Source organism: Salinivirga sp. (assembly GCF_055145285.1).
Window position 1 is genome coordinate 1 of the sequence record NZ_JBSRDC010000080.1, and the last position, 56439, is coordinate 56439.

The 56439-nt window shown below is 39.9% G+C and carries 48 protein-coding genes and 1 tRNA gene; 24 read left to right on the top strand and 25 right to left on the bottom strand.

Going from position 1 to position 56439, the window contains the following annotated elements; all coding sequences use genetic code 11:
- Positions 1-325: 325 nt before the first annotated feature.
- The 4 genes from ACTB0Y_RS16395 to ACTB0Y_RS16410 all read right to left on the bottom strand — a co-directional run bounded on the left by ACTB0Y_RS16395 (position 326) and on the right by ACTB0Y_RS16410 (position 5443).
- Positions 326-934 carry an FISUMP domain-containing protein gene (locus ACTB0Y_RS16395; protein ID WP_463207919.1) on the bottom strand — a complete coding sequence of 203 codons (609 nt, stop codon included), beginning with the start codon at positions 932-934 and terminating at the stop codon, positions 326-328.
- 151 nt (positions 935-1085) lie between these two features.
- Positions 1086-3473: a TonB-dependent receptor gene (locus ACTB0Y_RS16400; RefSeq protein WP_463207920.1), complete on the bottom strand. Its 2388-nt coding sequence runs from the start codon at positions 3471-3473 to the stop codon at positions 1086-1088.
- 654 nt (positions 3474-4127) lie between these two features.
- Positions 4128-4742, bottom strand: a complete 615-nt coding sequence (locus ACTB0Y_RS16405) for a response regulator transcription factor (protein ID WP_463207921.1) — start codon at positions 4740-4742, stop codon at positions 4128-4130.
- Complete coding sequence (locus tag ACTB0Y_RS16410) at positions 4739-5443, bottom strand: hemerythrin domain-containing protein (RefSeq protein WP_463207922.1); 705 nt, start codon at positions 5441-5443, stop codon at positions 4739-4741. Before ACTB0Y_RS16410 ends, ACTB0Y_RS16405 begins: the two co-directional genes overlap by 4 nt.
- 326 nt (positions 5444-5769) lie before the next feature.
- Between ACTB0Y_RS16410 and ACTB0Y_RS16415 the strand changes: the two genes are divergently transcribed.
- Together ACTB0Y_RS16415 and ACTB0Y_RS16420 are read left to right on the top strand one after the other, a co-directional pair.
- Positions 5770-7131 carry a hypothetical protein gene (locus ACTB0Y_RS16415; RefSeq protein ID WP_463207923.1) on the top strand — a complete coding sequence of 454 codons (1362 nt, stop codon included), beginning with the start codon at positions 5770-5772 and terminating at the stop codon, positions 7129-7131.
- Positions 7132-7141: 10 nt separating this feature from the next.
- Positions 7142-8494, top strand: a complete 1353-nt coding sequence (locus tag ACTB0Y_RS16420; protein WP_463207924.1) for an LPP20 family lipoprotein — start codon at positions 7142-7144, stop codon at positions 8492-8494.
- 10 nt (positions 8495-8504) lie between these two features.
- Here ACTB0Y_RS16420 and ACTB0Y_RS16425 read toward each other — a convergent pair whose 3' ends face one another.
- Together ACTB0Y_RS16425 and ACTB0Y_RS16430 are read right to left on the bottom strand one after the other, a co-directional pair.
- Positions 8505-9056, bottom strand: coding sequence for a DUF3267 domain-containing protein (locus tag ACTB0Y_RS16425; protein WP_463207925.1), 552 nt, complete (start codon positions 9054-9056; stop codon positions 8505-8507).
- 65 nt (positions 9057-9121) lie between these two features.
- Positions 9122-9634, bottom strand: a complete 513-nt coding sequence (locus tag ACTB0Y_RS16430) for a ferritin-like domain-containing protein (protein ID WP_463207926.1) — start codon at positions 9632-9634, stop codon at positions 9122-9124.
- A 211-nt stretch (positions 9635-9845) separates the two neighbouring features.
- Here ACTB0Y_RS16430 and ACTB0Y_RS16435 point away from each other — a divergent pair, with 211 nt between their 5' ends.
- The 4 genes from ACTB0Y_RS16435 to epsC all read left to right on the top strand — a co-directional run bounded on the left by ACTB0Y_RS16435 (position 9846) and on the right by epsC (position 14518).
- The gene (locus ACTB0Y_RS16435) at positions 9846-12140 is read left to right on the top strand and encodes a S41 family peptidase (protein WP_463207927.1); all 2295 of its coding nucleotides are present in this window, start codon (positions 9846-9848) and stop codon (positions 12138-12140) included.
- 66 nt (positions 12141-12206) lie between these two features.
- On the top strand, positions 12207-13130 hold the full coding sequence (cysK, locus tag ACTB0Y_RS16440) for a cysteine synthase A (protein ID WP_463207928.1): 924 nt from the start codon (positions 12207-12209) through the stop codon (positions 13128-13130).
- A 40-nt stretch (positions 13131-13170) separates the two neighbouring features.
- A complete protein-coding gene (locus tag ACTB0Y_RS16445) occupies positions 13171-13593 on the top strand; it encodes a hypothetical protein (protein WP_463207929.1) in 423 nt (140 codons plus the stop codon).
- On the top strand, positions 13586-14518 hold the full coding sequence (gene epsC, locus ACTB0Y_RS16450; protein ID WP_463207930.1) for a serine O-acetyltransferase EpsC: 933 nt from the start codon (positions 13586-13588) through the stop codon (positions 14516-14518). The genes ACTB0Y_RS16445 and epsC overlap by 8 nt, the downstream gene beginning before the upstream one ends.
- A 1-nt stretch (position 14519) precedes the next feature.
- Here epsC and ACTB0Y_RS16455 read toward each other — a convergent pair whose 3' ends face one another.
- The 5 genes from ACTB0Y_RS16455 to ACTB0Y_RS16475 all read right to left on the bottom strand — a co-directional run bounded on the left by ACTB0Y_RS16455 (position 14520) and on the right by ACTB0Y_RS16475 (position 19937).
- Positions 14520-14846 carry a nucleotidyltransferase domain-containing protein gene (locus ACTB0Y_RS16455; RefSeq protein ID WP_463207931.1) on the bottom strand — a complete coding sequence of 109 codons (327 nt, stop codon included), beginning with the start codon at positions 14844-14846 and terminating at the stop codon, positions 14520-14522.
- Positions 14847-14870: 24 nt separating this feature from the next.
- The gene (locus ACTB0Y_RS16460) at positions 14871-15281 is read right to left on the bottom strand and encodes a nucleotidyltransferase substrate binding protein (protein ID WP_463207932.1); all 411 of its coding nucleotides are present in this window, start codon (positions 15279-15281) and stop codon (positions 14871-14873) included.
- Positions 15282-15624: 343 nt separating this feature from the next.
- The gene (gatD, locus tag ACTB0Y_RS16465; protein WP_463207933.1) at positions 15625-17010 is read right to left on the bottom strand and encodes a Glu-tRNA(Gln) amidotransferase subunit GatD; all 1386 of its coding nucleotides are present in this window, start codon (positions 17008-17010) and stop codon (positions 15625-15627) included.
- A 5-nt stretch (positions 17011-17015) separates the two neighbouring features.
- On the bottom strand, positions 17016-18989 hold the full coding sequence (gatE, locus tag ACTB0Y_RS16470; RefSeq protein ID WP_463207934.1) for a Glu-tRNA(Gln) amidotransferase subunit GatE: 1974 nt from the start codon (positions 18987-18989) through the stop codon (positions 17016-17018).
- A gap of 327 nt (positions 18990-19316) precedes the next feature.
- A complete protein-coding gene (locus ACTB0Y_RS16475; RefSeq protein WP_463207935.1) occupies positions 19317-19937 on the bottom strand; it encodes a peroxiredoxin-like family protein in 621 nt (206 codons plus the stop codon).
- Between the two features lie 193 nt (positions 19938-20130).
- On the opposite strand from ACTB0Y_RS16475, the gene ACTB0Y_RS16480 reads away from it, so the two are divergent.
- The 7 genes from ACTB0Y_RS16480 (at position 20131) to ACTB0Y_RS16510 (ending at position 28749) form a co-directional block, all read left to right on the top strand.
- Entirely contained in the window at positions 20131-21792 is a 1662-nt protein-coding gene (locus tag ACTB0Y_RS16480; protein ID WP_463207936.1) for a BCCT family transporter, read from the top strand.
- 18 nt (positions 21793-21810) lie between these two features.
- On the top strand, positions 21811-22731 hold the full coding sequence (locus tag ACTB0Y_RS16485) for a universal stress protein (RefSeq protein ID WP_463207937.1): 921 nt from the start codon (positions 21811-21813) through the stop codon (positions 22729-22731).
- An 11-nt stretch (positions 22732-22742) separates the two neighbouring features.
- Complete coding sequence (locus tag ACTB0Y_RS16490; protein WP_463207938.1) at positions 22743-23624, top strand: glycine betaine ABC transporter substrate-binding protein; 882 nt, start codon at positions 22743-22745, stop codon at positions 23622-23624.
- A gap of 191 nt (positions 23625-23815) precedes the next feature.
- Complete coding sequence (locus tag ACTB0Y_RS16495; RefSeq protein ID WP_463207939.1) at positions 23816-24751, top strand: hypothetical protein; 936 nt, start codon at positions 23816-23818, stop codon at positions 24749-24751.
- A gap of 164 nt (positions 24752-24915) precedes the next feature.
- Positions 24916-25404, top strand: a complete 489-nt coding sequence (locus ACTB0Y_RS16500; protein ID WP_463207940.1) for an RNA polymerase sigma factor — start codon at positions 24916-24918, stop codon at positions 25402-25404.
- Positions 25397-26248 (top strand): FecR family protein, encoded by an 852-nt coding sequence (locus tag ACTB0Y_RS16505; RefSeq protein WP_463207941.1) that lies wholly within the window; start codon positions 25397-25399, stop codon positions 26246-26248. Before ACTB0Y_RS16500 ends, ACTB0Y_RS16505 begins: the two co-directional genes overlap by 8 nt.
- A complete protein-coding gene (locus ACTB0Y_RS16510; protein ID WP_463207942.1) occupies positions 26245-28749 on the top strand; it encodes a carboxypeptidase-like regulatory domain-containing protein in 2505 nt (834 codons plus the stop codon). Before ACTB0Y_RS16505 ends, ACTB0Y_RS16510 begins: the two co-directional genes overlap by 4 nt.
- A 211-nt stretch (positions 28750-28960) precedes the next feature.
- Here the strand turns inward: ACTB0Y_RS16510 and ACTB0Y_RS16515 are convergent, their stop codons facing one another.
- Positions 28961-30172 (bottom strand): MFS transporter, encoded by a 1212-nt coding sequence (locus ACTB0Y_RS16515; RefSeq protein ID WP_463207943.1) that lies wholly within the window; start codon positions 30170-30172, stop codon positions 28961-28963.
- Between the two features lie 192 nt (positions 30173-30364).
- Between ACTB0Y_RS16515 and ACTB0Y_RS16520 the strand changes: the two genes are divergently transcribed.
- A complete protein-coding gene (locus ACTB0Y_RS16520; RefSeq protein ID WP_463207944.1) occupies positions 30365-30688 on the top strand; it encodes a TraR/DksA family transcriptional regulator in 324 nt (107 codons plus the stop codon).
- Positions 30689-30759: 71 nt separating this feature from the next.
- Here the strand turns inward: ACTB0Y_RS16520 and ACTB0Y_RS16525 are convergent, their stop codons facing one another.
- Both ACTB0Y_RS16525 and ACTB0Y_RS16530 read right to left on the bottom strand, forming a co-directional pair.
- Positions 30760-31821 (bottom strand): hypothetical protein, encoded by a 1062-nt coding sequence (locus ACTB0Y_RS16525; protein WP_463207945.1) that lies wholly within the window; start codon positions 31819-31821, stop codon positions 30760-30762.
- Positions 31814-32401: an RNA polymerase sigma factor gene (locus ACTB0Y_RS16530; RefSeq protein ID WP_463207946.1), complete on the bottom strand. Its 588-nt coding sequence runs from the start codon at positions 32399-32401 to the stop codon at positions 31814-31816. The genes ACTB0Y_RS16525 and ACTB0Y_RS16530 overlap by 8 nt, the downstream gene beginning before the upstream one ends.
- A 126-nt stretch (positions 32402-32527) precedes the next feature.
- On the opposite strand from ACTB0Y_RS16530, the gene ACTB0Y_RS16535 reads away from it, so the two are divergent.
- Positions 32528-34369: a YfbK domain-containing protein gene (locus tag ACTB0Y_RS16535; protein WP_463207947.1), complete on the top strand. Its 1842-nt coding sequence runs from the start codon at positions 32528-32530 to the stop codon at positions 34367-34369.
- 80 nt (positions 34370-34449) lie between these two features.
- Here ACTB0Y_RS16535 and ACTB0Y_RS16540 read toward each other — a convergent pair whose 3' ends face one another.
- The 5 genes from ACTB0Y_RS16540 to ACTB0Y_RS16560 all read right to left on the bottom strand — a co-directional run bounded on the left by ACTB0Y_RS16540 (position 34450) and on the right by ACTB0Y_RS16560 (position 38096).
- Entirely contained in the window at positions 34450-34824 is a 375-nt protein-coding gene (locus tag ACTB0Y_RS16540) for a DUF1987 domain-containing protein (protein ID WP_463207948.1), read from the bottom strand.
- A 274-nt stretch (positions 34825-35098) separates the two neighbouring features.
- Positions 35099-35173 (bottom strand) — tRNA-His (locus tag ACTB0Y_RS16545).
- An 84-nt stretch (positions 35174-35257) separates the two neighbouring features.
- Positions 35258-35896, bottom strand: a complete 639-nt coding sequence (locus ACTB0Y_RS16550) for an NUDIX hydrolase (protein WP_463207949.1) — start codon at positions 35894-35896, stop codon at positions 35258-35260.
- Positions 35887-37182 carry a tyrosine--tRNA ligase gene (tyrS, locus tag ACTB0Y_RS16555; protein ID WP_463207950.1) on the bottom strand — a complete coding sequence of 432 codons (1296 nt, stop codon included), beginning with the start codon at positions 37180-37182 and terminating at the stop codon, positions 35887-35889. The genes ACTB0Y_RS16550 and tyrS overlap by 10 nt, the downstream gene beginning before the upstream one ends.
- A 359-nt stretch (positions 37183-37541) precedes the next feature.
- Positions 37542-38096 carry a CvpA family protein gene (locus ACTB0Y_RS16560; RefSeq protein WP_463207951.1) on the bottom strand — a complete coding sequence of 185 codons (555 nt, stop codon included), beginning with the start codon at positions 38094-38096 and terminating at the stop codon, positions 37542-37544.
- Between the two features lie 216 nt (positions 38097-38312).
- Between ACTB0Y_RS16560 and ACTB0Y_RS16565 the strand changes: the two genes are divergently transcribed.
- Genes ACTB0Y_RS16565 through ACTB0Y_RS16575 form a run of 3 tightly spaced genes read left to right on the top strand, consistent with a single transcriptional unit; the run spans position 38313 to position 41223 of the window.
- Positions 38313-39821 (top strand): GH3 auxin-responsive promoter family protein, encoded by a 1509-nt coding sequence (locus ACTB0Y_RS16565; RefSeq protein ID WP_463207952.1) that lies wholly within the window; start codon positions 38313-38315, stop codon positions 39819-39821.
- A 10-nt stretch (positions 39822-39831) separates the two neighbouring features.
- Complete coding sequence (locus ACTB0Y_RS16570) at positions 39832-40605, top strand: hypothetical protein (RefSeq protein WP_463207953.1); 774 nt, start codon at positions 39832-39834, stop codon at positions 40603-40605.
- Between the two features lie 3 nt (positions 40606-40608).
- The gene (locus ACTB0Y_RS16575; RefSeq protein WP_463207954.1) at positions 40609-41223 is read left to right on the top strand and encodes a deoxynucleoside kinase; all 615 of its coding nucleotides are present in this window, start codon (positions 40609-40611) and stop codon (positions 41221-41223) included.
- Positions 41224-41236: 13 nt separating this feature from the next.
- Here ACTB0Y_RS16575 and ACTB0Y_RS16580 read toward each other — a convergent pair whose 3' ends face one another.
- On the bottom strand, positions 41237-42334 hold the full coding sequence (locus tag ACTB0Y_RS16580) for a CofH family radical SAM protein (protein WP_463207955.1): 1098 nt from the start codon (positions 42332-42334) through the stop codon (positions 41237-41239).
- Between the two features lie 110 nt (positions 42335-42444).
- Between ACTB0Y_RS16580 and ACTB0Y_RS16585 the strand changes: the two genes are divergently transcribed.
- The 4 genes from ACTB0Y_RS16585 (at position 42445) to ACTB0Y_RS16600 (ending at position 46852) form a co-directional block, all read left to right on the top strand.
- Complete coding sequence (locus ACTB0Y_RS16585; RefSeq protein ID WP_463207956.1) at positions 42445-43884, top strand: leucyl aminopeptidase family protein; 1440 nt, start codon at positions 42445-42447, stop codon at positions 43882-43884.
- Positions 43885-43933: 49 nt separating this feature from the next.
- Positions 43934-45037, top strand: coding sequence for a 4-hydroxythreonine-4-phosphate dehydrogenase PdxA (gene pdxA / locus ACTB0Y_RS16590; protein ID WP_463207957.1), 1104 nt, complete (start codon positions 43934-43936; stop codon positions 45035-45037).
- 113 nt (positions 45038-45150) lie between these two features.
- The gene (locus ACTB0Y_RS16595) at positions 45151-45537 is read left to right on the top strand and encodes a response regulator (protein ID WP_463207958.1); all 387 of its coding nucleotides are present in this window, start codon (positions 45151-45153) and stop codon (positions 45535-45537) included.
- A gap of 175 nt (positions 45538-45712) precedes the next feature.
- A complete protein-coding gene (locus ACTB0Y_RS16600; RefSeq protein ID WP_463207959.1) occupies positions 45713-46852 on the top strand; it encodes a C1 family peptidase in 1140 nt (379 codons plus the stop codon).
- On the opposite strand, the gene ACTB0Y_RS16605 is transcribed toward ACTB0Y_RS16600, so the two are convergent.
- The 5 genes from ACTB0Y_RS16605 to ACTB0Y_RS16625 all read right to left on the bottom strand — a co-directional run bounded on the left by ACTB0Y_RS16605 (position 46849) and on the right by ACTB0Y_RS16625 (position 54457).
- A complete protein-coding gene (locus tag ACTB0Y_RS16605; RefSeq protein ID WP_463207960.1) occupies positions 46849-48960 on the bottom strand; it encodes a hypothetical protein in 2112 nt (703 codons plus the stop codon). The two genes, ACTB0Y_RS16600 and ACTB0Y_RS16605, sit on opposite strands and share 4 nt — an antisense overlap.
- Positions 48961-50187 carry an AmmeMemoRadiSam system radical SAM enzyme gene (gene amrS, locus ACTB0Y_RS16610; protein WP_463207961.1) on the bottom strand — a complete coding sequence of 409 codons (1227 nt, stop codon included), beginning with the start codon at positions 50185-50187 and terminating at the stop codon, positions 48961-48963.
- On the bottom strand, positions 50180-51700 hold the full coding sequence (gene amrB, locus ACTB0Y_RS16615; protein ID WP_463207962.1) for an AmmeMemoRadiSam system protein B: 1521 nt from the start codon (positions 51698-51700) through the stop codon (positions 50180-50182). The genes amrS and amrB overlap by 8 nt, the downstream gene beginning before the upstream one ends.
- 93 nt (positions 51701-51793) lie before the next feature.
- Positions 51794-53053, bottom strand: coding sequence for an aminopeptidase P N-terminal domain-containing protein (locus tag ACTB0Y_RS16620; protein ID WP_463207963.1), 1260 nt, complete (start codon positions 53051-53053; stop codon positions 51794-51796).
- A 33-nt stretch (positions 53054-53086) separates the two neighbouring features.
- Complete coding sequence (locus ACTB0Y_RS16625; protein ID WP_463207964.1) at positions 53087-54457, bottom strand: hypothetical protein; 1371 nt, start codon at positions 54455-54457, stop codon at positions 53087-53089.
- A gap of 576 nt (positions 54458-55033) precedes the next feature.
- On the opposite strand from ACTB0Y_RS16625, the gene ACTB0Y_RS16630 reads away from it, so the two are divergent.
- Entirely contained in the window at positions 55034-56011 is a 978-nt protein-coding gene (locus ACTB0Y_RS16630) for a hypothetical protein (protein WP_463207965.1), read from the top strand.
- 55 nt (positions 56012-56066) lie between these two features.
- Positions 56067-56439: hypothetical protein (locus tag ACTB0Y_RS16635; RefSeq protein WP_463207966.1), on the top strand; the 373-nt coding region annotated here is incomplete at its 3' end.

Consider the following 56439-nt stretch of genomic DNA (forward strand, 5'->3'; position numbering starts at 1 on the left):
CCACGACTAAAACTTAGTTTCGAACGTATTTTATTATTAAACAACTATAAAATAGCATGTTACTTATTGTATTTTTTGTGGCGAGCTCTATATGACCATTGAAATCAAAATTATAAACATATAAATCTAGCACTCGAAAAAATGGGTGGTTTTCTTGCAGACAAATAAAGAAACACTGATAAACCGCTTTAAGTGACGCATCTATTCTTTAAACCATTATCTGTTTTGTACAAATTATCACAAAATCTTTTTGTGTGTTGCAACGCTAAAAACAGGACACGAGAACTAAAAACAAAAGAATAGGGGTGGTCATTTTATATCACCTCTATTTTTTTATGCACCTTACCGACATGCCAAAGCGTTGGTCGGCAAAGTCAACATAGCTTTTCCGGCCATTTTTACCAACGAACAACAACCACGCCCGTCCACGAAAACTTTTACTGCGCGTCCAGTAATTTCCATTTTGGTTCAGGTCAAGAAACTCACCGGTTTCTGTTCTCCAGCCACTCTGAGTTGCTTCAAATCCGCTGCAACCTCCTTGTATAATCTCTTTTGAGGGGTCCTTGTTGTCGCGGGCTATTAGAAACAAAAGCTGCATGAAATCTGCTTTTGTAGGAAGCGCCCACCCTTCGGGGCAAACTTCTTTGGCTGTTTCCCAGTTGTAAAGGTATCCATGTTTAGTAATATTTTGATTATTGTTAAGGTACGGCCAACAGCCTTTTGGGGTTTTGTAGGCCAGGTTTTCTGCCATCCACACCTGATTGCCAATGCGCATGGTTTTATATTGTTTTCCATCACGATGATCAATAAGTTTAATACCTTGAATGTTTTTTTCGTTTTCAGCAGATTGGGTGAAGATTGGGGTTACTTTGCCAATAAGTATCAGCGTAGCAAAGATTGTTATTAGTTTAATTGCTTCAGTAGTTAAACGCATGAATTTGCCTGTGGCTTAGAATTGGCTTGTTCAGTTTTCAATTTACTAAACTTTTCATAATAAATAAAAAAAAGGATCAGTTTTCCCTGATCCCCTTTTTGTTAATTAACAGCTTGCTTCTTTTTCGTTTTGTTTTTATGAAAAGCTTTTTTTAATGAATAAGGTTGCTGATTTTTATTCCGGCATAGATCATACGTGGTAGTCCCGGTCCGTATATATATCCCGGATCGCGGTCATCTCCGTAATCAAAGTCGTCCTGATAAGAATTGAATAAGTTTTTTACTCCGGCATAAAATTGCATCGTGGCACCATTCAACTTCCAGTTAAACCGGGCTTTTATACCGATGTCATAAAAAGGATTGCTCTCCCGCAATTCTCCTTCTGAATTTGTTGGAAGTGTATTGCCAAAGTATGGAACCAACATTGAGCCTGTATAGTTTCCGGTTAAAGAAATCCCAGTTTTTTTTATGGGTTGGTAATCTACAGTAACATATCCATAATCATTGGGCGTGCGAAAAAAGGTTTTTTCTCCAAATTCCTGTGCATTTTCGTATTTGCTGCTTTGGTATGTGAAACTGCCTTTGAGCGTCAGTTTTTCTGTTGGAACAACGTTGACTTCTATATTTACACCTGCTACTGTGGCCCCACCTTCAGCATTGATGCGTGTATAAATTACTGTTCCCGTTGAATCCGGATCTGAAAAATCATTGGCAAATGCATCTACAAGGTGGGTATAAAATCCTTCTGCAAGTATTCCCACATAAGCATTTCCTATTTTTTTATTAAAGTCAATAGATGCCATTATGCTGTGGCTGGTTTCTTGTTTCAAATCGGGATCATTTTCATGAAGCACTTTGCGCGCAGTAGAGGTTTCTAAGTGAAGGTCTTCATCGTAAATTTGAGGTGCACGGTACCCCTGGCTGTAGCTTATACGGGATTGTAAATAGTTGAAAAGGTCATATTTTACAGTAAGTCGGGGACTTATTACATTACCGGATTTGTCAGCTTCAGAAATAAAATCTTTAACCATGTAATGATCAAAACGCACACCAGCTGTTACTTTTAGTTTTTCATAAGTAATGTTGTACTGGCCAAAAGCACTAAATGTGTTGGTTTTTTGATCGGTAATTGTAACATTCTCTGTATGCGGAATATAGAAAGATGTGTCATTATTTTCTCCCACAATTATTTCAATACTGTCCAGTTCAGGGTATCCTAATTTGCTGTCTTTAAGCCAGGCTCCCTGATTTTCTATACCCAGCGTAATCTGGGCCAGATTAAGATGCATGTGATATTGTGCCCCGGTAGTATAGGAGAAATCCTGGGTATATCCGTAATCGGATAGTGATTGCCCGGCACCATAATAAGAATCACGTTCGACCTTTTGGCCTGATGCAAATAGTGATAGCTTGTCGTGTTCCCTGAAAAACTGGTCATAAGTTAGGGCTCCTGTTGTGATTTTGTGTTCAAGGGCTTCAGCAATGGTTGATTCATGAAGCGGATAGTTAAATTTGTTGCCACCGCGCCGTTTTTCCTGAATATGAAAGATATCAAAAGATACGCGGCTACGGTTTGTAAACCGGTGAAACATACGGCTTCCTATTGTTGTGTTTTTTATGTCTGATAATTCTGAAAAGTCATCGCCATTGGCATCAAAGGGTGCTCTTTTTCTATAAAATCCATATAAAGCCATGCCGGTTTTACTGTCGGAAGAGATGAGTGATGTGTTGAGCTTTGCTGTAAAATCGGATGCTGGGTTGGCCTCTTTGAGTCCCACACCAATACTGCCGCGGCTTATATCCATTTCATATGAGTTGGTAATCGGGTCTTTAAGTATCAGGTTAATGGTTCCTGCTATGGCATTGCTGCCATAAAGAGCTGAGCCTCCACCACGAACAACCTCAATTCGTTCTATCATATTTTCGGGAATGAGTTCAAGCCCGTAAACTCCGGCCAGGCCACTAAAAATGGGTCGGCTGTTAATTAAAATTTGAGAGTAGGGGCCCTCCATTCCATTCATTCTAACTTGTGTAAATCCGCAGTTCTGGCAGTTATTTTCCAGTCGTAATCCCGGCGAAAAGTCAAGCCCTTCGCTTAAGGTAGCAGCCTGAGCAAAGTCAAATACTTTGGGGGATATGGTAGAAACTATAACGGAGGCATCTCGCCTGTTGGTTTTGTTTCGGTCCCCGGTTACAACAACCTCCTCGAGGTTGAGTACGTCCTTTTTCAAATCGAATTTAATTTCTTTTGTTTGGCCTGCCTCCATTTTTATCTGTAAAGATTTAGGGGCATAGCCCAATGCCTGAGCGGTAACTGTAAATTCCCCTACAGGCATATTCATTATTCGGTAATGGCCGGTTTCATCTGTGGTGGTTCCTATGGTAGTGCCTTCAATTAGTATGGTGGCAAAGGGAATGTGTTCGCCACAGCAAGTTACGTGACCTACAAGATTGGCATCGGTGCGGGATTCTTTTTGAGCCAATGCCGATATCGAAATACTAAAAAGAAGGATATATATTATTGCTAATTTGAAATTCATTGTTGTGAGTTTTTATTTGTCTGATGTATCGCCCACATTAAATTAATGGGGTAATTAAAACGGGAATAATTGGGAAAAGAGCCGATGGACTGGTGTTGCCAGGTTCTTATTTTAAAGGAGGTGCCCGAAGCGGCTTAAAAGTGAGGAAAATTTGACCAGGACATTTTTTTCTTTTAATGCTCAAAATTATTCCGGGAGCAAATTTTAAAGCCACAGTAAATAATAAAGATGCTATGAATATCAGGTCGAAATGACTCAATAATACATATTCCAATAAATTATGATGGTGCTTTTTTATTGGGGCAGTATCTGAAGTTTTATTGAAGGGATGTGCATGCACGATTAAAGTACCATCGTTTGCCTTATGTACATGCAAATAAATTGCTTTATTGGCAATCATAAAGATTGCTGTGAGAACTAATATTATGGATAAAAACCTCTTAAACACTGCATTTTATATTACCGGGGACAAACTTAAAGAATATTAACATGTGTGTTTTTGTTTCGTATAAAAATGTACGATTACGAACAAATTACTTTTATACACTACATTTTTTTCAATTGTCGATTCCCTAATGTTTATAATCTTCGAAAGCAAAGATGTAGGTTTTGTCCGAGACCTGCAATCACTAAAAGTAAGGATAATCTACGGGGTCAATCCCTATTTTTAGGGATGTCGTTTAAAATGTCAGATGCATCAATGAGTTTAGCCGTTACAGCATAGATGGCCATGCCCGAGGTTGTTCTGATTCCCAGCTTATTGCTGATGTTTTTCCGATGCGATATTACTGTATGCGTACTGATGTGAAGTGTTTCTGCTATTTCTTTGTTGGAGAGTCCAAGGGCCATTTGCTTCAGTACTTCGATTTCTCGTTCCGAGAGCAGTTGGTAAACAGGTGGCTTTTCTGTTTTTTGAGTAAGGTAACGTACTACAATACTTCTTATTTCCTCTTCTGTATCGCTCAAATAAATAACATCCTGATAATCCTGGTGCAAATTTCGATGGTATATTGTAGTTATGATACCAATAAGTATGGTGGATTCGAATTTTTCCAATACTTGCGGACGTAAACGAGGTCCACGGCAGCAACCCAGGGGATTAAGCAACACCAGGTCGTGGTTTTTTTCATTTTTTTGAGCTAAAAATGCTTCCCAGCTTTCGATTTGGTCAATTTTTTCAATGCATGATATTGAGCGCAATATCTCTGCTAATCCCTGCCTGATAATGTCTGATGGCTCAATTATGAGTATTTTGCAGTTTTGAGTCATTTGGTTGATTTTTCTTCAAGTTGGCGCACTAAGGGAATTAAAATCTCATCTTCAATTTTTGCATGCGCTTTTAAATCAGCATCGAGTCGGTCGAGTGTTAGAATAATGTTGCGGCGAATACGATAATCTTCATCAAAAGGGAGGTATTTGATAAGTAGTTGCTTCAAATCATCGAGTTTTTCTTCAATATTGTCGTGGTTTTCGCGATAGGTGTCCACAGAATATTCAGCAGAAATTTCATCAGGGAGTTTCTGATTCTCCGTATAAAGGCTAAGAATATAAGGAAAAGCTATGTCGTTTTCATACTCAAAATGCCGGTCCGCCTCATTTCTGTATTCCGCGAAAAATTGCTTGACCATTTGTATGGAAGTGTGATCGTTTTTTTCGGCAAGCAATGCTATGTTTTCAGCAATTACCGGATAGAGCTCCTGAGTATAGTATTCGTGAGATACTGATAAATATTCTACAATAGATTTTATTGTGTCAACAGGTAATTCAACATTGGGTGTGTGTTCCGGGTCAAGTTGCATTTTAAGCAAAACCATTAATAGATCAGGATTGATCGCTTTTTCTTTGGCTATTTGCTCAATTGTTTTTTCTCCTAAGCCGGGAAAAATGCTTAAACGTTCCAATACCAGAATTAACTGCGGGTATTTATATAGAATATTTGCCAGCTTGTGCTGCTTTGTCATGGTTTCCATACTGAAATATTTTATGCAAAGTTAATGAAAACCAATTTTATTATCGGATTTATAGGCATTGTTTAAGTGAACTGTGATTTGTGACAGTTTCAATTTGGAGTTTGTAGCTCATCATTAGTCACGGCGTGCGATTATTAATAATCAACAAGAAAGCAAAAGCTTCTGTGCATTTCATTAACTAACACACAGCGACTGCCCTAAAAATGACATGACCGAATACAAAATATAAATCAGCAGTTACTGTGTCAGCCCAAAATGGATAGCTATCTGTCCTGTCAAGTTTATGAATTTGTTATCTTTAAACCCTAATAAAAAATGAAAGTGATATGAGATTACTTCTACTCCTGCTTACAGCATTAATGCTTTCTGGTTGTGCAGCACACCGATATGCTAAAAAAGCTGAAAAGTTCGATGAAGCTGGGTTATATAAAGATGCTGCAGAGTTTTATTATGAGTCGGTAAAACGAAAACGTACCAAAGTAGAAACCAAGCTTGGGTTGCAAAAAAATGGACAATTGGTGTTAAACGATTTGTTGACTGAGTTTGAAAAAGATTATCAGCAAAATGAAACGCAGGAAGCCGTTTATAGCTACGAAGCAGCCAAAAATTATCATGATAAGGTAGCCGGGGTAGGTGTTGACCTCACTTTTCCTGACCGCTACTATGCATATTACGATGAAGTAAAAAACACCTTTATTGCCGATAAATATATCGAGGCTTCGGAACACCTCGACCGGGAGGAGTTCAATAAGGCTGCAACAATTTTTAAAGAAATTGTACGGATTTCGCCAAACTACAAAGATGCGCGCAGTAAGCAGGAAACGGCACTTTATGAACCGCACTATCGCAAAGCCAACAATTACCTTGATGAGGGTAAATTTCGTTCTGCCTATTATTTATTCGATCAAATCGCACGAGAAACCGGTGGATATAAAGATGCTTCAGGATTGAAGCAGGAAGCAAGGGAGAAGGGAACCATTGATGTTTTAATCCCCAGGCTAAAAGTTTCAGGTAAAGCTGCCAGAAAAAATAATCCAATTTCGATTTCGGAAATCACCAATGCCATTTCCAAACATGATAATCCATTCATCAATATCGTGGACAGATCGGCTTTTAATATTAATAAAATGAAGTACCGGGATGGTTCTTATGATTTAAAGGCGCTTAATTTGGCAGGCATTGAGGCTCTTTTGTTTGCCGAGGTGGGTGATGTGCAAAAAATAGAGGGTAAAACACACGTGGAGACCAAGCGCGGGTATATAAAAGAAGTGCATACCTACAAAGACAAAGAGGGAGTAGAACGAAAGAAAGAAACGTTTACTAAAACAACTTATAAAGTTTACAGCAAAACCAACAGTGCTTCTGTAGAGTTATCTTATAAAATGCTTGCCACGGCTACCGGAAGCCTAATGATTTCCGATGATCTTAAAGATACCCGTACCGATGCGGTTGAATTTGGGCGCTTTAATGGCAATGTAAATAAACTTGTGCCTGGTTATTGGAAATCTTTGAAATATGACAGCGACGAAGATGTTATTCACGACAATATATACCGCGTAAGGCAGTTAAGAAGATTAATGGGTGCTTCCGATAAAATTACAACAGTGAATTATTTGCTCGAAGCGGCTGCCGGAAATGTAGTATCAGGATTGGCATCGGCTGTTAATAATTATAATCCGGAACAATAAAATGACACTTATGCGAAAATTAGGCTTAATATTCAGTCTACCCCTGTTGGCAGTTTTGCTTTTTTTATCATCCTGCAGTACAACAAAAAATACAGCAGAAGAGAATCCGGCACCTCACTGGGTGAAACAAAAACCCATTGTCCCAGGACATTATGTGGGCGTAGGCACGGTAATGAAAGTTGGTATTGCCCCGGAATATACGGCCAGGGCACGTAACCGTGCATTAAACGATATGGCGTCGAGCATATCTTCTACAGTAAGTTCTACTTCGGTATTGTACAAGATCGAAAATGCCTATGGCAGTACAGAAGCTTTTAACCAGCAAATAAAGATTGAAACAGATGAGTACCTCGAAGGTTTCGAGCCTGCCGACATATACGAAACGGAAGACCGATATTGGGTTTTTTACAAAGTTGATAAAGAAACCTACCGCAAGCGCAAAGCAGAAAGGAAGCGAAAAGCCATACAAACAGCCCTTGATAAACAAAAAGAAGCTGCTAAGTACGAAAAAGAAGGAAATGTGTTAGGTGCCCTCAAAGGTTATATTCAGGCCCTTGCCATTTTGAAGCAATATCTTGGCGAGTCATGCATGGCAGAGGTTAATGGAGAACAAGCCGAATTGGGAAGTTATTTGCTCAGTAAAATCGAAAAAATACGCAATGATATTCAAATAAAAGCCGAGCAGGAAACCTTGGTGGTAAAAAGGCATAAAATTGATGAACAACCTGTTAATTTCAAAGTAACCTATCAGGGCAATATGTTTGGCGGTGTACCGGTAAAAATGCATTATACCGGCGGATATTTAAAACGTGATGTGGTTTATGCATCGAAAAGTGCACGGGTAGCATGCATTATTTCTTCTACTTCGCCCAATACTCAGAATAATGTACTTACGGCCCAACTACATTGGCCGCAAATGGTGCAGAATGCCACAACAGATATGAGCATTCGACGATTACTCGATCCTATATCAATGCCCAAAACCAAGGTGAAAGTTAAAACGCTTCCGCCCGTGGTGGCACTTAAAATGAAATCTGCGGATGCTGGTGTTCAAAATCGTTTCAGGCAACTGCTGCACGAAAAAAATTTCGATTTTACCGAGAATCCAAATGCAGCTGACTTTTTAATTGAAGTTGATTATGATATTACAAAAGGCGAACAGGCCGGCGGACTTACTTCAGTATATTGTGGTGGAAATGTTCGCTTAATCAGCACGTCCGGTGAATTGTTGGAGCAAAAGTCTTCATCTGCTCAAAGAGGTGTGGGCAGGAATGAGCAAATTGCAACTAAAAATGCCCGGGAAGCTTTTTTTGATAATGCATTCAGACGTTATATGCCCGATTTGCTTGATAAAGTAGAGTAGTTGGAAAAATTTATTGCTGATGTTTCTGCAGAATAACAAATCCCAGTTTGTCCGGATGGTCGGCCACCCATTCGGTCTGTTCAACCTTGCGTAGCATCCAGACGCCCAACATATCGCCGGCAGCTGCCCAGGTGAAAAAAATTCCGAAAAGAAGCCAATAGGGGTTGCCGGTTGCTATTCCTGTTAAACCGGGAATGATGCCCATTAAAATTAATGGCATAATTGCACCCAGCAGGTAGTGTGATTTTTTGAGGGGTTCCTTACAATGACAATAAGGGGTGAGCAGTGTCCATTTCATACCGAATTTAATTGAACGCCAACCTTTAGAAGCATATATAGCCCATGTAATACCATGTATCAATTCATGTATTATGGTGCCCAGAATGAGGGCGGGGATAAATTTTATCAGAATATTCTCCAGACTATCGGCTAATGTGGCAAGGGGCCATAACATGAGGTAAGGAGTCACAAATGTTGCCGCTACAGGAATTGTAATGATAAGCGCAAATAAGTTTGCCCTGGCAATGGTAGTTGTGTGAACTTTGGGGCTTTTATTGGTCATTGGGTCAAAAACAAACAAAAGGTACTGCCCTGCAGAATTTACAAGGCAGTACCACTTTTGTTTTATTACATTCTCATTTTTTTCCAGTTCTCTTTCATAATGTCAATGTCACCCATCCAGTCCTCGATTTCCTGCTCGTGTTCTACCTCTTCGTCAAGAATTTGGGTAACGATGTTATAAGTTGTGTGGTCCTTGCCATAAGTCATGTTGGCCAGCTCCTGGTAGCGCTTAATGGCACAGCGTTCTGCATCCAAATTTTGTTCGAGTATTTTCTCCACGTATGGATCTTCAGGTGGCATATATTCACACTTACTCAGTTTCATCCACTCAGCGGGGCTTAAAACCGGAGTTCCGCCCAGTTGGTCAATACGGTTGGCCAGCATATCGGCGTGATTCAGTTCCTGGTCTGCGTGCACCTGCAATTCAGGTTCAATATCTGTACGCATTGGCCCCTCAATTACGCGGCTGCCAATCCAGTACTGGTAATAAGCCAGCCACTCTTCGGCCAGGGCTTCATTGAGTTTGTTAATCAGGTCATCTACATCAAGATTCAGTATTTCTTTACCATGCTTTCCCATTTCTGTTCAATTTTTAAGGTTAACAATATATGTAAAATTTAAAATTATAGATTTTACATAAGATGTGACAGGCTATTGAGCTTTATGTTCGCGATAGCGGCTAATTTGAAGTTAGTCCAAATAAAATCTTTGTTTTGTTGCTGGTTTTATTGTTGTTATGCAGGTGGAATTTGTTATATTTGGTTTCAAAGTACTCCAAAACAAAACAATTATGTTCAAAACAAGGCTTATTATCCCCATTCGAAGGAATTCCAAAGAATCTATGCTACTCGTATTTTTATTGTTGCTTTTATTGTTTTTCCAGACTTGCACGAATGATATTCCTGAAAACAAAAAAATTGAGAATATTCATGCATTCACCAAACTATACGGTTATGTGCGATGGTTCCACCCCAGTGATGAAGCACAGGAAATTGACTGGAAAAAATTTGCCGTTTACGGTGTACAACAAGTTGAAAAAGCGCCGGATGATGAGGCTTTAAGGGATTCGCTTCTCAAATTATTTCGACCCATTGCGCCTACGTTAATAATTTCACTTGAAGGAGAACGCACCGTTAAATTTCCAAATTATAAACCTGATAATCCCGAAAAGTTCAAAAAGACTTATTGGCAACACTTAGGAGTAGATTTGGGAGGAAAATCAGACTTTTTTAAAAGTCGAAGGATAAATCGACCCAACCACAATGAAAACCAACAGGTTGAATTAAGTTATATGGGAGAAGTAAAAGAAGGTTGGGCCGGCAAAAAAATTCGTTTATCATTTGAGGCCAAGTCTGCAGGAAAAATCAAGGTTTTCTTTGGACCCACGTCAAACTACATATTCAAGAAAATTGCAGCAAATCCTACTGGTATTCAAGGCGAGATATTTGAATGTAACAAATGGGGCCAATGCCAAATGGACTGGGTTCCCAGTAAATCTGATAACGGGTTTATATTCGGAATTATAAGAATGGATTCTAAGACGCTGTATATTGATAACATCAAATTAGATTACCTCGTAAACGATCAATGGAAAACATATGCGATTGAAAACGGTACTTTTAAATTCAAACCTGAATTAAACCGAGAGTGGCCAATAGGAGTACCAAAAAAACTTCATTATAAAAAAAATGCTGAATGGGTAAAAAAGTATTCCGATAACAATCACGATTATTGTCTTAAACTTCCATATAGCGAAAAGCTATTCCAGGAAATTCCTCATGATAAGCCCTCTTTACTAAAATCAATAGGTTCCAACTTAAATATTCGTCTGCCGATTATGCTTTATGCTACTGAGGATTACACTTATCCCATTGGAGATACTTCAGAGTTAATAAAACTAAAAGAAACTATTGAAAAGGTAGAATATGCACATCCTTACAATTGGTTAGGGGCATATGTCAATGCCTGGAATGTCATTGAGCATTTTTTTCCATACCATGATGAAGGCAAATTGCAGTGGAAAAAAGAATTAGAACCCGGGATAACAGCATTGTACAATACTAAATCGAACCAATTGGCATTGAAAGTATTTAGGAAACTGATGAGTAAAACGAAAGATGGTCATCTAACGATTCAAAGCCTTTATGAGGACAAAACCTGTTATTTACCTCTTCGCTGGCAGTGGATTAATGAACAACTATTAATAATTGGTTCCAGGGATAATGAAATTCCTCGAGGAAGTATTGTAAAAAAAATAGAGGATCAGCAGGCAAAAGCCTATTTCAATAAAGTCAGCCCTTTGGTGCCAGCTCCCACCAAAGGGTATCACTTTTACAGAATGGAAAAATATGCACTTAAAGGAGCTTGTCATGACAGCATTAAATTATCAATTAATGTGCATAAGGGAAAGACGAGGAAATTATACCTGCATTTTAACCACAGTACTCCTCTTTTTCGTAATCCAAATGATACACTACGCAGGTTTCGCTTATTTGAAAATGGGATTGTCTATTGCAACTTAGAAAGGCTTGGGCATGATTCATATATAAATCATTTAGATCAAATAAAAAACAGCAAAGCAGTCATTTTCGATCTACGGAACTACCCATCTAAAGCTGCATTAACAATTATAACACAATTACTCAAACACAAAGACACAATTAAGCCGTATCAACTGCCAAAAGTGATATTACCTGATAGAGAAAATATGGATTACAAAAATGCTGGCTGGAATCTTGAACCAGCAAAAAAACGTATAACCCAACCCGTAGTATTTTTAACAAATTCAATGGCCATCAGCTATGCGGTATCAATATTGCTCTGGGTCAAACATTATGGATTGGGAACCATTATTGGCCAGCCTACGGCAGGTACCAATGGAAATGTAAATTCCATTTGGCTTCCAATCGGAAAACTCAGGTTTACCGGTTTAAAGGTAGAATTCCCCGATGGCACTCAACATTTTGCCCGTGGTGTTTTACCCGATATTGAGGTCAAACAAACGGTTGAAGCTTTTCGCGAAGGTCGTGACTTGCAGTTGGAGAAAGCGGTGGAATACCTCAATGAACAGATAAATACAAATTAACTTTTTTAGACGGCGATTGACCTAACAATTATTTCTTTTGGCTGTTTCCTTTATAAAGTAAAGACTATGAAAATTTCAAAAGATATTACCGGATTAATTGGTAAAACACCGCTTTTGCAGGTTAAATCACCAGAGAGCCATGAAGGTTTGATGTTGGCCAAAATGGAATCGATGAATCCCGGTGGCTCGGTCAAAGATCGGTTGGCCTGGGCCATGATCAGGCACGGTGAGGAAAACGGGTTGATTGAGCCGGGTACCGTAATCATAGAGCCTACCAGTGGTAATACTGGTATTGGCCTGGCCATGGTGTGTGCGGCACGCAACTACAGGCTCATTGTAACCATGCCCGAAAGCGTAACCATTGAGCGCCGCAACCTGATCAAAGCCTATGGAGCTGAGGTGGTGCTAACTTCGCCGGATGAGGGTATGCGTGGCTCCATCGACAAAGCTTTAGAATTACAGAAACAGCACGAAAAAAGCTATATTCCTTATCAATTTAAAAATGAAGCGAATGCCCAAATGCACCGCGAAACCACTGGTCCGGAAATCTGGGAGGATACAGACCAAAAGGTTGATGTATTTGTGGCCGGAGTAGGTACCGGCGGCACTGTGAGTGGTGTGGGAGAGTTCCTCAAGAAGCAAAATCCCGATGTGCAAATTATCGCAGTAGAACCCGAAGGATCACCTGTTCTGTCGGGCGGGGAGCCCGGGAAACACGGAATTCAGGGTATCGGGGCCGGTTTTGTGCCCGAGGTTTTGAACCGTGAAGTGATTGATGAGGTTTTTAAAGTTACAGACGATGCGGCTTTTGAGGGAGCCACAAAATTGGTAAGGGATTACGGAATTTTTGCCGGAATATCTTCGGGAGCTATTTACCATGCTGCTGTTGAAATAGCACGTAGGCCTGAAAACCAGGCTAAAAATATTGTTTTTATCGTATGTGATACCGGGGAGCGATATTTGAGTTCACCTTTGTATGCTGCTGATTAATTGTTTTATTCGCTTGTGGTTATAATTAAAAGCTTATAAAATGGAACAAAGAGATTATTTGAAAGATCAAATTGATCAGATGGGTAAAGCATTGGCCAAAATTTTGAGCGATTTGATGGGCCTGAAAACTAAAAATGAACCACAAAGCGTTTTTAGCCAGGTAAATCAACAGCTAAAAACCCAGGTTGACCTTGATTTAGATAAACTTTTGAAATTTTCTACTGATGAACGGCAAGTATTTCTGGAAAATGACACTTTTAATGCCGCTAATCTGGAAAAACTCGCCAAAATATTAAAAGAAATGGGTAACCTGGCAGCAGAAAATCGTGCTGATTATGTATCAGCATATTTTAAGTTGGCTCTTGAACTATTGAATTCGGCTGATGAGAAGTCTAAGGCCATATCACTGGAGCGAATACAGGAAAAACAGAACCTTGAAAAATTAATTGAGCAATATGCCTGAATTTTATAGAAATCAAAATAGAAAATTGGTGCAGGAAACCATAGAAGCACTATCATCTGAATCATCTTATGAGTTGGTTTATATGCCAAAGCACGGGCGTACCATGCCATCGGTTAAAGTTTTGGGCGATTTGGTTGACAAACTCCGCGAGGTGATTTTTCCGGGTTACTTCGGCAATGCTTCCTTAAGACCAGAAACTTATGAGTATCACATAGGCGTAAATACAGATGCTGCTTATCGTTTGCTCGCTGATCAAATCCGTAAAGGAATGTGCTTTAGTTGTACACAGGGTAAAACTCAGAGTTGCGAAGAGTGCGAAAATAGGGCACCTCAAATGGCCGCGGAGTTTATTTCGCGGTTGCCCGAAATAAGGCGATTACTTGCTACAGATGTTCAGGCACTTTACAAAGGCGATCCGGCTGCCAAAAACGCCGGTGAAATTATTTTTAGTTATCCTGCCATACGCGCCATGACCAATCATCGTATTGCACATGAACTCCGTTTATTGGAGGTTCCGGTAATTCCCCGTATCATCGCTGAAATGGCACATTCTGAGACGGGTATCGACATTCATCCCGGCGCGCAAATCGATGAAGGTTTTGCCATTGACCATGGTACCGGTGTGGTGATTGGAGAAACAAGCATTATTGGTAAAAATGTAAAGTTATACCAGGGTGTAACGTTGGGAGCAAAAAGCTTCCCCCAGGAAGAAGACGGTACACTTGTTAAGGGTATACCCCGGCATCCCATTGTGGAAGATGATGTGGTGATATATTCCAATGCATCGGTGCTCGGCCGCATTACCATCGGAAAAGGTTCTGTAATTGGAGGCAATGTATGGGTAACCCGCGATTTGGCCCCAAACTCACGGGTACTTCAACGTAAAGCCACCGCTACCATGTTTGAAAATGGGGCGGGGATATAATTCAAGTTGAGTTAACATGCTTTGTATAAAACTTCTTCCCGAATTTCATGATATGTGTTTTTAAAGCCTCATTTTGTGTGTTTTCAATATGAACTACATCTACAAAATACGGTATAGGTAATTCTTCATTCAGCTTGCTTTTTAAGTTCATCAATACCTTTGGATTTATTTTACTGCCTGATACGGCAATATCCACGTCGGAACCCTTTTTATGGTTACCCATGGCACGTGATCCAAAAATAAAAGCCGCTTCAACTTCACTTGTAGCTTCAAGAACTTCCATAATTAGATTGTATGTTTTATCATAAATGCCAAAAGGGTTTTCCATAAAAATACTTTTTAAATCGTTTCGCTAATCTTCTAAATTATTGCTAAGATATACCTTAAATTTTTCAATTTCAGGAAAGAAGAGATTTACAATGCTGTTTAATACCTCGTTGAAAATTTTTTCGTTGTAAGTATGCGCCATAAGGTTTCTTTGATTTAGCATCTCAAGCCAAGCTTCTCCATTGTTAATTATCCCTGCTTTGAATGCGAGTTTGATGGCATCTCTTGGGAACTTGACAGATTCACCCTTACTTTCGAGAAAATCTTTCATTGTTTTCCATGCCAATTCAAAAGTATATTCAAATCTTTGAACTAATCCTTCTTTCTCAAGTTCACTTAGTTTATCAAATGAGCAAACCGCTTCATTCAATTGTATAAATGCACCATGGAAGTTTTCATAGCGCTGCTTCCATCTTATTGACTTAGAATTTTCCATTGGGTAAACAGGTTTTATGCAAAGTTATTAAAAAACAAGGATATGATTCAGGCTGGTTGGTCTTATCTTTTTTTTGACGACCAATCGGGATAGCCTGCCCTGCTGCAAGCGGTTTTTTTTCCCGGTAACAAGCTGTTTATATTTATTTTTCACAATAATCATATGCGTGCCTTGGTCCGCCGAAGCTACGCGAAGTCGTAGTGTGTTTCCGCCAGCCAGCATATGTCATGGGGGTTTCATAACTTAATGAGGGAACATCATCGTAAAGCCACCGCTACCATGTTTGAAAATGGGGCGGGGATATAAATTATCCGATCTTGGTTTCAGGTTTGTTAAGTCACGTTTATTTTCTCACCTTCTGTACAAATTCTTCCACTTCGGGCACGCCACCCTGATACACCAAATATCCGTTGTAAGGCTCGCGCTCGGTAATTTCATCGTTGATTGGTGTAAGCATCATTTCTTTGACTTTTTCAGGATCATCGGTTTGTCCAAGGGCCCAACCCAGCTTGATGAACGCCACCTCCGGAAGCATATTGCCGGCGGGAACAATGCCCCGCGCCATCATGTCGCGGCCGGTATCGTAAACAAACATGTGTACGTAGCCCCAAATGGTCTGTAATGTCATGTACATGTGCACCCCTTTTTCGTGGGCACGCTCTATGGCCGGATACAATTCTTTGTTCACGTGACCAAGTCCAGTGCCCACAATTATTATCCCTTTGTAGCCGGCATCAACCAGTGCGTCAATTGTATCGGGTTTCATGCCGGGGTAATAGTAGAGCATGGTAACCTTATCGCTGAAATAAGGTAAAATTTTCACGTTACGGTCCTTACGGCGGGGTTTGTAATCTTTGTGGATATGTTCTATTCCGGTTCGTCTGACCATGGCCAGGGGTGTGTGTCCAATTGTTCGGAATGTGGAGCGGTATGAAGAGTGCATTTTTCGCACACGGGTGCCCTTATGCAACAATCCGTAATCGTCTGAAGTTGGCCCAAACATAGAAACCATCACCTCGGCAATGTCGCCGTGCCCGGCTGCGTACATGGCGTGCATGAGGTTCAGTGCGGCATCGGAGCTTGGGCGATCCGAAGAACGCTGCGAACCTACCAGCACGATAGGTACGGGTGCATTTTGTACCATAAAAGTCAAGGCTGCCGCAGTGTGATGAAGTGTGTCGGTTCCATGACCTATCACAATGCCATCAATACCCTTTTCTATTTCTTTGCCTATGGCTTTGGCCAGGGCAATGTATTGGGCAGGCCCCATATTTTCGCTGAATACCGCAAACACCTTTTCGGTTTCAAGGTTGCAAATATCGGCCAGCTCCGGCACAGCACCATAAAGCTCACCGGGCGAAAATGCCGGTATTACAGCGCCTGTTCGGTAATCGAGCCGAGAGGCAATTGTGCCACCTGTTCCAAACAATTTTACACCAGGCAGCCCTTTTGAATAAGGAAACTCTTGCTCAGGAATGGCATAGTTGGCCTTACTGTAGCCAACCTCTTTCATGGTGTTGATGGTTTTGATGTCGATACCGATGTTGTATCCGGTGGCAATTTTCATTACAATGTGTTCATCGTCCTGGTGTTCGGCGCGTGGAAGCACGGTTCCTTCAAAGTTCCCACGCGTTGTTTCCATTTTGGCTTTTCCCCAAACGCGTACGTTATATTTTTGTAATATGGCTAATGCTTTTCCTGTATAGCCCTGAAATATATCATTATCCATGTCAATTATTTTTTACTGTTGAGTTCTTTTTTTAGGGTGGCATAATCAAGATTTCCCATTGCACGGTGGCGTAGCTCGCCCATGATCCAGTTGTTTTCAGCATCATGATTAGTTTTTCGACCGATTTCGCGGAATTTTTCACGCAAAAAGTCCACCGGTGCAATAATTTCTTCTTTGCCATGTGGTTTATAGCGAATATCTGTTAGCACGGATTCAAATTCCATTTGCGGCTGTTCATAAATCATTGGCAGCATGGGATACAATATGTTTTTCTCCAGTTTGCGTTCGCGTGTAAATTTGAACATTCCGTAAACTATGTGGTAATCGAAGTTTCGCCCCTGTTTGTAGTGACCCTCTACATATTTTAAGTACTGACCAAAGAAAGTCCCTGTAAATTTGGGATCGAAATCAAGTTCTTTTATAACCCTTTCTATGTGTGGAAAGAGGTTTTTACTTAGAATAAAAGTAAATGTGTCTTCTGGAATATCCCATTTTTTAAGTTGCTTGTAACGGTCAATAATATCCTTTGGCAAGTTTTCCCGTAGTTTTTCAATATAGTCATCGGGCAATGGAATGGGCGCCGAATCAGTATCGGGATACATGCGGTCGGCACCGGGGAGCACCCGTTCAAAAATGGTTGTGCCATCTTCAAAAGACTTGCGTGTTTCTTTGGGAACTCCTTCAAAAGCCATTTGGCAACGTTCCTGTATGGTTTCCAGGGCGGTTTTAATATCATCTTCGGGTCCACGGAAAATTAGCATGGCATCTTTTTCACCTGCTTTGAGCGTTTTTTTCATCTCATCCCAGAATTTTTCATCGAATGTAGGTTGCAATTCCTCTGTATGAAACATGTTCGGATGCTCAAGACATGCCACAACCTTAAGTCTGCCTGAAAGTTCATCGGCAAACATTTTTCCTGGCTGCGTGAAGTGGGAGAGTATGCTCTGAAAATCAGGCAATTTTACCAGTACCAGTTTTTCATTTTGCTGGAGGTGATCTTTTTTAAATTTTTCTGAGATACTGAGTTTGTCAATATTCAGCATTTTATGACTTATTGCCCACTTCTCCGGATCAATCTTACGGGATTTAAGTTCCTCGCGAATGGCCAAAAGAGCCCATTGGCGGAAAGCTTCGTTGTGGGTAAGCTCGGGAATCCATTTGGTGTGCGATACTCCTTTAATCTCTACCCGCGTTCCTCCTTCACAGCTTACGTTCACGTCTTGTCGACCCGCGCCCGGGCCAGTAAGCACTTTTCCGGTGCTGCGGTTTAAAAATCGAATATAGTCACATGCTTCTTTTACCTCGTCGGGGTTTACCATGTCGGGGTAAGTTACCGTTTCGATCAATGGCATTCCAAGACGGTCTGTTTTGTATATCCGGTTGTGACCAACATCTGATATTTCGCGGCACGAATCCTCTTCAATACTTAGTTGAATGAGCCTTACGGTTTTGTTTTTTAATTCAATGGCACCTTCCACACCTAAAATAGCTGTGCGTTGGAAGCCAGTTGGGATGCTGCCGTCGAGGTATTGTTTACGGGTAATGTGCACTTCACCAACTACGTTGAGTTTCGAAAGTAGTGATATTTCCAGGGCAATGCCTAATGCCTCCCGGTCCATTAAAAATGGCGGTGTGTCATCAACCTCATAGGTACAGGCATTTTCGTTGTTGATGCGGTAAAAAATATTTTTCCGTGTTTTGAATTCCATCAGTGCCGTGCCGTCATATTCCCCCAATTCGCTTAAAGTTGGACGCATGTGTCGAATTAATTCGGCATCGTAATTATCGTCATCGTGATAAATGCCGGCCGGGCAACGGCAAAAAAGTTTGTATTTGGTTTTCAGTTGCTGGTGCACTTCCAAACCCGACATGAAACCAATGCGGTCGTAAGTTTTTTGGTCGGATTTTTTACGGGGTTGATAGCCAATTTCCTCCCGGGTAGCTTTATAATTGGCTTTGGGGTCGAAAGTATCTTTCATTGTTAAGAGGTTTAATCAAAAGGTAGCATTTTATAGTTTTTGATTGCAGTAACAGCGCTACCTTCATTCAAAATGCCCCTAAATGTAATGAACAGTTTTACAATTGCCAAATGTAGAGATGGTTTTTAGTAGTCAGTATATTTGAAAATATTTCAGGGTTCACTCGGTCACCGCCAAACCCTGAATGAGACACGGCGTGTGTATTTCGATTACCTGTACGAAAACAAAAATGGCCGGACAGTTCATCTACAAACACACACCGTGTCTGCGCTGTAAGCTATACCGGAGAGGTACCGCGCAGAACCGCTTCACGCGGATGGTAAACCATTAAAGCGCATCTAAAATAGATTTAATGCTTGCCCGGTTTTTATAATTCGGATCAAATTGCACGAAATCAATGATCCCGTCTTTCCCTATCACATAAGTTGCCGGAACGGGAAGTTTTGCATCTTTTTGATTGTTGTTTTCAGCAATATCTGCCCGAAGGAACGTTTTTATTTTTTTCTCGTATTTGTCCGTTACTTTAAATTCCACTCCATATTTGTTCATGATTTCACCGTCGGTGTCTGATAAAATTTCAAATTTGGCATCGGTTTTCTTAATTGTTTTTTGTACACCTTCCTGTTTCTCTGGTGTGACGGCAATTACTCTTGCACCTTTTTGGGTAATGAGCTTTAAGGAATCTTTATAGTTTTTTAAATATTTACTGCATACCGGGCACCAATAGCCCCTGTAGAAAATTAAAACAACTTTTTCATCTTTCAATACTTCATTGAGGTCAATGCTTTCTCCGGTTTGATTTTTTGCCCTGAAATTTGGAGCCTTGTCCCCGATTTTCAGGCCTTCAGGTGTGTTGGTGTCTGTATTTATCCCATACTGTTCGTAATTTTGAGCTTTAGCTGTTAGAGCAGCTATTAATAAGGTTAAAGTAATGGCAAAGTTTTTCATTTGTTTAGGTTTAATTATTACATATTACGTTAGTCGTATTGTTTTGTTTATCCTTACAACATTTTTCATAATGCTGACTATTAATAAAGTTATGCCGGCCAAACACATCTTGTTTTTGTTTTTATTTAGAAAAGGCATATTTTAGTCTTAAAAAGTAAAATTTAGAAAAATGTTGATCATTTAAATATCATATATGGGGAAATCTAAGCAGAAACCACACGACAGTGAGGCCCATTTGAGGAGTAACAAACGTTATTTTGATGTTGATGGGCCAGTTTTTTGGCCGGCGGCCGTGTTGATTGTTTTATTTATTGCCATTACGCTTATTGTTGGACAACCGATGGATAAAGTTTTTTCATCTATTCAGGATAATATTTCTGATTATGGTGGATGGTTTTTTGTACTATCGGTTAATTTTTTCCTCTTTTTTGTGTTTTTCATTGCCTTTAGCAAGTATGGTAGAATCAGGCTTGGAGGCGATCGTGCTAGACCTGAATTTTCGCTTGGGGCTTGGTTTTCCATGTTGTTCAGTGCGGGTATGGGTATTGGTATACTTTTTTGGAGTGTTGGAGAACCCATGAACCACTTCATGAGCCCTCCGCAAGGTGAAGGTGGAACTGTAGAAGCAGCCAGCTTATCAATGAAAACCACATTTCTTCATTGGGGAATGCATGCATGGGGGATTTATGCACTCGTAGGTATGGCGCTGGCATTTTTTACCTTTAATAAAAAGTTGCCCTTGACAATTAGCTCTGTTTTTTATCCTCTGCTGGGAGAAAAAGTTCATGGCCCATGGGGTAAAGCAATTAATGTCCTCGCTGTTGTGGCTACCTTGTTTGGTCTGGCTACCTCGCTTGGAATGGGTGTACAGCAGGTTAGCGCCGGGTTGGCCCACTTGTTTGATTTACCCGATACTGTAACATCTCAGGTGATACTGATTACACTGATTACATTTGCCGCAACAGGTTCTGTAATTGCCGGTTTGAGTGGGGGTGTAAAAAGGCTCAGTCAGCTTAATATGTACCTGGGAGCATTGTTTTTGTTATTCATGGTACTGGTGGGCCCTTCGTTATTTATTTTTGATTCTTTTATACAAAACGTGGGTGCTTATGTTCAAAATTTCTTTGAACTATCAACATGGACTGAAACATACCAGCAATCTGACTGGCAAAATGGGTGGACTGTATTTTACTGGGCCTGGTGGATCAGCTGGTCACCTTTCGTAGGAATGTTTATTGCCCGTATTTCGAGGGGGCGCACCATAAAAGAATTTGTACTGGGTGTACTAATTGTTCCTTCGCTGCTTACTTTTTTCTGGCTGTCAACTTTTGGCGGAAGTGCCATGTATCTGGAAATTAACGCTATGGCCGACATTGCGGGGGCAGTATCTGAAAATGTAGCCACATCGTTATATGTACTGTTGGAAGAGTTTCCACTATCTATGATAACTTCCATTGTGGGTGTTGTGCTGGTGACAAGTTTTTTCATAACATCATCTGACTCCGGATCTTTGGTTGTGGACAGTCTTACTTCAGGCGGAAAACTCGATGCTCCGGTACCGCAGCGTATTTTTTGGGCATTAACCGAGGGTGCTGTGGCTGCTGTTTTACTGTTAGGCGGAGGTCTTGGAGCCCTGCAAACGGCAGCAATCTCCACAGGCTTGCCTTTTGCCATCCTTCTGATTGTTTTGGCATTCAGTCTGCTGAAAGGTCTCAAGGCAGAATATGCCAATATGATGGAGACAAAAAGAGCTGATGAAAGAAAAAATTATCAGGATACCATTGCTAATCTTATTCGCAAACGCGATAAGTCAAAAGCTACTGGGAAAAGTAATGAGCAGAATGATAAATTATAAACTTAATAAATAAAAGCTATGTATCAATTCGATCATATATTAGTCCCACTCGACCTTACGGAGATGGATCATTTCCTGATTCGTTACAGCAACTTCATGGCTGAAAAGTTCAATCCCAAAAGCATTACCTTCATGCACGTGGTGCGCTCTTACGACATTCCGAAAGATATACTTTCTTCTTTCCCTGATATGGATGCTCCCCTTGTGGATATTGTGAAGGAAGAATTACAGGAAAAGGTAGATGAGCGATTCAAACATCAGCAAGATGTTAAAACCATTGTTACAGTCGAGGAAGGCTATACCACAGAAACTATTGTGCATTACACCCAAAAGCATAATATTACGCTTACTTTGATGGGCAAAAAAATTGGCTATCAGGGTCGGGGTGGTGTAGTTCGCAAAATATTAACTATTACTCCTTCTTCTGTGCTACTTATTAGTGAAACTACTCAGCCAAAAATTGAGCACATCATGGTTCGGATGGATTTTAGCAAAATAGCTGCCATCAGTATGAAAATGGCGCTAAGGTTAAATGAGCTTACCGGAGCAGAAATTTCATGCCATCATGTGCATAAACTGCCGCTGAAATATTTTCCGCAAAGCAGACCTGAAGATGATGAGCGTTTGCAAAAACATGTGGAAAAATTCAATAATAAAGAGTATCAAAAATTTGCCAAAAAACTTAAAATTGATGAAAAATCTATACCCTGCACCTGGTCGCTTGATCTTGAAAACGAGGAAGCCCATATTTTGTACAATCAAGCGCTAAACATACAGGCTGATATGATTCTGATAGGGTCAAAAATAAAGTCAGAGCTGGCCGATGTAATTCTCGATACAACCTCGGAAAAGCTTGCCGGACCTGAGAAAAATATACCGGTTTTTTTGGTTAAAGACCGGAAACAAACACTTGGATTTTTAGAAACATTGTTCGACTAAACTCACAACTTATGATACGTAATTCGTTAGTAATAGTATTGTTGGTATCCATGAGCCTGCTTCTGGCGGGTTCCTGCGATTTTGAAACTGTTAATGAAGAACAGGAGCGCGTCATAAAACTGGTTTATACCGATTGGTCAGAAAGTGTTGCGCTCAATCATCTTTCGGCGTATCTGCTGGAACAAAAACTGGGTTACAAGGTAATAACCAAGCTTACAGATGTAGAAACGGCCTATGCGGAGCTTGCCAATGGTCAGTTCGATGTATTTACAGATGCCTGGTTGCCCCAAACACATCAAAAGTATTATAACCGCTACGCCGACAGTTTGGATATGATTAGCATATTATATCCTGAAGCCCGTACCGGCTTTGTTGTCCCTGATTATAGTCCGCTCAAAAGTATTGATGATTTAAAGAACTACAAACAACCCATCGTAGGTATAGACTCCGGTGCCGGTGTAATGCTTAAGGCTCGTAATGCTATAAAAGTTAATGGGCTGGAAATGCCTTTGCAGAGCTTATCCGAGAAGGTTATGGTATCGCAGCTCGAGGATGCCATAAAGCGTCGTGAAGAGATTGTAGTTACAGGCTGGGAGCCACATTGGGTTTTTGCGCGTTTTGAGGTGCGCTTTTTGGAAGATCCCGAAGGATTGTTTGGTGAAAAGGAGAAGATTTATGCTATAAGCCGTAAAAATCTTGAACAAAACCATCCACATGCCGTGCGTTTTTTCGAGCGTATGCAACTCTCTGAAAAACAGCTCAATTCTTTGGTGTACGAAATACGGGTGGCAGAAGATCCTGTGCAGGGTGTAAAGAAGTGGATTAAGCAAAATGAATATGTAGTGAATCAGTGGGTGAAAGATCTGAAGCCGGTACGGAAGAAGATAATGTGAAAAGAGTACAGATTAATAACTTAAAATGAAATTATATTTAAACCCGGTAACGCATGCTGTTAGCCGGGTTTTTTAAGTTTTGAACTTTTTAATTAGGTTGGATTCTTAAAAAAAAAGACAATTTGAGGTAGGGTTAAATTGCTCCGAAGCGGTATAGCTATGAAAGATTTTTTAACTTAAAACCTAAGATTATGAAACGAATTGTTTTTTTTATTTTTAGCCTTTCTGTTATAGTATTTTTTAGCTGCGAAAACCCGGATGATGAAGTTACCAACGAAACACTATTATCTGATGAGGAAAAGGCTATGGTTACTGATGATGCCGCTGCCGACGATGCGACAGAGGCACTCGCGTATGAAGTAGATTTTTTCAGCGGAACAGAACAGTCCATTGCTGGTCTGGAAGGAGGCAATCTGAAAAGCACCAATAATTGGGGAATGCGTTACTTAGATGGAGAAGGCCCAACTGTTACGGTAGATCCACTTGGCGATGTTTATCCCAAAACCATAACCATAGATTATGGCGATGGTATAGAACTAATGAATGGTCGCATAATAAGTGGAATTATTACCATTGAAGTATCTGCGCCACCATTGACCAACGGCGCTACACGTACAGTTACCTACACGAATTTTTATGTGGACTCTGTTAATATTGCTGGGGAGGCTACCAGAATATTTACAGGCACTGATAGTACAGAACATGTTTTTTCGGGTGTGAGCGACTTAGTGTTGACCTTTACTGACGATACTCAACTTATTCGACATGGCGAACGCACAAGGTCTTTAATTGAAGGCTTCGAAACCGTTTTCGATCCTTCTGACGATCTGATTTTGATAACAGGGTTTGTCAATTATGAAACAACGGACTCTACCACCTTTAGTAAGGTTATAATTAATCCATTGACAAAAATCGGTGATTGTAGATTTATTGTTGAAGGAACCGTTGAGTTTAGTATCGATGGTGAGCTGTTTGCTGAGCTCGACTATGGCGATGGAACTTGCGATGATATTGCAACCATCACAAAAGATGGCGAAACTCATCAAATAACCATTGGTAACAGATACCAGCACCATAACCGTAACAGAATACGGCACAGAAACGGACCCCAGGGTGTGGTTGAATAAAAATTAATTGATTTTTTTAACAAATAAGCGCTCAGTAGGTTTCATATCAGTTTAAGATCTCGTAAAAACAATTATTATATTGCTTCCTGCTGAGCGCTATTTTATGTTGATGCTCTGAAAAGTAAATTGTAATTTTACTTGTTGGAATTTTAAAATGCCGGATTTTGGACCAAACCCAATTTAAACAACTTTTCGACCAGTTTTTTGAGCGGTTAAGAAACTATATTTTTTACCGCTCTGGCGATCCGGAACTGGCAACTGATATTGCACAGGAAACTTTTATGCGCATCTGGGAAAAAGGAATTGACCCTGACAAAGGAAAAGAAAAAGCATTGCTCTTTAAAATAGCAGGAGATATTTTCGTGAGTAATTACCGTAAGCAGCAGGTTGCGCTTAGATTTGCCGATTCCATAATACAGACAAACAGCAGCCTGTCCACAGATGACCAAATTTCATATAATGAATTAAAGCATAGATATGAAAAGGCATTGTCGGGAATGAATGAAATGCAACGAGTTGTCTTTTTAATGAGCCGTAACGATGGGTTGAAATACCAGGAAATTGCATCAAACCTCGATATTAGCGTAAAAGCAGTAGAAAAAAGAATGTCAAAGGCCCTCGAATATTTAGATAAGCAATTAGTACATGAATGATAAAAACCAACATATTGATCAGCATCATCGCTTTTTTGAGCGTACAGATATTCCATATTCCCGCTCAAAGGAGGATGTGTGGGAGGCCATGATGAACAGGCAAAAGCCTGGAATTAAAAAAACAGTAAAGATCCGGAAACTGGCAGTTTATTGGTCTGTTGCAGCTACGGTGATTATTCTAGTTGGATTGACAGCTTTCATGCGTTTTTATAGCTTAACACTTCATACTCCTGCGGGCGAGCATTTAACCAAATTGTTGCCTGATAGCAGTAAGGTTTATCTTAATGCCAAGACCCAAATATCTTATCATCCTTACTGGTGGCGTTTTGCCCGGATAGTTGAGCTTGAGGGGGAAGCCTATTTCGAGGTGCGCAAGGGAAGTGCGTTTTCTGTCAGTTCAAAAACAGCGACAACAAAGGTGTTGGGTACCCGTTTTAATATCTTTGCAAGAGGTAACAAATATCGCGTCCAGTGCATTTCCGGACAGGTGGAGGTAAAGGATTATTTGGGCAATAAACAAGTGCTGAAACCTGACCAGGCTGTGCATGTATTAGCTGAAGGAAGCCTGAAGTACATTGAAGAAGGTGGAGCAAAACATGCCATATCATGGACCAAAAACCGTTTCGTATTTACAGCAGCACCATTGAATGAGGTGTTTTTGGAGATGGAACGCCAATTTGATCTGGAAATTGATGTGCCGGTTTCTGTCAGCGGCTCTTATACCGGTAATTTTGAAAGAGGTAGCTCACCCGAAACCATATTGCGCATGATTGCCCGTCCGTTTGGACTTAAAGTGGAGAAAATAAAACAAAAAAAGTACAGGATTAGAAAAATCGGAAATTGATTTATAAAGTCATATCTTTTTTATTGCTGCTTGCATTGCTCAGTGCGCCACTCAAAGCGCAAAAAATAAGCATTCAGGCAACAGATGAAGCCCTGAGTGATGTTTTGGTTCAACTCAGGGACAGCTATAATTTGTCTTTTTCTTTTGATAATGCAGCACTACAAAAATACCGGATTACAGTAAATAAGACCTTTGAAAATCCCGAAGAAGCACTGCGCTTTATTGTCAGGGATCTCCCACTTGATTTTGATAAATCGGAAGATGTATGGGTTATATATCCAGCACCTGACAAACAGCAGCCTGAGCATAAACCAAAATTACAACTGATCAGCGGACAGATTTTTGAACGTAAAACGCATGAATCACTTCCTTACACCAATATTGTCATCAATGGACAGGGCACTATTTCTGACGCCAATGGATACTTCTCCTTCCGCTCCAGAGACAGTATTTTTAACATGAACATATCACAATTAGGCTATTATAGAATTGATACAGTACTTAAGCCCGGTGCGGATTATCAGATAGAAATGATTCCGGCCATAGAGTCTTTGAAAGAAATTGTCATTACAGACCGATTGCTTGAAACATTTGTTTACGCTGAATCCAGGGCAGGTGTAATGCGCATGAACCATAAAATTACTAAGTTTTTACCCGGAAGCAGCGATAACTCTGTCTTTAATTTGCTGCGCCTTCAGGCTGGCATACTGGCCTCTGCAGAAGCTTCAGAAAACCTGATAATTTGGGGCGCATACGAAGGTCAAAGCCGAATCCTGTTTGATGACTTTGTGCTTTTCGGATTGAAAAATTTCAATGATAATATTTCCGCGGTTAACCCTTATGTGGTGAAAGATATAAAAGTTCTAAAGGCTGGTTTTGATGCTTCATATGGTGATTGTGTAGGAGGTATTGCTGATATATCAGGAAAAAACGGGAATCAGCGTAAATTTGGGATGGATGTGAGTGTAAATAATTATACGGTCAATACCATGATAGAAATGCCTGTAGGGAAAAACGCCTCTTTGTTAGCGGCTTTTCGTCATACTTACCACGATTTATATCCGAGTGAAAACCTGGATCCCTTTACAAGAAAAGGACAAACATCGGATTCAGATATTACCATTTTGCCGGATTATGTTTTTAGGGACCTGAATTTTAAGTATTCGTTCCGTAACGATAGCGGATTGCATTTTCGGGTAAGCATGCTTGCCGGGCAGGATGCTTTTTCCTATAATATCGATGAACCATTTAACCAACGGTTTCAACTGTTGCGTGAGACATCAGAAACCAATTTACAGCAAGGAGCATCAGTTGTAATGGGCAAAGATTACAAAAATGGTTTCAGTTCAAAGTTTACGGTAACCTATTCGGCCCTGGATTCTTATTTTGAAAATGATCAGCAGATTATCAACAACAACAATAATAATGCGGTGCGTAGCGAGTTGATTGAAACAATTAATAAAACACAGGAATTGACAGCAGAGCTTTTTTCACGTAAAGCTATTAATAAGCACCATCAGCTCGAAGGTGCACTGAAGTGGACCGGTAATAGATCCACATGGAAAGAAGATTCTTTAAACGTGAATTTTATCAATCAGCAAATTTTAGGTTCACATATTACTTTAATGTTTCAGGATAGAATGACATTTGGGAAATTTACCTTTTTACCCGGATTGCGGTATGTTCATTTACCCTATCTGAACCAAAGTTTTGCTCAACCGCGCATTTCGGCCAGTTATAAGATAAACGAACAAATGAACCTGAGTTTTGCTACAGGGCTTTATAATCAATATCTGAGCAAAAGTTCCGTGCAGGATGAAAATGGAAATTACCGTTATATGTGGACTGTTGCAAATGATTCTATTTACCCGGTTTTGGGCGGCAGACATCTGACAGCATCATTAACCTTTGAGCAGGGTAAAACACAGGCCAGTGTTTCGCCTTATTACCGAAAAACTAAAGGATTGACCCGCTATGTGAATTTCAGGCAATTGGATGTTGAAGGTATTTCTGAAGGAATGGGGCGTAGCTATGGATTCGATGTTTATCTGAAGCAGAATTTTATGGGCCATACGGCTTGGCTTTCTTATACCTGGAGTAAAACCGAAGAACTGTTTGATTATTTTGCGGACGAAAAATACCATTTTGCTCCGCATGATCAAAGACATGAGTTGAAGTTGGTCTCTATGCTGAATTTTGACCCCTTCTATTTTTCAGCCAACTATGTTTTTGGGTCGGGCTTTCCGATTCCTGATTATAGCCAGGTCCCAATTGATATTTCGCGTACTCCATACCATCGCCTTGATGTGGCAATGACTTATAAATTTCATTTTAGGCGATTTTATGGTGAAACAGGATTGTCGGTGCTCAATGTGTTCGATCGCGAAAATTTACTCTATTCTAATTTGGAACGGGTTCCGGCCAACCAGACCACTACCATACAAATTTATGAGCAGTCAGTACCTTTTACGCCTGCAATTTTTCTTAAAATTGGATTTTAACCGCATGCTTATATGCTGTAGCTAGTTGTGCTGTATGCCCCACCAGACTTTCAATTGAAAATGCATCATCACAAAGGCAGGCAAGTGATCTGTTTCAAAGCTTCCGTTGAAGTGAATTGTAATATTTCGTTTTGGTGGTCAAGGCCGTTCCGCACCATGATGTCTTTGTTGTTATATAAGCTTTAATCACCGACCCGTCAGCAGAATCGGGTTAAGCTTTTATTTTTCTGCTGCCATTTAATGAAGCCAGAACAGAGGCAATGAGTACCACAGTAAAAATAGTTGAATATGAAATGTTCATGTCAAGAAAAATACCGAATACAATAGGCCCGATAGCGGTACTGATAACCATTATGGTAATGAAGATACTGCGAATTTGTCCAATGACAGTAGCCCCGTAAATTTCAGCGAGCATTGCATCTTTAATGGTGTTACCCGTGCCGTGACCCAAACCAATTAACGCTAATGCAACCGGATACACAATTCGTTGCTCAAAAATAATGAGCGCAAGCAAGCCCAGGATGTAAAAAACCATATGGTAAGGGAATAGTTTTTTAGCCGTGAACCGGTCTACTAAAGAACCAACACCCATCATACCCACGGCACCTGCCACTGCAAAGGCGGATATGGATGCAGCCACCCATTCGGGACTCCATCCTTTTGCAGCACCCAGCTTTAATTGAAAAAAGAAGATAGCCGTGTTGGTGAAACCGATGATAAAAAGAACTGGTGTAATAATCCAGAATTTCTTTTCCCTGAGAACTTGTATGATTGATATTGTTTGTTGGTTTTTGTCTTCAGTTTGTGCACGCATTCCGTAGGCTCGCAGCCGGGCCTTCGATTGGTTGAGTAAAAAAATGGTAAAAGGAGCCACAATAACGAGACATGTAAGTGCCGAGATTTGTAGTGACCAGCGCCAACCAAGGCTTCCAATAATTAAAGTAATTATGATAGGTAGAATGGCTTCTCCAGCTGGATGTCCTACACTTGCCGCACCAATGGCTTTTCCGCGATTGGTACTAAAATATCTGGCCATGCTCGAAATAGAGGTGTGGCTCATCAGTCCCTGCCCAAATAGTCGTAACCCGTAAAAGGCAACCAGAACCATTACAATGTTATACGAGAAGGAAAGTAGTAATAAAGCCAGCACCAATCCCAGCGTAACCAACAAACTGTAGCGCTTAATATCAATTTTATCGAAAAATCCACCCGCTTTTGGAAGCGTTAATGCGCTGCCAATGGTTGCAATTGCATAAACAGTCCCAAATTCGGTGTTGCTAATGTCTAAAAGCTGCTCAATAGCAGGCACATATAAAGACAATAAAAAGGTCTGGCCAAAACTCGAAATAAAAGTGAGTAAGAAGCCAAAACTAAGCAAACTTAGGTTGTATTTAAAAAAGAGATGTAGTTGTTCCTTTACCATTAAAAAAGTTTGATAACTGTTTCGAATTTGATTTTACAGTTTTTCAACTGCATTTTTTGAATTAAGCGCACAAAAGTAGAGAAAAACTTTTGCCTACGAAAATTTCATGGAGCTGCTATATTGGGCTATATTTGTATGAGTTCAATATGGGTAAAACAAGAAAAATTAATATGATTTTATTATTTTTGAAGCATGAACAAAGATGAAATGCGGCAGAAAATTAATGAGGAAATTGCTAAAACAGAGCAACTCATTGCCGAATACAAAGAAATGACGCAGCCTGTTTCGCCCGATAATGCAATAGGTCGCGTTTCCAGAATGGATGCCATCAATAACCGGAGCGTTAATGAGTCGGCTTTGCGCAATGCAGAGGAAAAACTTCGCAATTTGAATTATGTGCTCAAAAATCTTGAGAGCAAAGGTTTTGGCAAATGTGTAAAATGTGGACAGGAAATACTTTTGGTGCGCCTGCTTATAAAGCCCGAGAGTGTATATTGTGTCAAATGTGCGAGGTAACTTTCATATGTGAAGTTCACAATAAACCGGCACACCTTTTTTATATCTTTAAAAACCTGCGCAGCCGTATTTTATTTTTTTGTAAATAACGCAATCTGTACTACTGATGAAGCCGCTTTGCCTCTGATGAGGGCAGGCTGCCAGGCACCCATTTTATCAATAATGGATTTAATTTTTTGTTTTGACAGGTTGTTGAGTTCTGTATTAAATTTAATTTTTGTAATAGCACCGGAGGAGTCCAGGTAAATGTCAAAACTAATTTTTTCACCTTTTGTGTAAAGGGATTCATCTTCGTTTTGGATTTGCTGTTCAATGGCATTTTTGAATTCGTCAATGCTTTTGTTGCTGGGTGGCATTGCTGCTTTCATTTCTGCAGTTGGTTTTTCTTCGGCTATGCCGGCTACAGGTGCATTGATACTTCTCTTTGAATGGGAAACCTGGCTTGCTTCATTGCTTTCATCAGCCTGAATGGTTTCCTCCTGAAAAACAAATTCCTCGGCAGTATTTTCTTTTTCCTCTGTGGCATTAAAATCCTCTTCCTGTTCCTTCATCCGGGATTTAGGCGTTTCCTCTTTTTTCGGCTCTTGCGCAAAAGCCAATTCGTCATTGAGTGTATTACCGGTGGCGGTGTTTTCTGCTTGTGCTTCTTGAGCAGTTGTGCTAATATTTTCTTGTTCTTTAGTTTGTTTGTTTTGTGCGGTATCTTGTAATATTTTTTGTTTTTTTTCTGCCGTAGTTTTTGAGAATTCTTTGGGCTCTTCTTCCGGGCTGGTATCGCTCATCGCAATGTTTTCCCTGATTGGTTCGTCAAAAGCCATGTCTCGTTTCAGTTCATTATCAAAAATGTATAATGTAGCTAAGCCAATGCCGGTTAAAAGGGCAATTCCTGCTGCATAACTCACCCAAAGCGGGATGGTTCGCGAACCTTTGCGAGAACGCTGGTGAATTTTATTTTTTAAGTTGTCAATATCGGCATCCATCTCATCAGTGCTCAATTGCGATAAGCCATCATAGGCTTCTTCGTCAAAAGCATCCTGCATCATCTTTTGCTCAAAGGCATGCCGGTCTTTTGCCTCCTGTCGGTTGCCAAAATATTTTTTAAACTGTTCATATGTAAGCCTTTTTTTACTCATGGTTCGACGAATTTTGTTCAAGGCAGATTTTTAGGTTGCGTTTGCCATTTTGAATGTAGCTTTTAACCTTTTTCTCATCCAAATCAAGTTTTTTAGCGATTTCCCGGTAACACAATTTTTTAAAGTAAAACAAATTAATGCACTGTTTCTGTTCATGTTTCAGCTTTTCGATGCAGGCTTGCAGTTTTTCTTCTATTATTGTATCGCTCTCCTCATCAATAGGATGCAAAATTTCAGTAGATTCCATAAATTGATTAGCGGAAAAAGTTTCGAAATGCTTTTTTTCAGCATTATTTTTCCTGATTTCCATCAGACAGTGGTTTTTAGTAACTACGTACAACCAACTTTTGAAGTTTTCGATGGGTGTTTGCCTGATTTTTACAATCAGTGATTCAAATATTTCACTAACTGCGTCCTGGCTTTTCTCACGGTCACGGATATATTTTAAGCATACACCATATACCAAATGAATATAGCGATTGTACAATTCGGCCAAATATGCAAGGTCGTTTGCTTGCAAATAGGCATGCAACAAATCTGAATCTTTGCTTTTTTTAATATTTCGCCTTGTGGTTTCCATTTTTAAGGCGCCTTATAATCAGCGCTTTAATTGTGGGTTTAAAAGTTTTTCTAAATATTTTATGGAATCTCCGTCTGCTCAGCATCCTATAAACAAAACCGAATGTTTCATTTAAATTTTAAAGTTATGAAAAATATTCAATTGGTAATTTTAATTGCAACGATGCTGTTGGCAGGCAACCTGAAAGCTGTTCAGGTTAGCGGAACCGTAACATCTAAATCGACAAAACAGCCGGTACAGGGTGTAAATGTAGCCATGAAGTCAAATGTTATGAATTATGCTGTAACTGATAAAGCTGGGCGTTACACTATTGATGTACCTGAGCAAGCCATTTTGGTGTTTCGTACATCAGGGTTGCGATTGCATGAAGAAGCAGTACAGGGGAGAAAAGTAGTAAATGTGGCTTTAACACCAGTTTTTCAGGCTGTGGAGCAGGAAAAAGAGCTTACCGTAGAAGAGAATGTCTCTATGGATGCGCAAATGTTTTCGGCACCTAAGCGAAAAACAGCAGCGTCATCTTCATTAGCTGGCATGGCCAATTATCGCATGGCAAATGAGCCATTCAACAGGGAGGGTTACGCCACAATTCACGAAAATGGTTTCAAAGAAGCCATCAGAAATCCTCTTTCTACATTTTCTATTGATGTGGATGCTGCCTCTTACAGTAATATGCGCAGGTTTTTGAATAATGGCCGCAAACCCCCGGTAGACGCTGTTCGAATAGAGGAAATGATTAATTACTTTAGTTATGATTACCCTGAACCGGAAGGAAAACATCCGTTTGCCATTTATCAGGAGGTCAATACATGCCCATGGAACAAGCAAAATCAGTTGTTGCATGTGGGAATCCAGGGAAAAAAGCTTAATATGGAAGAGCTTCCACCATCGAACATTGTGTTTCTGCTCGATGTCTCCGGCTCAATGAATTCTCCCAATAAACTGCCATTGCTGAAAAAGGCTTTTGAGCTGCTTGTAAAGCAACTTGATGAAGATGACCGTGTGGCAATTGTTGTTTACGCCGGTAGTTCGGGGTTGGTCTTGCCCTCAACGAGTGGCGACCAAAAAGAAAAGATTTTGCAGTCTTTGAATAACTTAAGGGCAGGGGGCTCCACCGCAGGTGCTGCCGGGTTGAAACTTGCTTACGAAGTTGCTGCTGATAATTTTATTCGCAGGGGAAATAACCGGATTATTTTGGCCACTGATGGTGATTTTAATGTGGGAGTTTCGAGCAACGCCGAAATGGAGCGTCTGATTATGAAAAAACGCGAGAAAGGCATATTTATATCTGTGCTGGGCTTTGGAATGGGCAATTACCAGGATTCGAAAATGGAAATTATTGCCGATAAAGGTAACGGTAATTACGCCTATATCGATAATATTCTGGAAGCCAAAAAAGTGTTGGTCAATGAGTTTGGCGGAACCTTATTTACCATTGCAAAAGACGTGAAAATTCAAATTGAGTTTAATCCGGCTATTGTAGAATCATACCGCTTAATTGGTTACGAAAACCGCTTGCTTAATGAAGAAGACTTTGAAGACGATAAAAAAGATGCCGGAGAATTGGGTGCTGGCCACACTGTGACAGCCCTCTATGAAATTGTTCTTGCTGATGAGGCTTCTTCAAAATCGAACCCCTTAAAATATCAAATATCCCAATTAAGTGATTTGGGAAAATCGGGGAGTGAAATTGCTACGGTAAAATTCCGATACAAAAAACCCGATGAAGATAAAAGTATTTTATTAGAAGAAACGGTGGTAAAAGATAAGCTGAGTTTTGAGCAAACCACAGATAACTTTAGGTTCTCTGCGGCTGTGGCCGGTTTTGGTATGTTGTTGCGCGATTCAAAATACAAGGAAGAACTCACGATAGCTGATGTAATTCAAATGGCTCAGTCTTCAAAAGGCCGCGATGAAGAAGGCTACCGGAGTGAGCTAATTCGCCTGATGAAATTATCTAAGCATTTATAGTTTTTAAATATTTAAAACCTGAATAAAAAAAGGGCCCTGCTTTATGCGGGGCCCTGAATATGTATAAAGATTATGTTTTTTTAGTCAGGTATTTCAATAAAGTGAAAAGGGACCTCAACCAGCTCGCTGTAATATCTGCCCGATTCAAACATATCCTCGTCGTCACTCATGTATTCCCAGCGTATCTCTGCTTTTATCCCGTTTTTCCAGGCCTGATTATATTTTTTAATTATTTCAAAAAGCTTTTTTGATGTGGCCGTATTGTAATATTTCAATGATATGTGTAATATCATTTTTGGAATATTTTCAAAGTTGAATTCATTAAGCCAATCAAGCACCGGAAAGAATACTTTTTCAGCATTCTCCGGATAGGAACTTCCAGTAATGGAGAGCATACCATTCTCTTTATCAAATCGTATGCTGGGTTTATGGTGGTCTCCTTCGTTAAAAATCATAAGGTTCGAATTAACAGTTTAAATATATAATTTTTACAGCAACAAACAATCACTTACCCGAAATAAAAAAAATCAGGAATAAATGCCTGTTTATGACTGGTCTTTTTCAAAATCAAATTTGTTTTAATTTAGATTTCGCGTGGTAATATCGTTTCGGGATGTTCAGCCGGGCCATTATTTTTGCGGGTTTTTTAAAAATGATGTGCAGGCAAGTTTGTTTTAATTAGAAAGCATGATAAATGAAAAAGCGAAGGTAAGTTACCCTCGCTTTTTGGGTGGAAGATGGGACTTGAACCCACGACCCCTGGAACCACAATCCAGTGCTCTAACCAAGCTGAGCTACTCCCACCAGATTGATTTCGGATTGCAAAGATAATGTTTTTTCAGGAATCAGGTAATTTTCATAATATTTTTTCCGAAAAAATCCGGAATTTTACCGGTTGGGAGCTGATATTCTTTCGATAATTGTTAAAAATTCACTGAGTATCATTGCGGAAGCACCCCATATGCGTAAGTCATTGACCAGGTAACAGGGAGCTTCAATTTCGTAATGTTCCCCGGAAAAAACCGCCTGTGTAATGGCTTCTTTTAGCAGCAACTTATTTAAAGAAATAGATAATACTTCCTGAACTTCTTTGTCTTGCTTAACAAAAAGAGGCTTATTGTTGTAAAAACCCACATAAGGGTGAACGCACATGTTGCTAACCGGTATAAATAGGGGAGAAAGTTTTCCAAGGATTCGAATATCACTACGGCGCACACCAATTTCTTCAAATGTTTCCCGCAAAGCTGTATCCAGCAGGTCTTGGTCGTTTCTTTCTTTTTTGCCACCCGGGAAAGCAATTTGTCCACTGTGCACACCATCATATTCGGCACGCTTAATCATAACGACATGCGTGGTTGCGTTTTTAGGGTAAAGCAAAATCAATACAGCACTCGGTCGTGGATTCTGATCCCCGGTTGGCTTCAAAACCCGCTGCCTGGGCGACATCAGCTTGTGGGCTTCACGACCGGGCAGTTGTTGTATTTCATTTTCAATTAATGTAATGAGTTTTTTAGTATCTATGGACATTGCAATACAAAGTATTTCTTTTTGCCTTTTTGTACAAGGATGTATTTGTCGTTTAACAAATATGATGCATCTACAGTTAATTCGGCATCCTGAATTTTTTCTTTATTTATACTTACACCACCACCTTTTATAAGGCGTCGCATTTCACCTTTTGAGGCAAAAACCTGCGTTTTTTCTGCCAGTAAGTCTACAATATTCACGCCATCCTTAAGCCATTTTTTATCGATATCGAATGTTGGTACGCCCTCAAATACAGATAGAAACGTGCGTTCGTCTATGGCTTGCAGGTTTTCTTTTGTCGATTTGCCGAATAGTATTTGCGATGCTTCCTGAGCCATTTTTAGCGCGTCTTTACCATGCACCATTACCGTCATTTCGTCGGCCAGTTGTTTTTGTAATTTTCTTTGGTGTGGAGCTTCCTGGTGCTCTTTTTCCAATTCCCCGATTTCTTCTTTTCCCAGTAAGGTAAATATTTTGATAAATTTTCCGGCATCTTCATCCGAGGTGTTTAGCCAGAATTGGTAAAATTCGTATGGTGAGGTGCGTTTTTCGTCTAGCCAAATATTGCCCTTTTCTGTTTTACCAAATTTTCCACCGTCAGCTTTTGTGATTAACGGGCATGTCATTGCAAAGGCTTCTCCTGAAGTTTTACGCCTTATGAGCTCCGTTCCTGTGGTTATATTTCCCCACTGGTCGGAGCCGCCCATTTGTAGCTTACAGTTTTTATTCTGATAGAGCCACATAAAATCGTATCCCTGCACAAGCTGGTAAGTAAATTCTGTAAAAGACATGCCTTCAGATGACTCGGCACTCAGCCGTTTTTTAACCGAATCTTTGCTCATCATATAATTTACAGTGAGGTGTTTGCCAATATCGCGAATGAATTCCAGAAATGTAACATCTTTCATCCAATCGTAATTGTTTACCAGTTCTGCTCTATTTTCTGAGGGCGTTTCAAAGTCAAGGAATTTTGCCAGTTGAGCTTTCAGTGCTTCCTCGTTATATCGAAGGGTAGGTTCATCGAGCAAATTACGTTCTTGCGATTTTCCTGAAGGGTCGCCAATCATTCCTGTGGCGCCGCCAATTAATGCAATTGGTTTATGCCCGGCTCGTTGCAAATGTTTTAGCATCATTACACCAACAAGGTGGCCTATATGGAGAGAGTCGGCTGTGGGATCAATCCCAACATATGCTGCTGTCATTTCTTTAGCTAATTGTTCTTCCGTGCCCGGCATTATGTCATGAATCATACCACGCCATTTCAGTTCTTCTACAAAATTCGTCATTGCGCTCAGATTTGGTTTGAAAAAAAATCAACCCCAAAATTAATCAAAGTTGGCCAATTACCGAATATGGCTCACAACTTTTAAAAATTTGTTATTTTGTTGTGCTGGTAATTTAGATTTAGTTTAAATACGCACGTAAATTGTTTTTAAACAGGTCTTTATGTTGTTTTTTGTTGGTCAATACGTAGATCTACGTAGTGGAAAATGGGTAGATTCCTCCAATTTGGTGCCGTATATTTGTCGAAGAGGAATCAAAAACAATTTTAGCCTCTGAGTTTCCCCAAATCTAGGTCAGGGAGAACAGTATTAAAAACAGGTTGGTAACCCCCCAAAGGCTGGCATCAAATGCAAATGCGATGTTAGCCTTTATTTTTTTGGGGCAGCGTATCGTTATTCATATCTGGTACGCGGTCTTGAACCTCTGATTTTAATTTTTCAAGGTCGATGTACGGGATGATGGTTGGTGCAAATTGTGCTACCGGTTCGTACAAGATAGACTCCTCTATTTTATCATGAGGCATGAACTGCATCTGACGGTCGATGTAATTAAGAATGATAAGAATGACACTTACAATAAATCCATATTTGGCCACGCCAAATATAGCGCCTGCAATCCGGTTAAATCCTCCAAGCGCCACAGCAGATAATAATTTGTCTATGATGCGTGCTAAAAAATGAATGGCAATAATAATACCTATAAAAGTGATGGCAAAAGAGACTAATGGTAAGTATGTAGTTCCGATATCGAGGTTTTTTGCGAGGAAAACACTGGTGATACCACTAAATTTTATGGCTCCCACAATACCAAGCACCAAGGCAGCCAATGTGGCAAGAGAATTGATCAATCCTTTTGAAAAACCTTTGTATAGCCCCCATATTAGAGGGATGGCTATGGCGAGATCGAAATAATTCATTTTATGTAATTTTAAGCCTTAACCAAAAACATTCTTAATTTACCATTCGTTTTATACCAAAACACAAATACTAATACGCATTAGATATAATTTGCAATTTGCTCTTGTTTTATTTCTCTGTTTATTAGTTGGTTGTAAAAGATTGTTATTTTATGTTGAAATCAAAAAGGTAAATTTTAATTTTACAGTTTATAAAACTAAACAGATTTTTTAATTATGCCAATTCTTAATTCCATTGTTTCATGGTTGAACATTAAGCGTATTTCGCAGATAAATCTCATGCGAAAGTATCCATCCGATGTTCAGTACGAAACTTTTCTACGATTGATAGATCAGGCGGCACCAACCGAATGGGGTAAAAAATATCAATATAGAGAAATTAAAGGTTATGAAACATTTAAGGAAAGGGTACCGCTACAAACTTACGATGATATTAAACCCTGGGTAGATCGCATGCGTAAAGGTGAGTCGGAGTTGCTGTGGCCGGGAGAAATAAAGTGGTTTGCCAAGTCATCGGGTACTACAGCCGATAAAAGTAAATTTATTCCCGTTACTGAGGAGTCATTAGAAGAGTGTCATTTCAGGGGTGGAAAAGATGTAATGGCCATTTACAATGATAATTATCCGGAAAACAACTATTTGTCCGGCAAGGCTTTAACCCTTGGTGGTAGTCATCAGATTAACGAAACCAGGGAATCGTATTACGGCGATTTGTCGGCTATTTTGATTCAGAATATGCCATTTTGGACACATTTTATCCGAACACCCAATAAAGAGACCATTTTGATTGATGAGTTCGAGAATAAGATTCAAAAAATAATGGACGCCACACTCGAAGAGAATGTAACCGGCTTGGCTGGTGTACCATCATGGATGTTGGTGCTCCTCAAAGAAATTCTTGATAAAACCGGTAAGGAAAACTTACTTGAGATATGGCCCAACCTGGAGCTTTTTGTGCATGGGGGTGTAAATTTCACACCTTATCGTCAGATGTATAAAGAGCTTATTCCCTCGCAACAGATGCGATATATGGAAACCTATAATGCTTCTGAAGGTTTTTTTGCCATACAGGATGAGCCCAATCGCGACGATATGTTATTGATGCTCGATCTTGGTGTTTTTTATGAATTTATTCCCATGGATGAACTCGATAAAGATCAGCCCAAAACGCTAACTATCGAACAGGTTGAAGTAGATAAGAACTATGCCATAGTAATCAGTACCAACGGAGGTTTGTGGCGCTACATGATTGGTGATACAGTAGTGTTTACCTCCACATTTCCTCATAAGATTAAAATATCTGGCCGAACAAAACACTTTATCAATGCTTTTGGCGAAGAATTAATTATAGATAATGCCATTCAGGGCATAGACGTGGCTTGTAAAAATTCTAATGCAAAGGTATCGCAGTTTACAGCAGCCCCGATTTATATGAAAAACAAGGACTCAGGCGGTCATGAGTGGATCATTGAATTTGAACAGGAACCCGACAGCCTCGATCATTTTACTAAAGCACTCGACAACGCTTTGCAAACGGTTAATAGTGATTATGAAGCTAAACGGTACAAAGATAGTGTGTTGTCAATGCCTGTTATTCACAAAGCCCCGAGAGGTTTATTTTATGAATGGATGAAAAAACGTGGTAAGCTCGGCGGACAAAATAAAGTACCGCAACTGGCTAACAACCGGAAATACATTGATCAGCTAATTAAAATGATGCCCTAAATATCTGCATATGAAGCGGCCTTTTTTGCTAACCATTTTATTGTTTTTTATGCAGTTTTCCATAACTGCACAAACCCTGCCTCAAGGTGACTGGGAACTTTTTGATGCAGATGTGTTGGGTTACCTGTATTTGAGTGATGGCGAGCAACTTATCAAAACAAATCTACTTGGCAGCCAAACTACTAATTATCAGAATAATTATCTTGGTGATATTCAACAAATAGATTGTTTTAGAGGTCTTGAAAATATTGTTTTTCATAAAGATGCTAATGTCGTAGTGCTCCTTGATAATCATTTGGCACCTTTGGGCGACCCGATGGATCTTTCAGCTGGTGGTTATTATGATGTGGCAGCAGTTTGTCTCGGACCAGACGATCAGTTATGGGTGGCTGATGGACAGGCCGGTCAGCTTTTACTGGTAACAAGAAGCTTAGAAGTGATACAAAAAGGTGCTTTATATATGCAATATACCAATGCCAGAGATATACAAAAAATGGTCTGGCGTAACAATATGCTATTTGTCATTACTCAGGCAGATGAGTTGTTGGTTTTTGATCAGTTTGGTACCTTTAGCCAGAAGTTTTCATTTAATGAGATTTCTGCACCCTTTATAAATTATTCTTACATGTTTTTTACAGACCGGGAGTATGCTTTAAAGTTTGATTATGCATTGAATGAAACAGATACATTGTTTCGTAGCAATAATCAGGTCAAAGCTGTTTGGCAAAGTAAAAATCAACTATATTTGTTAGAGGAAAATCGTATTAAAAAATTAAATCACTAATTTATGCACTTGGCCATAGCCGGAAATATCGGATCGGGGAAAACTACGCTTACAGGGAAACTTGCCAAACACTTTGGATGGGAAACACATTATGAGGATGTAGACGACAATCCTTATCTTAACGATTTCTATAATGATATGCAACGCTGGTCATTTAATCTTCAGATATTTTTTCTGAACAGCCGTTTTAGTCAGATTGTAGAAATTCAGAAATCAGGACTTCAGGTAATACAGGACCGCACTATTTACGAGGATGCATTCATTTTTGCACCTAACCTGCACGATATGGGACTTATGTCTAAGCGTGATTTCGACAATTACTTTCGACTGTTCAGCCTGATGAATTCACTCATAAACCCACCCGATTTATTAATTTACCTGCGTGCTTCTGTGGGCACACTCGTAAATCAAATCGAAAAGCGTGGCCGGGAATATGAAAAAAGCATCCGCATTGATTATCTCAAGCGTTTGAATGAGCGCTACGAAGCATGGATTAGTGGTTATACTGCAGGCAAATTATTGGTGGTTGATGTGGATAAATACAACTTTGCCACTAACCCTGAACACATGAGTTATGTGGTCGACCAGGTAAGTGCTGATCTTCACGGGTTGTTTTAAAATTGGTTATTGCTCAGTCAATAAATTCATAAGCCTGGTTCCTTATACGTGGATTAAACCCGGCATTTCTGATGGCCTCTGTCAGCATATTTTTTTCAATGTTGCGTTTTACTCCAGCTGACGACACCACGTTTTCTTCAATCATGATAGAGCCAAGGTCGTTGGCCCCGGCCAAAAGGCAGGTTTGTGCAATGTCTTTACCTACAGTAAGCAAGGAGGCTTGCAGGTTTGGGATATTATCCAACACTATTCTGCTTAAAGCCACCATCCGAATATATTCTGCAGACAATACCGGTTTAATTTCAGGGTGTTGTTTAATTAATAATGTATTTTCTGACATAAAGGGCCAGGGTATAAATGTAACAAAGCCCGGAGCATCAGAAGGTTTTTGTGCCTGAACTTCCCGAAGCCTGAATAAATGCTCAATGCGTTCTTCTATTGTTTCTACATGACCGAACATCATGGTGGCAGAAGTAACTAATCCCATTTGATGCGCCTCGCGCATTACATCGAGCCATTGTTGACTGTTGCATTTGCGAGGAGAAATTAAATTGCGTACCCTGTCTGTCAAAATCTCAGCTCCAGCGCCCGGTAAGCTATCCATCCCTGCTTGTGTGAGTTCTTCCAGCACCCGGCGATAAGATAGCTTCGCTTTTTGAGCTAAAAAATGTACTTCTGCCGGACCCAGGGCATGTAATTTGAGTTCCGGAAATTCTGTTTTAAGATCATTAAATAGTTTCGTATAGAAGCTTAATCCCAATTTTGGGTGCATACCACCCTGAAGTAAAAACTGATTGCCACCTAATTCAAATAGTTTAGTGATTTTTTCACGGTATTGAACCATAGTAGTGATGAACTCGTTGGCATCACCAGGCTTTACACAGAAATTACAAAAATCGCACTGACTGAAACACCCGTTTGTAATGTTCACGTTGCGGTCTATAATCCATCCCACATATGCCGGGTTGGTTTTTTCATTGCGCTTGTTGTGTGCCGATTGCATAATTTCTGTCAGTGGAGCTGTGTGGTATAAAACAGCCGCTTCTTCTCTGGAAATTGTCACACCCTGTGCAATTTTATCGTAAATGTGTTGAATCTTATTTGTGTCCAAAATATTGTTTTTATGTAATAATCAATGTGATTACAAAAATAGTTATCTATTGAGAAATTAAGAATTTTATATGTTTTTTGTACCTTTACCAGATATCAAAAAGGGTACTTATGGACAATATTATATTCAATCTTGTTAAAGAAAAACCACAATTAGTCAATAGTGTTTTTTTAGTAGATAGCTTCGATAAGCTTGATACAGGAATATTTTCTGATCGTGAAATTGATTATATTCAGCACCGTATTGCTCAAAACACACGATTAATACCACTTAACTATTTTTACCACTGGAATTTTATTGTTATTACCAGTTGCGATGATCAGTATGCAGATGAACTTGAATCCATTAGACGAACAGGAGCAATGCTTGCAGAGAAAGTAAGCGAAAATGAACTTGATTTCCTGACCCTCATTGACCATTCAGGCCGAAAAGAAACTACTGCCGCATTGGTCGAAGGTTTGCTCATGGCTTCTTATACTTTTGACAAATACAAAAAAAATACGGAGCTTACAAAGCCACTCAAACGATTAAATATCTTTAATAAACATTTTAAAGAAAACGATATTGAGGAGCTTGAAAACGTGATGCAGGCAGTAGCTATGACCCGCGATATGGTCAATGAACCTGCTTCAACACTAACGGCTACAAGGTTTGCCGACGAAATTACACGAGCTGCACATGTATCCGGACTCAATGTGGAACTGTACCGGAAAGAAGACCTTAAGAAAATGAATATGGGTGGTATTCTTGCAGTAAACCAGGGAAGTGAAGAACCCCCTGTGCTCATCAAGCTGGAGTGGAAGCATCCTAAAGCAAAAAATAAACGTCCTTTGGCTTTTGTGGGCAAAGGCGTAGTATATGATTCAGGCGGTCTCAGTATCAAGCCCACAGCTAAAAGTATGGATTATATGAAATCTGATATGGCAGGTGGAGCCACAGTTGCAGGTCTGATGTATACCATAGCCCGCAGTAAAATGCCTATTCATGCCATTGCACTGATACCTGCTACCGATAACCGAATTAATTCCAAAGCCTTTTCACCAGGCGATATCATTACCATGCACAATGGTAAATCGGTTGAGGTAATGAATACCGATGCAGAAGGCCGGCTTATTATGGCCGATGCACTGAGTTACGTAGATAAATTTGAGCCGGAATTTGTGCTTTCTGTTGCCACCCTCACCGGTTCGGCTTCAAGAGCAATTGGCCCATATGGTATTGCAGCCATGGGTAACGCCCCTGAAAAGTACTTTGACCAGCTTGAGACTTCTGGTATGCAAACCTATGAACGTATTGTACGTTTCCCTTTCTGGGATGATTATGCAACAATGTTAAAATCAGATATTGCAGACCTTAAAAATGTAGGTGGCGATAGTGCCGGTGCTATTACAGCCGGTAAATTTTTGGAAAATTTCACAAACCATCCATTTATACACCTCGATATTGCGGGGGTAGCTTTTATACATAAAGCTTTGCATTATTATAAATTTGGTTCAAGTGGCGTGGGCGTGAGATTATTATTCGACTTTGTAAAGTCGCTTACAAAATAATGCTTTTATTTGCAAGTGATATTGCCACGAATGACAAATCAATAAAACAATGAGGAAAGACGATAAAATAAAAGTGGGTATCTCTCAGGGAGATATAAACGGAATAGGTTACGAAATAATTATAAAAGCCTTACAAGATAACCGACTCAATGATTCCTGTATACCGATTTTATATGGATCACCAAAAGTTGCAGCTTATCATCGTAAGGCACTTGATATTGAGAATTTTAGTTTTAATGCCATCCGTAAGGCCGAAGATGCAAATCCGAAAAGAGCCAATCTGATTAATGTGCTTGATGACAACGTTCGGGTTGAGCTGGGTAAATCTACAAAAATGGCAGGAGAATGCTCTATACTCGCCCTTGACCATATGGTTGGTGATATGACCAACGGACTCATCGATGCCATGGTGACCGCTCCAATTTGTAAAGAAAACATCCAGGAAGCAGGTTTTGCCTTTCCGGGCCATACCGAATACCTGCAAAAGCAGTTTAATAGCGAAGATGTGCTTATGCTCATGGTTTACAATGAACTACGTGTGGGCGTAGTTACCGGCCATATACCTTTAAAAGATGTGCCCGGTACGCTGACTTCTGATGTGGTATACAGTAAAATAAAAGTGCTGCACGAAAGTTTGCTGAAAGATTTTGCATTGAGCAAAGGTAAGATAGCTGTACTTGGACTTAATCCGCATGCCGGAGATAATGGCATTATCGGAACTGAAGACAAAGATATAATTCAACCAGCCATAGATAAGGCCAGGCAGGAAGGTATTTTGGCAGTTGGCCCATTCCCTGCAGACGGCTTCTTTGCCTCTGGTGGTTATAACCAATACGATGCTGTTCTGGCCATGTACCACGATCAAGGACTGATTCCATTTAAAGTAATATCGCAGGGAGAAGGAGTAAACTATACAGCAGGTCTGTCTGTTGTAAGAACTTCGCCCGGACATGGTACGGCTTTCGATATTGTAGGTAAGGATTTAGGTAACCCTGCATCGCTTCGAAATGCTATTTATTTAGCTTCCGATATTTCACGTAACCGCTCCTTATACGAAGAAGTATCAGCAGACCCATTGAAAAAACAACGATTCGATGCCGGCCCAGGAGATATGGATATATCGGATCTCGAGTCAGATAGCGTGGAAGAATAATGCTCATTCTGAACCAACCTCAATATACAGAATCATTTGAATTAGCGTGCTCCGAAATAAAAAAAGTGGTTTTTTACAAAAAAAAGCGCTTAATTGCATAAAAAAGTCTTGAAATGGAGTATAATTGGGTCCATAAGAATATTTTAATTGCTGAAGACGTTGACGTTAACTATCGTTTTTTGGAAAAAATACTACAAGATACCGGTGCAAATATTTCTCGTGCAATGGATGGTGAAGAAGCAGTAAAATACTGCAAGAACCATGATGATGTGGATTTGGTGCTTATGGATATTCAAATGCCCGGGATGGATGGTTTTGAGGCTTCAAAGGCCATTAAAGCCATCCGTAAAGATTTACCCATCATTGCACAAACAGCACATGCCATTGAAGGTGGTCGTGAGAAAGGAATTGAGTCTGGCTGTGACGAATATATCGTTAAGCCCATCAATATAAATAAAATGTATGCTACCATTGATAAATACTTTAATTCCGTAGCATAGTTCATCAAAAACTGTCATGTAGCGAAGCGCCACTTCGCTTTTTTTATGTTCGTATCTGAACAAATTCTTGCATTTATGTAATTAAAGGCAGGTCTGCAGCTTTGTGTTATTTTCACAGGTAAAAGATTATTAAACCTTTCATTTTGAATTAATTATAACATCAATATTGTAAACTATGAAAGCACATTTTTCAGTTATTTTATTTTTTGTTTTAAGTGTAAGTTTTCTGTCTTTTTCTTATGGACAGAACACCGAAAGCGAATCAGCGTACGAGTTTAAAATCGTAAAAGAGTTGCCACACACCATGGCCAAAGATCAGGGCAGGGCAGGTACTTGCTGGAGTTTTGCCACGACCTCTTTCCTGGAATCTGAAATTATGCGTATGGGCCATGATTCAGTCGATTTGAGTGAAATGTTTTTTGTTTATCATGCATATCTTGATAAGGCAAAACGTTTTGTGATGCGTCACGGGCAAACCAATTTTTCGCAAGGCGGGCAGGCTCATGATGTAATGAATGTAATACGCGAAAAAGGAATGGTGCCCGAAAAAGCATACAGCGGTATTGCCTACGAAAGCGAAGAGCATAATCATGCCGAAGTTGTGGCTATGATGCATGGCATGCTTGAAAACCTTGATAAGCAAAGACAAAAAATGCCGCTTTGGCTCGATGCCTTAACAGCTGTTATGGATGTTTATTTTGGAGTGATTCCTGCTACTTTTCAATGGAATGGTAAGGATATGACTGCCAAAGCGTTTCAAGATTCTATGGATGTTAATCCTGATGATTATGTGGAGTTGACTTCTTTTGAATTTTATCCTTATTACGAATCAGTGAACCTTGATATACCCGATAACTGGTCATTCGATAATTATTACAATGTAAAACTCGAAGACCTGATTCAAACCATCGACTATGCCATCGAAGAAGGCTATACTGTGTGTTGGGATGGCGATGTGAGCGAACATGGCTTTAATCATAAAAAAGGCTTTGCAGTACTTCCTACAGAAGAAGTTCTTGAGGATGAATCTTTTCTTAGCGAAATAGCCCCTGAAAAAGAAGTAACTAAAGATTTGCGTGAAGCTACTTTTATGTCGCAACAATCTACCGATGACCATCTAATGCACCTCATTGGTACATCGCAGGATAAGGAAGGTAATCCGTATTACATAATCAAGAATTCATGGAACCATAATTCCAATGATTTCCAGGGTAAACTGCATATGTCGTTGCCTTATGTAAAGGCCAAAACCATTGCGATAATGGTGCATAAAGATGCTGTGCCATCAATACTTCGTAAAAAACTTAACTTCTAATAATTTCTGTATAACAGCCACTGGGTGACGATGCCCATAAAAGCCATTAAAAGTATGGGCACATAAAAACCAAGGAAAGGAATTATTAATACAGGTATTAAAATGTTCCCGGCCATTGCCCCCAATAAATCATTGATATAAAGGTGCAGGCCGGGAATTTTTTTGTGCTGATTTACAGAATTAAAGAGCAGCCCGGTGTACAATCCTGATAAAAGTATGCCAGCATATATTGCAAACAGACAGGCCCCGATAGTTAACAAGAATAAAAAACCTGATATTAGCAAAATTGAAGTTGTGGAAAGCCATTTTTTGTGATTAGGGTTTTTAAGCATTAATCCACCGAGCAACCCAAGCATAAACAGCGATATTAAAAGTCCAATGAGTAAATATATGTTGCCAAAGTATAGCTGATAAAAATAAATAAACATGGTTTGAGCTGCTATGCCTGCGAAACCTCCATTAAAAACCACTGCATAACCGGGTTTTTGCAAAGCGAACATTATAAAAACAACTAATAAAGATGTTAGGACCAATAGTTGCCAAATGCGCATATTACGGTATACTCTTTCGCCAAATGCCATAATTTGATTGGTCAGATTCACAGCGTATTTTTGAAACATTTGGAGGAGCCCGGCCAAATACACCAGCGGCTTATCAAACGACAGGGAAGTTTTGTATTTGTCTATTTCATCCATTCCAATGCTTTTCTGGTTCATTAGTCTTGTACCCACGTTGAAACTGTTAAAGTAATTTGCATAAATGCCATTGCGCTCCAGTGTTTGTTCCATCTCTGAAAATTCAGTGGAAAGCGGATTTTCTGAAGCAAGTATTACGGTGTAGGTATCCAAAGCCAGTATGCCCGTGTGTTTAAAAATATCACTTGTTGTTTTTAAGATGCTTCCTTTCAGGTTTTTATTTATTCGCCCAGAGTAGGCCGCTTCTGATTGAAATAAAAGACTCAGGCAACCACCGGAATTCAATCCGCTGCGTAAAGTGCTTATATTGTCAGGAAAGTATATCAATGCGTTTTCCATCAAAGCGGGTCTGGGTTCATTGATGTAAATAATGTCATATTTGTTTTTTTGCTTACTTAGATGTTTTTGTATTGTTTCATGAATTACCTGAACATTCGATTGTTGAAGCATTTGCCGGATATACGAGGGAAAATGAGTTTTAAGTATTGCAAAATATCGGCTATCTTTAATAAGGATGTTGATTTTCCGGAATTTGCTTTTTGAAAGCCCATTTAATATGGGGATGATATCGCTGCCACTGATTAATATTTTGGGATTACAGAAGCCCTGCGCAAGCGCCGGAAATGTGGCTTCTTCATGAGCTGCCGGTGGTTTTGCTGTTATAGCCGGGGCACCCTGGAACAGCAGCATTGTATCTGCATTTGCAGTATCTGTCAGTAGGTTTACCTCGCCTGAAGGAGCCGATTTTGTTTCCACATAGGCATAGCCCGGAAATAAGGGCTCTAATCCTCCTGACCTAACCGATGGTGCAATAATTATCAAAACAAGGGCTATAGCGCTTAATGCAAAACTGCCCCAGGGTGCATTTTCTTTTAGAATTGCGAGTTGAAGTGCCATTACTGCTCCGGCGAGTATAAGGAAAGCAGGGTAATAAAAAATAATTATTGAAGATAGTATGCCAGCTATGACAAAAGCCAGAGTCTCTATTTTATATAATCGAATTATATTTTTACCATCGTTTTCCAGTTTTGCAAATTGTGCAAATAACCATCCGTTAAATCCACTAATAATAGTAATTGAAAGTAGAGTGTAGATAATTCCCCTGGTTAGGTTGCCCGTGGTTTTGATGCCCAGGAGTTCCGGCCTTGTTAGAATTAAAACATAATAGAAACCAATTGCCACAACTGCATAAAGCTGCGTGAGTGTAAAAATTTTTTGTTTCGGGTAGGTTTTTCTGTTACCAATAAACACACCCAGCCCGTTGGCTCCAAGCCAAAAGAAGAGAAAAATACTGATGATGTATTCTGATTGCTCAAAAAGCAAAAGCACCTGCCGCAAGTAAATTACCTGGGTCAGTAAGGCAATAAAACTGACCAGGAAAAATATGAACCCGATTCTAAGTTTGAAGTTCATTTATTTCCAGATTCCATTTACCAGGTTGTTACAAAACTCACATTTGCCTTCTTTTACATGAAGTGCTTTCATTTGGTATCCATCGCGGTCGATTATCTTTTTCTGGCAATGTGGACAATAGGTGTCTTCGGTTTCAGAATCGCGTACATTGCCGATATACACATAATTCAACCCTGCATTGAGCGCCCTTTTGCGAGCGCGTTTCAGCGTAGTAACCGGTGTAGCCGGTTTTGATTTCATTTGGTAGTGGGGGAAAAATCGCAGAAAATGTACCGGTGTGCCTTTACCAGTATTGTCTTTTACCCAATTGGCAAATTTATCGAAGTCTTCATTGGTGTCGTTCTCTCCGGGTATAACAAGGTAGCTGATTTCGAGCCACACTCCTTCTGCTTTCATCACTTTTATGGCATCTAATACCGGCTCAAGTTCACCGGTGTTGAACCTGTCGTAAAATTCGTCGGTCATGCCTTTAATGTCAACTGTGGCGCCATCGATGTATTGTGCCAGTTCTTCCATGGGTTCCTCATTGATAAATCCTGCTGTGACCATGGTGTTTTTAATGCCGTTTTGGTGTGCTAATTTGGCTGTTTCCAGCATATATTCATAAAATACAATCGGGTCGTTGTAGGTGTAAGAAATGATTTTTGCATTATACTTTTTGGCCAGGCTGACTATGGTTTCGGGTGACCTGACTTCTACATTTTCCATTTCAAATGGTGAAAGCTGACTAATTTGCCAGTTTTGACAATTTCGGCATCGTAAGTTGCAGCCCGCCGTGGCAATAGATAAGGTTTTTTGTGTGGGCATAAAATGGAAAAAAGGTTTCTTTTCAATCGGGTCCAGATGCATGGTAATTGGGCGGGCATATACCAGTGTGCGCAGTTTACCTTCCACATTAGCCCGCACTCTGCAATCCCCCAATTCGCCTTCTCTTAAAATACATTTGTGCGGACAGAGTCTGCAAATTACCTCTCCTGTTGATGGTATTTTGTCATAGTAATATGACTCTTTCATTGAAAGATTATGGTTTTCTATAAGCTGCCGGGTAATTTTACTTTGTGGCAAGCTGGCGATACCCGCTTTCATGCATGGTGGTTGATAATTGCTTTCTGTTTTATCAGGGTTGGCAACTTCTTTGTCCTGCTGAAAAAAGAATATCTGCACACCTATAGCCGTTGCAGAAATTATTAATGCAGTTATTATAGTAAGCTTTTGAATTTTATTCATTACGATGAGATTTTTCTGAGAATATTAGGGCTTCGTAAGTATATAAATCGGCTTTTTTCCATCCGTCTTTGCCCAGACCTGCTTTGTATTGGGAGCAGTGGCTGACAAACGCTTCTTTTGTCCAGTCGCGACCTTCGGCCACCTGGGGCAAATAAGTACCTGAATGTGTGCCTTTCTGAATATAAATTCCATGCTTGCCTAACTCGAATTCTTTTAGATTATCAATTGGTTTCAGAGGCGTCAGTACTGAGATTTCTATTTTTACAGATTCCAGTTCTTCGGGTCTTAACTTGTTGAATCTCGGGTCTTCTGTGGCCGCTGCCACAGCCATTTCCTGCACTCCTTTTGCCAGGGGTAGTGTTCCGGAAAAATTGCCAATACATCCGCGTAGTTGCCCGTTTTTATTCAGAGTCACGAAACAGCCGGTTTTCACTTTTAAATTGGATGTGATGCCATCTTCGGGTAAGGGTGGAATACGCTTCGTTTTTAAATAGTGCTCAATGGTGTTTCTGGCAATTTTAAGCAATAGTTTTTTTTCTTCCCAGTTGAGCGAAAAAGAGGTTGTTTTTTTCTGCCTATCATCTGTTTTACTGTCGCTAATGCGCATTGCCCAATAGCCAACCACCCTGTTTCTATCACCATAGGAGCTGCCGGATGAGTTTTGATAGGCTATTTTTTCAATTGTATGGCCTTCTTCTTCAATTAGTTCTAACAGCACCAACATGGCACTAAGACCGCACATGCTTGTTTTTAGTTGTGGAATATCTGCCTCGTTGTTGGCTGATATTTGTTCCAAAAGTTTTTCTGTGTCTCCTGTGGCCAGGGCCTCTGCAGTCAAACTGTCTGTTTTACAGGCATCTTTGTTGTTGGGATAATGTGAAAAGTCTGTGCTGAGTACAAAGAGGTTGTTTTCTGTATAATAAGGTTTCAACGCTTTCGCTATGGCTTTTATCTCCTGTTGTTTTTTGGTATTGATGAGAATGGGTATAATTTGAAAATCATTTTTCAGGTGGTGCTGTAAAAAAGGCAGCTCTACTTCCAGGCTGTGCTCATTTATATGGGCTTTTTCATTAAACTCAAAGTATGAACTTTTAAGCAGTTTTTTTACAATTTCGGTGTTCACCGGTACTTCTCCCAGGGGCGTTTCATAGCTTTTCCCGAGGTAAACTGATGCCCGTTTTACCCACACACGATGGGCAGAACCCAGTAAAAAAACATTTTTTATTTCCCGCCCTGGTGTTATCTGGTTAAATGCTGATGCGGCCACCTGTCCCGAGAAAACATACCCGGCATGCGGAGCTATTATAGCCCGGGTTGTGCCTTCATGTTTTTTTTCGGCTTTTGCAAAAAATTGCCTGAGTTGCATTTTTAACTCTGCAGCATTATCGCTGTAAAATTGTCCGGCAACTGCAGCTTTTCTGATGTTTTGTTCTGGCTTATCCTGCGAGTGGCATCCAATTACAAAAAACATCAGCACAACGAGTGCTAAAAGTTTGTTTTTAATTGTTATCATTGACATACCCTGTTTTGTTGACCCTTAAAAAGATAATCAAAAAAACGGATTTTGCCAATTTTGTGGTTGTTTTATTTTGGGAGATGAATTTTATTAGGCCAGCAAAGCTTCTATATCCTGTATTTCCCGTGGAATATGCTGCATTAAATCTTCGTTGCCGTTTTCAGTCACCAGAATATCGTTTTCTATGCGTACTCCCAGGGCCTCTTCTTTGATGTAAAGGCCGGGCTCGCATGTGAGTACCATACCCGGCTTTAGCATTTCTTTGGGATTGCCCACGTCGTGTACGTCGATGCCCATGAAATGACTTGTTCCGTGCATGAAATATTTGCGGCTCAGGGGCTCTTCAGGGTTTTGTTGCTTGATGTCCTGCCTGGTAATAAGTCCCAGGCTGAGCATTGCTTTTTCCAGGTGTTCACGCACCTGCTGGTTAATTTCTTTTATGCTAATGCCGGGTCTGATAAGATTAGTCGCATATTTCTGGGCATCAAGCACAGCTGCATAAACTTCTTTTTGTCGTGCCGTAAACTGACCTCCCACGGGTAAGGTCCGGCTCATGTCTGCAGCATAACCATTGTATTCTGCACCAAAATCAAGGAGCAATAATTCCTGGTTTTGCATTTGCCGGTTATTGGTTATGTAGTGCAGTGTACAAGCATTGGGTCCGGATGCGACTATGGGGTCAAATGCATGTCCGTCTGACCCATTCGCAATGAATGTGCGTATCATTTCGGCTTCTACTTCATATTCCATTGCGCCGGGCCTGATTATTTTGGGTAAATTTTTGAAAGCTGTTTCGGTTATACCAATGGCTTTTTTTATCAATGCGATTTCTTCGGGCGATTTTATTACGCGTAGCCTGGCGATAATGCTTTGCAGGTCGGTTTGCCGCAGGTTGCTGTTGTGTTTCATGAGGTGCTTTGTCCATTGCACGGCTACATGGTGGTGTGCCGGATAACTGGCAGCTATTGTGCTGTTTTTGCTGGCCAGGTTTTCCAATGTTGATTTCAAGCTGTCGGTGTACCTGATATCGGTGATGCCTGAAATGTTGGCAGCATCAGCAGTATTAAGCTGGTAGCCATCCCAGATTATGGTTTTGGTGTCCGGCCTGTTAATGAAAAGAATTTCATGCCATTGGTTTGCTGTGGTGTACATCACAAGCACTGTTTCCGGCTGGGTAATGCCGGTAAGGTAAAACATGTCTGAAGATTGGCGGTAAACATATTGCTGATCGCCATTGCGCAGGGCAATGGGGTTTGAAAAAGCCACCACAATGGTGTTTGGTTCAATTTGTTTCTGTAGATTTTTTCTGTTACGTGTAAAAAATTGATAAGACAGTTCCTGGTGTCGCATGCTGTTGATTTTTTTACTGAAAACTCTATACAGTTAAACTTGTTCTGTGGATTCCACAATTTCTTCTCCGTTGCCTTCCTCTTTTCTGTTTTGTGCAATATGATAAATAATGAATAAAGCCCCTGCATAATAGGGCAATAGCGGGATTTTATAGCGTACAAGGGCCCCAAAGTTGGCTGTTGTAAGACCCACCGAAAATGCAAATAGAATAGTGAATCCAAAAGCAAAAAGTAATACTGGTTTTTCGAACATTATCGTAAAAAAACGGCGTAATCCGGCTTTGAATAACACCCACAATAGTAATAGCACTAAAGCGGTGTTTTCTAATCCCGAAAGGAACATTACCGGATTTTGGGCTTCAAATATAAATGGCCTGTACAGTCCTGCAATGGTAGCCTTTGGAGCTTTGTTCAAGATGCTCTGTAAATTAGGTTGTAGTTCCCCCAAATCAAATGAGTTCCCACCATAGTAAGCGCGTGTCAGGTCATCCTGGGTAATAATGGCTTTCTGCAAAAGAGCATCCATTGAGGTGTAATAGGAACCCACGTATTCTCCAATGTTGAAGATTATATATTGTCCCAAACCCCAAAACATGAGGACCAAAATAGGCAGAACGAGAAAGCGGAGAAACATACTTTTAAATTTGTTTAAAAAATAAAAAGCTACCCAAATCATAATTCCACCGAGTAGCGCAAAGAAAATATAGGCTTTGATTGAGATGAGGACATAAACACTGATTATGATGGAAATTGTGTACAATATGATGCGTCTTTTTTGGAAAAATATTTTATAAAAAGCAAAGATGAACCACCCGGAAGCAGCCATGGTATAGGAATCTTTTAACACGCCACTTCCCCAGAAAGCTACAGAAGGTATAAAGAGGACTGCAATAGCCAGCAGATAATCGTTTTTGGGATACATTTCTACAAACATCAGGTAAAGCCGCCAAACTCCACTGTAGGTAATGATGGCTGTGAGAATGGATACCTGTAAAAAACTACCCGTGGTAAAAAGCATGAGTACTGAAGTGAACCGAACCACTGTAAAGGAGTTTGGGTCGTGGTAATAAATAGGATATCCGGTTTCATTGGTAAAGACACTAAAGTTTTCAGGGGTAAGGTTATTGGCCAGAATGCTCAGATACGTGCCCGGGTCTTCGAAAAGTAAGTTTCTTAACACGAGGGCACTTCTGAAATAACCGGTGGTGTCGCCACCTCCGTAATAGAAAAGGTAAATGGCACAAAGCGCAAGCGCACCGCCTATTTTATATAAAAGTCCCCAATGATAGAAACGATAATGTGGTTTTTCTTCGCGGCGTTTTTGAGAAATTCTGGCTGCTATAATCCAGGCACCAAGAATGTAAGCCGGTACTAGTAAAAAATCCCAAATGCTGAAATATTCCATTTACAATCGTTTCTGTTATCAATTTACCTTCCGGTAAGTATTGCGAAGATAGAACTTTCGGTTTGAAAATGTTTAATAACTTTTGCTAAAACAGTACTTAGGGTCTGCTGAAAAACAGCAAATGCAATAATAATCAACTACTTATACAATAAAGCTTCTATGTAAATGCAAGCTTTTGGCATTAAATTCTATAAAAGGCGTGCATTTATAAATAGCTCTGGCTATTCCACGAGCCACTCAGCAACCTGGTCGAATCCCACGAGCCATTGCGCTATCGACCCAATGGCCTGTGTAATTACAGGGTTTTAGGTGTAATGGGTAATTTACCCGTGTAGCGGTAGTTGTTTTTCACAGGTAACAGCTTTTTATTTTAAAACAAGGAATTTTAATATCCTTTAATATTTAATTCAATGAGCTGGTTTAATATGCTTCTTATCTGTTGTTTGTTGCTTTGTGGATGTGGCTTATGATATAATGATCTTTTTGTTAACATAAAAAATAACAAGGAAACATAAAGATTTATTTGCGCTGTATTATTATTATCGCAGGGTATTCACTAACTTAAATTATTATATTATGAGAAAATTTTTAGGAATTACCCTGCTTGGTGTAATTACAATTGCTTTCTTAAGTTGCGAGAAAGATGAAATGGAAATAAAACAATCCATGGAAAATAATGGACCAGAGCAACGCGTTATTAATTTTAAAGACAATATGCTTCAAAAAAACGGAGGAGGACAATCAATGCAGCTCGATTCGCTCATTTGGTATACCGAAGCAACCCTGAATTACAGCTATGGATTCCCAAATTTATACTATGACGAAAAACGAAAAGATTCGGCTTTAATAACGGTAGATTTAATTGATGGCTGTATGGTTTCTGCCGAAGATGTGAATGCTACTTTTGTTGAAATTAATAACCGCATTTATGAGTTTTATGATAATTTTAAATATGACTCAAAGCATGTGGTGGTTGTGAATCTTGAATTGGAGGGGCGCAATAAAGAGGGGGCCGGAATATGGGTTTATACCACAACCGGAAAACTTTTTGAAGGAGATAATCTAAAGAGCAGCAACCCGTTTCAGTTTTACGACTGGTGGCATTGTTATCTTACAGGCCGCTGTAATGGGTATAATGATGATTATCCGAGTACTGAGTATTCGGGCGATCAATTAGAGCGCTATTACATTACCCACAATGATGCCTTTGATTATCTGAATCCGGAGTATCAGGACGTCTGGTTTACCGATGTGGATGGGCCATATTTTTTCTATGGATATGCTGACGAACCTGCTTTTGAGATGTACATTTGGAATGGTTATAATTATGAAGATTGCATTTCACCTGATCAAATGAACTATTTTTTGCAACATATAGATGAGGTGATAATTGATTATTTACCTGTTGATGCTACACCTTTTAATTTAGAGGTTTCATTCACTAGCATTACGAAAGGTAAAAGTACTGGTGGATTACATTGCTATGAGGTTGAAGCCGGAACATATCATGAAAGAATGATAGAAGCCCCGATGAATCCCGAACCAATGTGGTAATTATTATTTTATAAGCAGGTTGCCCTGAGGGCAGCCTGTCTTAAATTTTTGAACTATGCGAATTTTATTTGTTTTTTTATTTGGACTATCGTTTATGGTGAGTAAAGCCCAGCCATTAGAGCCTTTAATATCTGTCGGGCACGGTGGCTCTGTAACTTTTATCGGTATGCAGTTTATTGATGATACCCTTTGGGTTTCGGGTTTGCATCGCGATAATGGTGATGATATAATCTGGAAATATGATGAAAATGGAGCTTTATTAGACAGTACGGTTTTTCATCTGCCCGGAGGTACTTTATACAGTTTTGTTCCTTATGGCGATTCTGTAGTGGTAATAGGTGTGCAAACCGAGGATAATGACAAGGGCAAGTTAGTTATGCATTGCCTCGACAGGAATTTAGAACTGGTTTGGTCAAAATTTGTCACTT

Excerpts from the sequence above, each read along its gene's own strand:
- ACTB0Y_RS16550 (WP_463207949.1), bottom strand. The coding sequence starts at position 35,896 with ATGTCCATAGATACTAAAAAACTCATTACATTAATTGAAAATGAAATA.
- ACTB0Y_RS16560 (WP_463207951.1), bottom strand. The coding sequence starts at position 38,096 with ATGAATTATTTCGATCTCGCCATAGCCATCCCTCTAATATGGGGGCTA.
- ACTB0Y_RS16410 (WP_463207922.1), bottom strand. The coding sequence starts at position 5,443 with ATGGAAACCATGACAAAGCAGCACAAGCTGGCAAATATTCTATATAAA.
- ACTB0Y_RS16540 (WP_463207948.1), bottom strand. The coding sequence starts at position 34,824 with ATGATTTTTAACGAAGGAGACCACCATAAACCCAGCATACGATTTGAT.
- ACTB0Y_RS16445 (WP_463207929.1), top strand. The coding sequence starts at position 13,171 with ATGGAACAAAGAGATTATTTGAAAGATCAAATTGATCAGATGGGTAAA.
- ACTB0Y_RS16475 (WP_463207935.1), bottom strand. The coding sequence starts at position 19,937 with ATGAAAAACTTTGCCATTACTTTAACCTTATTAATAGCTGCTCTAACA.
- ACTB0Y_RS16515 (WP_463207943.1), bottom strand. The coding sequence starts at position 30,172 with ATGGTAAAGGAACAACTACATCTCTTTTTTAAATACAACCTAAGTTTG.
- ACTB0Y_RS16570 (WP_463207953.1), top strand. The coding sequence starts at position 39,832 with ATGAAGCGGCCTTTTTTGCTAACCATTTTATTGTTTTTTATGCAGTTT.
- ACTB0Y_RS16395 (WP_463207919.1), bottom strand. The coding sequence starts at position 934 with ATGCGTTTAACTACTGAAGCAATTAAACTAATAACAATCTTTGCTACG.
- ACTB0Y_RS16525 (WP_463207945.1), bottom strand. The coding sequence starts at position 31,821 with ATGAGTAAAAAAAGGCTTACATATGAACAGTTTAAAAAATATTTTGGC.
- ACTB0Y_RS16405 (WP_463207921.1), bottom strand. The coding sequence starts at position 4,742 with ATGACTCAAAACTGCAAAATACTCATAATTGAGCCATCAGACATTATC.
- ACTB0Y_RS16435 (WP_463207927.1), top strand. The coding sequence starts at position 9,846 with ATGTTCAAAACAAGGCTTATTATCCCCATTCGAAGGAATTCCAAAGAA.
- ACTB0Y_RS16505 (WP_463207941.1), top strand. The coding sequence starts at position 25,397 with ATGAATGATAAAAACCAACATATTGATCAGCATCATCGCTTTTTTGAG.
- amrB (WP_463207962.1), bottom strand. The coding sequence starts at position 51,700 with ATGATAACAATTAAAAACAAACTTTTAGCACTCGTTGTGCTGATGTTT.
- ACTB0Y_RS16595 (WP_463207958.1), top strand. The coding sequence starts at position 45,151 with ATGGAGTATAATTGGGTCCATAAGAATATTTTAATTGCTGAAGACGTT.
- ACTB0Y_RS16490 (WP_463207938.1), top strand. The coding sequence starts at position 22,743 with ATGATACGTAATTCGTTAGTAATAGTATTGTTGGTATCCATGAGCCTG.
- ACTB0Y_RS16520 (WP_463207944.1), top strand. The coding sequence starts at position 30,365 with ATGAACAAAGATGAAATGCGGCAGAAAATTAATGAGGAAATTGCTAAA.
- ACTB0Y_RS16460 (WP_463207932.1), bottom strand. The coding sequence starts at position 15,281 with ATGGAAAATTCTAAGTCAATAAGATGGAAGCAGCGCTATGAAAACTTC.
- ACTB0Y_RS16480 (WP_463207936.1), top strand. The coding sequence starts at position 20,131 with ATGGGGAAATCTAAGCAGAAACCACACGACAGTGAGGCCCATTTGAGG.
- ACTB0Y_RS16455 (WP_463207931.1), bottom strand. The coding sequence starts at position 14,846 with ATGGAAAACCCTTTTGGCATTTATGATAAAACATACAATCTAATTATG.
- cysK (WP_463207928.1), top strand. The coding sequence starts at position 12,207 with ATGAAAATTTCAAAAGATATTACCGGATTAATTGGTAAAACACCGCTT.
- ACTB0Y_RS16400 (WP_463207920.1), bottom strand. The coding sequence starts at position 3,473 with ATGAATTTCAAATTAGCAATAATATATATCCTTCTTTTTAGTATTTCG.
- ACTB0Y_RS16575 (WP_463207954.1), top strand. The coding sequence starts at position 40,609 with ATGCACTTGGCCATAGCCGGAAATATCGGATCGGGGAAAACTACGCTT.
- ACTB0Y_RS16535 (WP_463207947.1), top strand. The coding sequence starts at position 32,528 with ATGAAAAATATTCAATTGGTAATTTTAATTGCAACGATGCTGTTGGCA.
- gatD (WP_463207933.1), bottom strand. The coding sequence starts at position 17,010 with ATGGATAATGATATATTTCAGGGCTATACAGGAAAAGCATTAGCCATA.
- ACTB0Y_RS16620 (WP_463207963.1), bottom strand. The coding sequence starts at position 53,053 with ATGCGACACCAGGAACTGTCTTATCAATTTTTTACACGTAACAGAAAA.
- ACTB0Y_RS16630 (WP_463207965.1), top strand. The coding sequence starts at position 55,034 with ATGAGAAAATTTTTAGGAATTACCCTGCTTGGTGTAATTACAATTGCT.
- ACTB0Y_RS16600 (WP_463207959.1), top strand. The coding sequence starts at position 45,713 with ATGAAAGCACATTTTTCAGTTATTTTATTTTTTGTTTTAAGTGTAAGT.
- ACTB0Y_RS16495 (WP_463207939.1), top strand. The coding sequence starts at position 23,816 with ATGAAACGAATTGTTTTTTTTATTTTTAGCCTTTCTGTTATAGTATTT.
- tyrS (WP_463207950.1), bottom strand. The coding sequence starts at position 37,182 with ATGACGAATTTTGTAGAAGAACTGAAATGGCGTGGTATGATTCATGAC.
- pdxA (WP_463207957.1), top strand. The coding sequence starts at position 43,934 with ATGAGGAAAGACGATAAAATAAAAGTGGGTATCTCTCAGGGAGATATA.
- ACTB0Y_RS16425 (WP_463207925.1), bottom strand. The coding sequence starts at position 9,056 with ATGACCAATAAAAGCCCCAAAGTTCACACAACTACCATTGCCAGGGCA.
- amrS (WP_463207961.1), bottom strand. The coding sequence starts at position 50,187 with ATGAATAAAATTCAAAAGCTTACTATAATAACTGCATTAATAATTTCT.
- ACTB0Y_RS16420 (WP_463207924.1), top strand. The coding sequence starts at position 7,142 with ATGCGAAAATTAGGCTTAATATTCAGTCTACCCCTGTTGGCAGTTTTG.
- ACTB0Y_RS16415 (WP_463207923.1), top strand. The coding sequence starts at position 5,770 with ATGAGATTACTTCTACTCCTGCTTACAGCATTAATGCTTTCTGGTTGT.
- gatE (WP_463207934.1), bottom strand. The coding sequence starts at position 18,989 with ATGAAAGATACTTTCGACCCCAAAGCCAATTATAAAGCTACCCGGGAG.
- ACTB0Y_RS16625 (WP_463207964.1), bottom strand. The coding sequence starts at position 54,457 with ATGGAATATTTCAGCATTTGGGATTTTTTACTAGTACCGGCTTACATT.
- ACTB0Y_RS16605 (WP_463207960.1), bottom strand. The coding sequence starts at position 48,960 with ATGAACTTCAAACTTAGAATCGGGTTCATATTTTTCCTGGTCAGTTTT.
- ACTB0Y_RS16485 (WP_463207937.1), top strand. The coding sequence starts at position 21,811 with ATGTATCAATTCGATCATATATTAGTCCCACTCGACCTTACGGAGATG.
- ACTB0Y_RS16585 (WP_463207956.1), top strand. The coding sequence starts at position 42,445 with ATGGACAATATTATATTCAATCTTGTTAAAGAAAAACCACAATTAGTC.
- ACTB0Y_RS16530 (WP_463207946.1), bottom strand. The coding sequence starts at position 32,401 with ATGGAAACCACAAGGCGAAATATTAAAAAAAGCAAAGATTCAGATTTG.
- ACTB0Y_RS16430 (WP_463207926.1), bottom strand. The coding sequence starts at position 9,634 with ATGGGAAAGCATGGTAAAGAAATACTGAATCTTGATGTAGATGACCTG.
- ACTB0Y_RS16565 (WP_463207952.1), top strand. The coding sequence starts at position 38,313 with ATGCCAATTCTTAATTCCATTGTTTCATGGTTGAACATTAAGCGTATT.
- epsC (WP_463207930.1), top strand. The coding sequence starts at position 13,586 with ATGCCTGAATTTTATAGAAATCAAAATAGAAAATTGGTGCAGGAAACC.